Source organism: Sorangium sp. So ce145, assembly GCF_051525985.1.
GTDB classification, from domain to species: Bacteria; Myxococcota_A; Polyangia; order Polyangiales; family Polyangiaceae; genus Sorangium; species Sorangium cellulosum_B.
In genome coordinates, this window is sequence record NZ_CP150315.1 from 11,492,898 (window position 1) to 11,550,568 (window position 57,671).

47 protein-coding genes (2 of these 47 cut by a window edge) are annotated in these 57,671 nt (G+C 72.1%); 21 read left to right on the forward strand and 26 right to left on the reverse strand.

Annotated elements, in window-relative coordinates:
- The 10 genes from WMF34_RS42710 to WMF34_RS42755 all read right to left on the reverse strand — a co-directional run.
- Window positions 1-1,428: the 5' portion of a DUF2169 family type VI secretion system accessory protein gene (locus WMF34_RS42710; protein ID WP_437991404.1), read on the reverse strand. The gene continues 300 nt to the left of window position 1, outside the view; the window shows 1,428 of its 1,728 coding nt (coding positions 1-1,428); its start codon is at window positions 1,426-1,428; its stop codon lies beyond the left edge, outside the window.
- Window positions 1,429-1,458: 30 nt separating this feature from the next.
- Complete coding sequence (locus WMF34_RS42715) at window positions 1,459-2,517, reverse strand: FHA domain-containing protein (RefSeq protein ID WP_012240938.1); 1,059 nt, start codon at window positions 2,515-2,517, stop codon at window positions 1,459-1,461.
- Window positions 2,518-2,747: 230 nt separating this feature from the next.
- The gene (gene lepB, locus WMF34_RS42720) at window positions 2,748-3,386 is read right to left on the reverse strand and encodes a signal peptidase I (RefSeq protein WP_012240939.1); all 639 of its coding nucleotides are present in this window, start codon (window positions 3,384-3,386) and stop codon (window positions 2,748-2,750) included.
- A gap of 72 nt (window positions 3,387-3,458) precedes the next feature.
- The gene (locus tag WMF34_RS42725) at window positions 3,459-4,340 is read right to left on the reverse strand and encodes a trypsin-like serine peptidase (protein ID WP_012240940.1); all 882 of its coding nucleotides are present in this window, start codon (window positions 4,338-4,340) and stop codon (window positions 3,459-3,461) included.
- A gap of 258 nt (window positions 4,341-4,598) precedes the next feature.
- A complete protein-coding gene (locus WMF34_RS42730; protein WP_437991405.1) occupies window positions 4,599-5,135 on the reverse strand; it encodes a hypothetical protein in 537 nt (178 codons plus the stop codon).
- Window positions 5,136-5,362: 227 nt separating this feature from the next.
- Complete coding sequence (gene proB, locus WMF34_RS42735; RefSeq protein WP_437991406.1) at window positions 5,363-6,526, reverse strand: glutamate 5-kinase; 1,164 nt, start codon at window positions 6,524-6,526, stop codon at window positions 5,363-5,365.
- On the reverse strand, window positions 6,519-7,172 hold the full coding sequence (locus WMF34_RS42740; RefSeq protein ID WP_012240943.1) for a hypothetical protein: 654 nt from the start codon (window positions 7,170-7,172) through the stop codon (window positions 6,519-6,521). The genes proB and WMF34_RS42740 overlap by 8 nt, the downstream gene beginning before the upstream one ends.
- 30 nt (window positions 7,173-7,202) lie before the next feature.
- Window positions 7,203-8,225: an ABC transporter ATP-binding protein gene (locus WMF34_RS42745; protein ID WP_437991407.1), complete on the reverse strand. Its 1,023-nt coding sequence runs from the start codon at window positions 8,223-8,225 to the stop codon at window positions 7,203-7,205.
- A 4-nt stretch (window positions 8,226-8,229) separates the two neighbouring features.
- The gene (gene sppA, locus WMF34_RS42750; protein ID WP_437991408.1) at window positions 8,230-10,938 is read right to left on the reverse strand and encodes a signal peptide peptidase SppA; all 2,709 of its coding nucleotides are present in this window, start codon (window positions 10,936-10,938) and stop codon (window positions 8,230-8,232) included.
- Window positions 10,935-11,432, reverse strand: coding sequence for a DUF2505 domain-containing protein (locus WMF34_RS42755; protein WP_012240946.1), 498 nt, complete (start codon window positions 11,430-11,432; stop codon window positions 10,935-10,937). The genes sppA and WMF34_RS42755 overlap by 4 nt, the downstream gene beginning before the upstream one ends.
- A gap of 599 nt (window positions 11,433-12,031) precedes the next feature.
- Between WMF34_RS42755 and WMF34_RS42760 the strand changes: the two genes are divergently transcribed.
- From WMF34_RS42760 to WMF34_RS42770, 3 genes are all read left to right on the forward strand, one after another.
- Window positions 12,032-13,078: a Kelch repeat-containing protein gene (locus WMF34_RS42760; RefSeq protein WP_437991409.1), complete on the forward strand. Its 1,047-nt coding sequence runs from the start codon at window positions 12,032-12,034 to the stop codon at window positions 13,076-13,078.
- A 1,147-nt stretch (window positions 13,079-14,225) separates the two neighbouring features.
- On the forward strand, window positions 14,226-14,444 hold the full coding sequence (locus WMF34_RS42765; RefSeq protein ID WP_437991410.1) for a hypothetical protein: 219 nt from the start codon (window positions 14,226-14,228) through the stop codon (window positions 14,442-14,444).
- 339 nt (window positions 14,445-14,783) lie between these two features.
- Window positions 14,784-15,506 (forward strand): MBL fold metallo-hydrolase, encoded by a 723-nt coding sequence (locus WMF34_RS42770; RefSeq protein ID WP_437991411.1) that lies wholly within the window; start codon window positions 14,784-14,786, stop codon window positions 15,504-15,506.
- Between the two features lie 233 nt (window positions 15,507-15,739).
- Here the strand turns inward: WMF34_RS42770 and WMF34_RS42775 are convergent, their stop codons facing one another.
- Window positions 15,740-16,585, reverse strand: a complete 846-nt coding sequence (locus WMF34_RS42775) for an aldo/keto reductase (RefSeq protein ID WP_231864540.1) — start codon at window positions 16,583-16,585, stop codon at window positions 15,740-15,742.
- A 528-nt stretch (window positions 16,586-17,113) separates the two neighbouring features.
- On the opposite strand from WMF34_RS42775, the gene WMF34_RS42780 reads away from it, so the two are divergent.
- Window positions 17,114-18,160 (forward strand): hypothetical protein, encoded by a 1,047-nt coding sequence (locus WMF34_RS42780; RefSeq protein WP_437991412.1) that lies wholly within the window; start codon window positions 17,114-17,116, stop codon window positions 18,158-18,160.
- 40 nt (window positions 18,161-18,200) lie between these two features.
- Here WMF34_RS42780 and WMF34_RS42785 read toward each other — a convergent pair whose 3' ends face one another.
- From WMF34_RS42785 to WMF34_RS42820, 8 genes are all read right to left on the reverse strand, one after another.
- The gene (locus WMF34_RS42785; protein WP_437769942.1) at window positions 18,201-18,677 is read right to left on the reverse strand and encodes a glutathione peroxidase; all 477 of its coding nucleotides are present in this window, start codon (window positions 18,675-18,677) and stop codon (window positions 18,201-18,203) included.
- Between the two features lie 328 nt (window positions 18,678-19,005).
- Window positions 19,006-19,629, reverse strand: coding sequence for an isochorismate family cysteine hydrolase YcaC (ycaC, locus tag WMF34_RS42790; protein WP_012240955.1), 624 nt, complete (start codon window positions 19,627-19,629; stop codon window positions 19,006-19,008).
- Between the two features lie 67 nt (window positions 19,630-19,696).
- Window positions 19,697-20,623 carry a pirin family protein gene (locus WMF34_RS42795; protein ID WP_437991413.1) on the reverse strand — a complete coding sequence of 309 codons (927 nt, stop codon included), beginning with the start codon at window positions 20,621-20,623 and terminating at the stop codon, window positions 19,697-19,699.
- 98 nt (window positions 20,624-20,721) lie between these two features.
- Complete coding sequence (locus WMF34_RS42800; RefSeq protein ID WP_437991414.1) at window positions 20,722-21,642, reverse strand: LysR family transcriptional regulator; 921 nt, start codon at window positions 21,640-21,642, stop codon at window positions 20,722-20,724.
- 55 nt (window positions 21,643-21,697) lie between these two features.
- The gene (locus WMF34_RS42805) at window positions 21,698-24,097 is read right to left on the reverse strand and encodes a glycosyltransferase (RefSeq protein ID WP_437991415.1); all 2,400 of its coding nucleotides are present in this window, start codon (window positions 24,095-24,097) and stop codon (window positions 21,698-21,700) included.
- Window positions 24,098-24,112: 15 nt separating this feature from the next.
- Entirely contained in the window at window positions 24,113-25,060 is a 948-nt protein-coding gene (locus WMF34_RS42810) for a glycosyltransferase family protein (RefSeq protein WP_437991416.1), read from the reverse strand.
- Window positions 25,061-25,089: 29 nt separating this feature from the next.
- Window positions 25,090-26,073: a hypothetical protein gene (locus tag WMF34_RS42815; protein ID WP_437991417.1), complete on the reverse strand. Its 984-nt coding sequence runs from the start codon at window positions 26,071-26,073 to the stop codon at window positions 25,090-25,092.
- 284 nt (window positions 26,074-26,357) lie between these two features.
- Window positions 26,358-27,830: a hypothetical protein gene (locus WMF34_RS42820; RefSeq protein ID WP_437991418.1), complete on the reverse strand. Its 1,473-nt coding sequence runs from the start codon at window positions 27,828-27,830 to the stop codon at window positions 26,358-26,360.
- Between the two features lie 253 nt (window positions 27,831-28,083).
- Here WMF34_RS42820 and WMF34_RS42825 point away from each other — a divergent pair, with 253 nt between their 5' ends.
- The 12 genes from WMF34_RS42825 (at window position 28,084) to WMF34_RS42880 (ending at window position 42,619) form a co-directional block, all read left to right on the forward strand.
- Entirely contained in the window at window positions 28,084-30,261 is a 2,178-nt protein-coding gene (locus WMF34_RS42825) for a type VI secretion system Vgr family protein (protein WP_437991419.1), read from the forward strand.
- Window positions 30,262-30,304: 43 nt separating this feature from the next.
- Complete coding sequence (locus WMF34_RS42830; protein WP_437991420.1) at window positions 30,305-31,534, forward strand: TIGR02270 family protein; 1,230 nt, start codon at window positions 30,305-30,307, stop codon at window positions 31,532-31,534.
- Window positions 31,531-33,657 (forward strand): DUF2169 domain-containing protein, encoded by a 2,127-nt coding sequence (locus WMF34_RS42835; RefSeq protein ID WP_437991421.1) that lies wholly within the window; start codon window positions 31,531-31,533, stop codon window positions 33,655-33,657. Before WMF34_RS42830 ends, WMF34_RS42835 begins: the two co-directional genes overlap by 4 nt.
- A gap of 2 nt (window positions 33,658-33,659) precedes the next feature.
- Complete coding sequence (locus WMF34_RS42840) at window positions 33,660-34,679, forward strand: DUF2169 family type VI secretion system accessory protein (RefSeq protein WP_437991422.1); 1,020 nt, start codon at window positions 33,660-33,662, stop codon at window positions 34,677-34,679.
- The gene (locus WMF34_RS42845; RefSeq protein ID WP_437991423.1) at window positions 34,676-35,737 is read left to right on the forward strand and encodes a hypothetical protein; all 1,062 of its coding nucleotides are present in this window, start codon (window positions 34,676-34,678) and stop codon (window positions 35,735-35,737) included. The genes WMF34_RS42840 and WMF34_RS42845 overlap by 4 nt, the downstream gene beginning before the upstream one ends.
- 12 nt (window positions 35,738-35,749) lie before the next feature.
- The gene (locus WMF34_RS42850) at window positions 35,750-36,235 is read left to right on the forward strand and encodes a DUF4150 domain-containing protein (RefSeq protein WP_437991424.1); all 486 of its coding nucleotides are present in this window, start codon (window positions 35,750-35,752) and stop codon (window positions 36,233-36,235) included.
- A gap of 96 nt (window positions 36,236-36,331) precedes the next feature.
- Window positions 36,332-37,744, forward strand: a complete 1,413-nt coding sequence (locus WMF34_RS42855; RefSeq protein ID WP_437991425.1) for a hypothetical protein — start codon at window positions 36,332-36,334, stop codon at window positions 37,742-37,744.
- A gap of 75 nt (window positions 37,745-37,819) precedes the next feature.
- Window positions 37,820-38,329: a hypothetical protein gene (locus tag WMF34_RS42860; RefSeq protein ID WP_012240970.1), complete on the forward strand. Its 510-nt coding sequence runs from the start codon at window positions 37,820-37,822 to the stop codon at window positions 38,327-38,329.
- 14 nt (window positions 38,330-38,343) lie between these two features.
- The gene (locus tag WMF34_RS42865) at window positions 38,344-38,760 is read left to right on the forward strand and encodes a hypothetical protein (RefSeq protein ID WP_012240971.1); all 417 of its coding nucleotides are present in this window, start codon (window positions 38,344-38,346) and stop codon (window positions 38,758-38,760) included.
- Window positions 38,757-41,120: a glycosyltransferase gene (locus tag WMF34_RS42870; RefSeq protein ID WP_437991426.1), complete on the forward strand. Its 2,364-nt coding sequence runs from the start codon at window positions 38,757-38,759 to the stop codon at window positions 41,118-41,120. Before WMF34_RS42865 ends, WMF34_RS42870 begins: the two co-directional genes overlap by 4 nt.
- A complete protein-coding gene (locus tag WMF34_RS42875) occupies window positions 41,110-41,604 on the forward strand; it encodes a hypothetical protein (protein ID WP_012240973.1) in 495 nt (164 codons plus the stop codon). Before WMF34_RS42870 ends, WMF34_RS42875 begins: the two co-directional genes overlap by 11 nt.
- 331 nt (window positions 41,605-41,935) lie before the next feature.
- Entirely contained in the window at window positions 41,936-42,619 is a 684-nt protein-coding gene (locus WMF34_RS42880) for a hypothetical protein (RefSeq protein WP_437991427.1), read from the forward strand.
- A gap of 477 nt (window positions 42,620-43,096) precedes the next feature.
- Here the strand turns inward: WMF34_RS42880 and WMF34_RS42885 are convergent, their stop codons facing one another.
- The gene (locus WMF34_RS42885) at window positions 43,097-44,668 is read right to left on the reverse strand and encodes an MYXO-CTERM sorting domain-containing protein (RefSeq protein WP_437991428.1); all 1,572 of its coding nucleotides are present in this window, start codon (window positions 44,666-44,668) and stop codon (window positions 43,097-43,099) included.
- 299 nt (window positions 44,669-44,967) lie between these two features.
- On the opposite strand from WMF34_RS42885, the gene WMF34_RS42890 reads away from it, so the two are divergent.
- Entirely contained in the window at window positions 44,968-45,576 is a 609-nt protein-coding gene (locus WMF34_RS42890; protein ID WP_437991429.1) for a hypothetical protein, read from the forward strand.
- Window positions 45,576-46,136: a hypothetical protein gene (locus WMF34_RS42895; protein WP_437991430.1), complete on the forward strand. Its 561-nt coding sequence runs from the start codon at window positions 45,576-45,578 to the stop codon at window positions 46,134-46,136. The genes WMF34_RS42890 and WMF34_RS42895 overlap by 1 nt, the downstream gene beginning before the upstream one ends.
- A gap of 186 nt (window positions 46,137-46,322) precedes the next feature.
- Here the strand turns inward: WMF34_RS42895 and WMF34_RS42900 are convergent, their stop codons facing one another.
- Entirely contained in the window at window positions 46,323-46,910 is a 588-nt protein-coding gene (locus WMF34_RS42900; protein WP_437991431.1) for a hypothetical protein, read from the reverse strand.
- Between the two features lie 368 nt (window positions 46,911-47,278).
- A complete protein-coding gene (locus tag WMF34_RS42905; protein WP_437991432.1) occupies window positions 47,279-48,433 on the reverse strand; it encodes a hypothetical protein in 1,155 nt (384 codons plus the stop codon).
- Between the two features lie 60 nt (window positions 48,434-48,493).
- Here WMF34_RS42905 and WMF34_RS42910 point away from each other — a divergent pair, with 60 nt between their 5' ends.
- Window positions 48,494-50,116, forward strand: a complete 1,623-nt coding sequence (locus WMF34_RS42910) for a vWA domain-containing protein (RefSeq protein ID WP_437991433.1) — start codon at window positions 48,494-48,496, stop codon at window positions 50,114-50,116.
- Between the two features lie 45 nt (window positions 50,117-50,161).
- On the opposite strand, the gene WMF34_RS42915 is transcribed toward WMF34_RS42910, so the two are convergent.
- Window positions 50,162-50,596 (reverse strand): VOC family protein, encoded by a 435-nt coding sequence (locus WMF34_RS42915; protein WP_437991434.1) that lies wholly within the window; start codon window positions 50,594-50,596, stop codon window positions 50,162-50,164.
- Window positions 50,597-50,875: 279 nt separating this feature from the next.
- Here WMF34_RS42915 and WMF34_RS42920 point away from each other — a divergent pair, with 279 nt between their 5' ends.
- Together WMF34_RS42920 and WMF34_RS42925 are read left to right on the forward strand one after the other, a co-directional pair.
- Window positions 50,876-51,337, forward strand: coding sequence for a transposase (locus WMF34_RS42920; protein ID WP_437991435.1), 462 nt, complete (start codon window positions 50,876-50,878; stop codon window positions 51,335-51,337).
- The gene (locus WMF34_RS42925) at window positions 51,295-54,465 is read left to right on the forward strand and encodes a hypothetical protein (RefSeq protein ID WP_437991436.1); all 3,171 of its coding nucleotides are present in this window, start codon (window positions 51,295-51,297) and stop codon (window positions 54,463-54,465) included. The genes WMF34_RS42920 and WMF34_RS42925 overlap by 43 nt, the downstream gene beginning before the upstream one ends.
- Window positions 54,466-54,654: 189 nt before the next feature.
- Here WMF34_RS42925 and WMF34_RS42930 read toward each other — a convergent pair whose 3' ends face one another.
- The 3 genes from WMF34_RS42930 to WMF34_RS42940 all read right to left on the reverse strand — a co-directional run.
- Complete coding sequence (locus WMF34_RS42930) at window positions 54,655-55,218, reverse strand: deaminase (RefSeq protein ID WP_437991437.1); 564 nt, start codon at window positions 55,216-55,218, stop codon at window positions 54,655-54,657.
- Between the two features lie 140 nt (window positions 55,219-55,358).
- The gene (locus WMF34_RS42935; RefSeq protein WP_437991438.1) at window positions 55,359-57,119 is read right to left on the reverse strand and encodes a CotH kinase family protein; all 1,761 of its coding nucleotides are present in this window, start codon (window positions 57,117-57,119) and stop codon (window positions 55,359-55,361) included.
- Window positions 57,120-57,347: 228 nt separating this feature from the next.
- A protein-coding gene (locus tag WMF34_RS42940) for a hypothetical protein (RefSeq protein WP_437991439.1) crosses the window boundary here: on the reverse strand, window positions 57,348-57,671 show its 3' portion. Its footprint extends 306 nt past the window's final position; only the last 324 of its 630 coding nucleotides appear in the window; the start codon falls outside the window, past its right edge; the stop codon is at window positions 57,348-57,350.

Genomic DNA, 57,671 nt, shown 5'->3' on the forward strand with positions numbered 1-57,671 from the left:
ATCGACCGTCCCTTCCAGCGGCGACGCGATCACCGGGATCGCCGCCGCGCCGCCCGCCGCCCACGGCGCGCTCGGGCGCTCGCCGCCCTCCCGCTCGCCGCGCATCCCCGCGGGCGCGATCGGAAACGGCGCGCTCACCGCGTCGTCCTGGCCCGGGCCTCGGATCCTCACGGGCGGCGGCAGGGGCACGGTGCGCGCCTCGCGCGGCCTCCGCTCGCTCCCCGCCGGGGGCAACGTGTCATCAAGCGGGAAGGTGCCCTCGAGCGGGTGCGCAGCCTCGCGCGCCGGCTCTCGCCCCGTCGCGACGCCCGCGACGCTCACCGGCGCATCCACGACGTCGCCCTCGCCGAGCCGCACCGTGGAGCTCCAGTCCGTCCGCTTCGCGCTCTCCCCCGCGGCCGCGCTCGCCGCGCTCGGCGCGCCCGCAGGCGCCTCGCTGAGGTCCGGCCACGGCACCGGCTCGTCCCCGACCTCCACGCCCACCGCGGCGCGCAGCGCCGAGAGCACCTCCTCCGAGGCCACCTGGAAGCTCCCGCGGAAGACCACCGCGCAGCGCTCGGCGTCGGGCTGCACGATCAGCGTGTCGCCAACGAGCGGCAGCCACCGCGCCGCGCCGTTCGGCAGGAGGATCGTCGCGAGCGCCCGCAGCGCCGGCAGGCGCGTCGCCATCATCGGGTGATGCTGGCTCAGGCCCTCCAGCACGATCTCCTCGCCGCCGAGCACCCGATCGAACCGCTGATCCGCCGGCGCGGACTGGAAGTACGACCAGTCGAAATCGTCCGGGATCGACGCGATCCCCTCCAGCTCGGCGCGCGCGAGCCCGCGGAGCAGCCGCGTCCGGCTCGGCACGATCGGCGGGATCGGCCCGAGGCCGACCGGCGCGCGCCCCCCGCCCGGCGGCAGCAGGTTGGGCAGCGCGCCGCCGCCGCCCTCGCCGGCGCCGACGCCGAGCGGGTTCTCCGGCTCCCCGGGGCCGCCATACGCGCGCTGGTACTCGATCGGCATCTTCACGAACGGCTCGGGCTGCGCGCCCGCCGCCGCGCCGCCCGCCCGATCGCCCAGGACCTCGAGCCTCTTGTCCACGAGCGCCGCCCCCGCGCGCAGGAGCGCGAGCCGCACCGCCATCTGCCGGACCGGCGCCCCGCCTGGCGCCCACGCGTGCCCGGTGAGCACCACCTCGGCGCGCGCTAGCCAGGGCGCGAGCTCGCTCGCCGCGAGCAGCGGTTTCATCGGGTTGCCCCGCGTGTAGACCTCGCTCCGCACCAGCTCCAGCGGCTCGATCCGCCGCGCCTCGCCGCCGGGGACCAGCGCGAAGCTCGCCTTCGCGACGAGCGTCACATGGAGTTGGCCGCGGCTGCGCCACAGCGTCGCGCCCGACGCGACCGGGCCGGCGCGGTGGACGTCGAGGGCAGGACGCGCGGTGGTCATGGGCGAGGGCGCCGCGCCCGCGGGCCAGCGTCAGTTCGTGTTGAGCTCGACGCGCAGGAGCTTGCGGCCGATGAAGAGGTAGTCGCCGTGCGCGAGCTCGCGCTCGCTCTTGATGCGCACGTAGGTGCCGTTGCGGCTGTTGAGATCGGTCAGCGTGAACTTGCCGTTGTGCTCCTCGAGGCGGCAGTGCGAGCCCGACATGTACAGGTCGACGGGGAAGTTCAGGTCGCCGCCCTCGCGCCCGATCTGCAGCGAGGTGCCGCGCGCGCAGACGGTCATGCCGACCGCGCCGCCCTGGAGCACCTGCGTCAGGCGGAACGGGCTCGGGTGCTTCGGCGAGGAGTAGAAGTAGGTCCCGTCCGGATCCTGGCCGTCGGAGGCGCGCGGCGTCGGATCGAGCCGGAAGAGCTGCTCGCCCGCGAGGAACGTGTCGCCCGGCGTGATGTCGATCGTGCCGCGCACGCGGATGTACACGCCGTTCAGCGAGCCCTCGTCGCGCACCACCAGCTTGCCGTCGCGGTAGAAGAAGTTCGCGTGCTTCGGCGAGACGAACGGGTCGTCCGGGAAGACGAGCTGCCCGTTGCGGCCGACGATGTGCTGCTCCGCCTTGAGGTGGAACGAGAGGCCGTCCATGCCCTCGCCGCGGATGAGGATCAGCTTCGCCTTCGCCGGGTTCTGCATGTCCCCGAAGAACAGCGTCTGCGCGTTGAGGATCTCGGGCGGGACCGCCGTTCCGCACCTCCCACAGAACTTGTGGCCCGAGGGGACACCGCTCGAGCAGGAACGGCAGACGTAGTTACGGGCTTGCTCCATCAGCTCCTCCTGGGAGAGTTCGGCGAATTCGCTCTTGGACGAGGTGGTCTTGGGGCCCCGGCCCTGACCGCGCGCGCTCGTCGGGTCGAGCCGGGCGCCCGCGCTGCCGGCCGCGGGCGTCGGGGAGCGCCGGGCCGGCGTGGTCGTCGAGCTCGCCCGGCGCGGCGTGAACAGGGCCAAGTCGTTCGCGCACTCAGGGCAACGCGCGGTGCCCATCGGGCTCCACAGGTCGCACTGGCCACAGACGATGCCAATCTCGTGCTGCTCGGTGTGCAAACGTCTCCTCGGTGCATTGGAGGACCGCGGGTCGCGGTGCTCCGACCCGCGCCAGTGGAAGGCCGCCGTGGCGGACCTCCGACCGATGAAGCGAGCCAGGACGGCGAACCCGGGCCGCTGCTCGCGCGGGGGTCCCCGACCCGGGTGGAGAGAGACACGGTTCTAGACGTCGATGCGCGGAGGGGTCAAGCTCGAGGTGACGCTGGCGGGGGCGACACGGCCGGCCCTGCTCAGCGCACGAAGGTGAAGCGGCGCCGGTCGTCGCTCCAGCCGGCGCCGCCCCAGAGCCGGAAGACGATCCGCTGGTTGCACGCGGAGCGCGGCTGCAGCCCGAAGTCGCGCGAGTCGTCGTGGTAGCTCCGGTTGTCGCTCAGCAGGAAGACCGTGTCGGGCCGCACCTCGACGTGGTGCCGGCGCTCGAGCGGGGGCTTGCGCCCCGTCGCCCGGGCGTGGAGGCCGGGGCCCATCATCACCATGTTGCAGGAGAGCTGCACCGGGTTGCCCGTGGCGGGGTCGGTGATGCTCACCTTGGGCTCGGCGCACGCCGTCTCGGCGTCGTAGCGCTGCCCGTTCACGAGGAGGACGGTGTGGTCGACGTCGACCGTATCGCCCGGCAAGCCCGCGATCCGGCCGACGATGTGGCTGCCGGGCGCCTCGGGATCCGGGCACCGCACCAGCTCGCCGAAGCCGGGCGTGCCCCGCGTCAGCACGACGACCACGTCGCCCGGGGCGAGGCTCGGCGCGAGCGCGGCGCCGAGCATCGGGTCGTTCGGCACCTTCCAGACGTCGAGGACGAGCGCGCGGAGCACCACGCCGAGCAACAGCAGGGTTCCGAGGATCCAGAGCAGCCCGTTGAACAGCTTCCGCATGCGGCAGCGCAGCCTAGCGCAGCTCCGGCCGCGGGCGGCGGGCAAGCGAAGCTCGCTGACGCCGCCGCGCCGTCAACGCAGGCACCCCCGGTACGGCGGCAGCTCGCTCGGGCTCGCGCCCGCCGCGATCTCGCGGGCGGCGGAGAAGAGCTCGGGCCACACGTCGAGGCGGCTGAAATACGAGGTCCCGGTCGTGCGCTCGTCGCCGTCCATCACGCTCGACGAGATGACGCCGACGACGTCGCCCCCCCGATCGCTGCGCGCCGGCCCCCCCGAGTCGCCGGGGCAGATCGAGGCGATTGCGACGAAGTGCCCCGGGCTCACGGCGTCGATCGTGCCGCCCAGCCGCGGCGCGAGGTGGATCGGGTCGCGCGAGAGCGCGCAGCGGCCGAAGCCGTAGGGCGTCACCTGCTCCTTCGAGGCCGGCTCGGCCTCGATCCGCGGCGGGAGGGTCGGGATCCCGACGAGGCGCCGCGACAGCACGAGGATGGCGATGTCGCCCTCGCCCGACGTGTACCCGCAGTCCGGCGACACCACCGCGCGGACCTTCACGTCGCCCCACGGCAGGTGGTCGCCCCCGAGCTCGATCGAGATCGCCTCGGCATCCTGATCGCGGCGCAGCGTCCTGCCGTTGTCGTCCCGCGCCGCGACGCAGTGGTGCGCGGTGAGCACCAGGTCCTCGGTGATGAGCGTCCCCGTGCACGTCACGTCGGTGACGATCCGGACGATCGCGTCCTCGTTCGTCGCCAGCTCGAACGGCGGCCGGAGCTCGAACGGGCGCTGCTCCATGCCCGGCTTCGCCGCGGGGATCGGCAGCCCCGCGTTGGTGATCGGCCGCGCACAGCCCGCGGCGACGGTGAGGGCGAGCGCGGCCGCCACGGCGGCGCCGCGTCGGTACAACCCTGTCCATGCGGTCGCCAGGGCGCCCAGCGTGCGAGCTTGCGGCTGTTCCACCTGAGGGAGACCCTCCCAAGCGCAACCGGTTGTTCTCTCGGACAGCGCCCCCGGTACGAACGCGCCGAGCAAAGCCAAAGACTACGACATAAGGCGGTGACCGTCATTCGACAACGACAGGGTTTCCAAGCTTGGATACGGCCTCGACGATCGCGGCTCGCGTCGCGCGTCTCGTCGTCTCGCCGCCTCGTTTGTAGCTGCTCTGTACATTTACGCCTGCGCTCCGCTCGCGCGTGCGTCGATGTTCCCCGCGCCGCGCTAGCGCACCGCGACGAGGCGCACCTCGCTCGCGCTGCGCGCGTAGGCGTCGAGCGCGGCGCGGGCGGCGGCCGCGTCGACCTGCGGATCCTCGACGCCCGCGGCGACGAGCTGCTCGAGGAAGGCGCGCTGGTGCTCGGACTTCGCCGCGAGCCACGCGGGGCAGGCGCCGGCCGCGCAGGCCGCCGACGCCTGCTCGGACGCGGCGAGGGCGTCCCGGACGCGGCCTCGGCGGAGGAGCGCCCGCGCCGAGAGGAGCGCCGCCTCCGGGAGCGCGCGCACCTCGCCGGGCGCCGCGTCGAGGGCCGAGGAGGCGAGCCCCGGCTGATCGCGCTCCAGGTAGGCCGCGGCGAGCGCGGTGACGCTGGCCGGCGTCCTGCCCTCGGCGTAGCGGGCCTCGAGCGCCGCGAGCTCGTCGGCCCCCGCCGCGGCGCGCGACGGCAGCAGCTGCGACGCCCGGACGCTCGGCCCGAGCCCGATCGTCCAGACGACCCCCGCGAGAACCAAGCCGTTCGCGACGAACAACCCGAAGCGCATCACCCGACCTCCAGGAACCGGCAGGGACCCCCGGCCGTCGGCGGCGGCCGGCGGTGACGGGCAGTCGCGCGCGGTGACATGCGGTAAACCCAAGCGACAGCGGGGCGGCGCGAAGGTTCCCGCGAAGCGCGAGCGGCGCGCAATCAGGGGTTGGCCAGGGGTTGGCCAGGGGTTGGCCGGGTGGCTGGCGCGCCTACGTACCCCCCCACCCGGCCGGGGCCGCGGGGCTACTCGCTCGGGAGCACCACCAGGTCGTCGCGGTGGACGACGACGTCGTCATCGCCTGCCTCCTCGCGCTTCTTCCGCGCGGTGCGCGCGGCGTCGCTCGCGGACATCCGCGCGAGCCCGCGCGCGATCTCGGCGCCGTCCGGGTCGACGACGGCCACGGCGTCGCCGGGGAGGAAGGTGCCGCGCACGCCGAGGACGCCGACGGCGAGGATGCTCCGGTTCTTCGAGCCGATCGCCTCGGCGGCGCCCCGGTCGACGAGGATGGCGCCGCGCGGGCGCAGCGTGTACGCGATCCAGTGCTTGCGCGCGCTGAGCCGCTGCGGGACGGCGGCGAAGAGGGTGCCGACGTCCTCGCCCGAGACGATGCGCGTGATGATGCCCGCCTCGCGGGCGGCGCCGATGACAACGTGCGAGCCCGCGAGCGTCGCGCGCCGGGCGGCCTCCACCTTGCTGGCCATGCCGCCGGTGCCGACGCCGGAGGTCGACGCGCCCGCGAGGTGCCGCGCCTCGCGGGCGACGCTGCGCACGAACGGCACCCGGCGCCCGTCGCCGTCGAGCAGGCCCTCGACGTCCGAGAGCAGGATGAGGAGATCGGCCTCGCAGAGCGGGGTCACCATCGCCGCGAGCTGGTCGTTGTCGCCGAACTTGATCTCCTCGACCGCGACGGCGTCGTTCTCGTTGATGATCGGGATGGCGCCCGCCTCGAGCAGCGCGGCCAGGGCGTTCCTCGCGTTGTTGGTGCGCGTGCGGTCCGCGAGGTCGGCGTGCGTGAGCAGCACCTGCGCGACGAGCAGGCCGACCTTGCCGAAGGCCTCCTCGTAGCGCTGCATCAGCACGCTCTGGCCGGCGGCGGCGGCGGCCTGGAGCCAGGCCATGTCCTTCGGGCGCGACTTCAGCCCGAGCTTCGCCACGCCGAGGGCGATGGCGCCGCTCGACACGATGACGAGGCTCCGGCCGGAGCGGCCGCGGAGCGCGGCCACCTCGGCGGCGAGCCGGTCCCAGGCGTCGCCGGAGAGGCTCTTCGAGCCGATCTTGACGATGATGCGGCGGCAGCGCCGGAGCGCGGCGCGCGCGGCCTGCGGATCGAGCTCCGGCGCGGCGTCGGCCGCGGCGCGGCCCGCGGCGCCGCCCTTCGTGGCGGTGCGGTCCTCGGTGTCAGTCATGGGGGATGCCGGCGGCGGCGATCTCGTCGAACGCCGCGTCGAGGCGGCGCTCGATGTACTCCGGGACCGAGGCGCCAGCGAGCAGGAAGGCGTCGATCCAGCGCGTGAACTCGTCGCGCAGGTCCTCGGTGCCGCTCGGCAGGACGGTGAAGCTCGCCTGGAGGGAGGGGGACAGCGCGCGGCGCACGGCGCGATCGACGGCGTCGCGGACCCAGCGCGCCTCCTCGGCGTGGACGCGCACGGCGGTGCTCCGGCGGAAGCGCGTGATGTAGCGGTCGAGGAGGTGGCCGAGGGCGTAGACCTCCAGGCCGCGCGCGGCCGCCGCGAGGGCCAGGGCCGGGTTGAGCCGCCGGAGGACCTCCTTCGTGACGAGCTGCGCGGCCTTGCGGAGCGGGGTCTGCTCCGACCCGGGCTCGATGAGCAGCGCGCGCGCGTCGGTGGTGAGGCTGAGGCCGTGGCGGGCGACCGTGTCCTGCACGATGGCCCCGCGGATGCGCAGCAGCATCCGCGCGGGGAGCACCGGGACCGGGATCCACGAGGCGCCCACCGCGAAGGCGGTGAGCACGGCGAGTCGACCTCCGGGCGGCGGGCCGCCCTGGGTGACCTGAGCGGCGGTCGGCTTGTTCGCGGCGGGTTCGGATGACATCGCGCGCACGGTACTACGGCGGGCGGCAGGTCAGAAGAGGGGGGTGAGCTCGACGATCGCGGCGCGGCAGCGCGTCGCGGCGAGGACGACGTCGCGGGTGGTCGCGCCCTCGGGCAGCGCGGCGGCGAAGCGCACCGGCCCGCCCCGCAGCGCGATCCCCCGGGCGGCGAGCTCCTCGCGGAGGAGCTCCGCGTTGGCGTGGACGGTGACGGCGTAGAGGCGGCTCCCGGCGGCGATCTCCGCGAACGTGCCCGAGAAGGCGAGCTCGCCGCCCGCGAGCACGAGGACGTCGGTGGCGCCGCGGACCAGGGCGCCGCGCGGGCCCTCGACGTCGAGCCGCGCGGCCGTGAGCAGCGCGCGGCGGCCCTCGGTGGCGCCCGCGAGCGCGGCCAGGACGAAGGCGGCCGCGGCGCCGTCGAGGCCGACGAGCGGATCCTCGGCGATCAGCACGGCGGGCGCGGTCACGATCGCCTGGGCGAGGACGAGCGCGCGGCGCTCGGGCAGCGCGAGCGCGCTCAGCGCGCGCTTCCGCGAGGCCGCGAGGCCGACCCGGGCCAGGGCGGGGGCCACCATCTCGGCCGCCGCGCGCGGCGAGGCGCCCGCGAGGCGCGCGCCCCAGCCGACGTAGGCGTCCGCGGTCCACGCGAGCGGCAGCGGCGGATCGAGCGGCGCCGCCCCGCTCGCCGCGCGGTGCGCGGAGCGCGCCACGTCGCGGCCCGCGACCTCGAGGCGCCCGGCGACGACGCGCGCCTCGCCGGGCGCCGCGTCGCCCGCGTCGTCCGCCGCGCCGGCCTGCGCCGGCCTCCGGAGGGCCGAGAACGGGACGCCCGTGATCGCCGCGAAGAGCGCGCCCGCGTCGCCGGCGCAGAGCACGCGATCGCCGCGCGTCGCCGCGGTGAACGCGTCGATGGCGACAACGTCGTCCACCGCGATGCGCGCCGCGCGGGCGTGGAGCAGCGGCGGCGCGGCGGGCGCGGCCTGCTCCGCGGGCTCGGCGGTCCTGGGCGACGCGGGCTCGGCGGTCCTGGGCGACGCGGGCTCGAGCTGCTCCATGGGCTCAGCGTTCCTTCGACGCAGGCGACGCCGGCGGCGCGGATGCTCCGGGCTCGTCCTCGCGGGCCGTCGTCGGGACGCCGAACGAGATCTCCCCGGCGAACTCGCTGCGCGCGAGCGGCCTGTCCGCGCCGAACACGAAGAACGGCGAGAGGGCGCGCGCGGCGTCGAGCATCACGGGCGGGATGGTCGCCCTCGCCAGCTCGCCCTGGGCCTGCGCCGAGAAGCCGACCAGGCCGAGCGCGTAGCCGAGGAGCGACGTGTCCTCCTCGGGGAGCGACTGGATGGGCGCGTCGTCGGGCAGCTGGCCCAGCCGGCGCGCCTCGGCGATCGCCTGCCGGAGCCCGCCGAGGCGATCGATGAGCCGGCGCTCGAGGGCCTGGGCGCCGGTCCACACCTGCCCGCGCCCGAGCGCGTCGACCTCCTCGGCCTTCATGTGCCGGTTCTCGACGATGCGGGCGACGAACCGATCGTAGAACTGCTTCACCTTGACCCCGAGCTGCTCGCGCTCGTCGTCGGTGTACGGCCTGTAGAGCGACTCGGCGTCGGCGCGGGGCGACGAGCGGAACGTCTCGATGCTGACGCCGAGCTTCTGCAGGAGCCCCGTGACGTCGACCTTCCCGTAGAAGACGCCGATGGAGCCGGTGATCGACGAGCGGCTCGCGAAGATCGGGGCGCCGGCGACGGACGCATAATAGCCGCCGCTCGCGGCCGACGAGCCCATCGAGACGACGAGCGGCTTCACGCGCGCCGTGAGGATCGCCTCGCGCAGGATGACGTCCGCCGCGAGCGTCGAGCCGCCGCCGGTCTCGACCCGGAGCACGACGGCGCGGACGCTCTGGTCCTCGCGCGCGCGGCGCAGCGCGCCCGCGACGGTGTACGAGCCGGCGAGCTTGACGCCGACGAACGGGATCGACCGGCTCTCGCCGTCGATCATGTCGCCGTCGAGGTAGACGAGCGCGACCTTGGGCGAGCGGCCCCAGCGCTCGGGCGCCTCGTCGGGCGGGTCGTCGTCGACGACGCGGGAGGCGCGCCCCATGACCTCGTCGACGACGCGGCCGAGCTCGTCGTCGTAGGCGAGCTGGTCGACGAGGCCGCTCTGCCGCGCCTCCTGGGCGAGGAACGGCCCGCGCGCGATCCGCCGCTCGAGCTCCGGGACGGGGATGCGGCGCCCGGCGCTCACCTCGGCGAGGAAGGCGTCGCTCAGCTGATCGAGCAGCGCCTGGTGGTCGTCCTTGCCGACCCGGGTGCTTGTCTCGCGCGCGAACTGCTCGGCGGCGAGCTTGTGCGCGCCGATGCGGACGATGTCGGCCTGCACGCCGAGCTTGTTCAGGAGGCCGCCGAAGTAGAAGTAGCTCGACGACATGCCGGCGAAGCGCAGCCCGCCCGCGGGGTTCATGGCGATGGCGTCGGCGCTCGAGCACACGTGGAGCGAGCGCCCGCCGGCGTCCTCGAGGTGGCAGAGGACCTTCTTGCCGTGGCTCCTCAGGTTGCGGATCGCGTCGGAGACCTCCTCGGCGTGGGCGAGCGAGCTGGCGGGCTCCGCGCGGAGCACGAGCGCGACGCCGGAGACCTCCGGGTCCTCGGCGAGACGCCAGAGCTGCTGGAGGAGCCGCGTGTGCCTGCGCACGCCCGGGGTCGAGTCGAGGCGCACGCGGACGACGCGGGCGGGCAGCCGGACGCCCGGCTCGGAGAAGCTGCGGAGCGCGACGCCTGTGTAGAAGCCGGTGCCGCTCTTCGTGATGGCGTTGCCGAAGACGCCGCCGGCGGAGACCTGCAGCTCGTCGACGTTGACGTCGAGGCCGGCCATGGCGGCGATCTTCGGGCCGCCGTCGGCCGTGAGGTCGCGCAGCGCCACGTCGCCCCGGAGCGTGCCCACGTAGGGCACGCGCAGGCCGAGGGTCGCCCGGGGCGTCCAGGTGCCGCTCCCGTCGGGGTCGCTGTTCTCGACGTAGGAGGTCTCGAGCCCGATCTCGAGCGCGCGCCTGCCGCCCGCGGGCCGCACGGCGACGCCGAAGTCGTAGCTGCGCTCGATGGCCTCGCGGAGGCGGTTCTCGGGGCGGTTCCAGTCGCGCGCGACGGCCGAGAGCGAGAGCCAGGTGAAGGGCCGGAGCGTCACGCCGCTCGTCAGCGAGAAGTACCCGTCGAGCGCCGGCGCGTCGGAGCTGCCCCAGCCGAGCGTCGTGCCGAAGGCGAAGGTGGGGCCGGTGTCGAGGGCGAGCCCCCAGCGGATCCAGCGCGACGGGCTGTCGAACGGCGCCGGCGCGGCGTCGGGCGGGTCGAGGAAGTCGAACCGCAGGCCGGTCGACACGTACCAGAGCGGCACGCCGAGCGCGATCGAGTGGCCGCGGGCGGGCAGCGGCGAGGCGGAGCCCGTGTGGACCCAGGTCCACCGGAGCTCGGTGCCCGGGAGGAAGGAGAGGTTCGCGGGGTTCACCGCGATGGCCGAGGTGTCGTCGCTGCTGGCGACGGGCTTGCCAGGATCGGGGAGCGGCTGCGAGGGGCCGTCGGCCGGCGCGGCGCGCGCGGCGGTCGGGCCGGCGAGCGCGCAGAGGCCCGCGCACAGGCCGAGCAGCGCGGCGGCGACGCTGGCGGGGCGAGCAGCGCTGGCCGGGCGAGCGGCGCTGGCGGGGTGCGTGATGCTGGCGAGCCGCCCCAGCCGGGCGGGGCGCGGGGAGCGGGCGGGGCTTTGGGGGCGGGGTAGGTGGTTCATGCGCGGATGAGCTCCCTGAGCGTATCTGCTTCCGCGTCGTACGTCCGCTGGACCTCGGCGAGGGCGAGGCGCTCGACGAGCGGGCCGAGCAGGTGCAGCCGGATCTGGATATCGCCGTCGACGCGGCGGCGGGTGCGGCCCTGCGGCAGGCGCTCGAGCCGGTACGTCCCCGCCGAGCGGAAGTAGCTGCGCCATTGCTCCTTCGGGCTGACCTGCCACGTGGAGGCGTGGTCCGAGAGCCGGTACGTCGAGCGCTCCTCCCAGGACATGGCGTCCTTCGCCACGGGGTAGCTCCGGAAGATCGGCAGCGGCGCGCTCGCCTGAAAGCGCAGGACGCGGAGCAGCTCGCCGTCGCGCAGCGCGTGCTCGACGGTCACGACGCTCTCGAGCGAGGCGACCCGCGTGGCGAGCCGAGGCCCGAGGTCCGGCGAGAGCACGGCGAGCTCCACGGCGTCGAGGGGCGCATCGAGCTCGTGGGAGATGGTGAAGTGCACGTGGCCCTTCTATCACGCGGCGAAGGCCGGTCGCGGGCAGGTCGGAACGGCGCGGATAAGGGCACAACGGTGTGGGGCGCCCGGCGCGATGGCGGCTGCGAGCCGCCTGGCGAGAGGATCGGGCGCGGGAGCGATCGGGACGGGCGCGGGAGCGATCGGGACGGGCGCGGGGGCGATCGGGACGGGCGCGGGAGCGATCGGGACGGGCGCGGGGGCGATCGGGACGGGCGCGGGAGCGATCGGGACGGGCGCGGGGGCGATCGGGACGGGGCGCGGGAGCGATCGGGGATGGGTGCGGAGGCGCCTCAGATCGGCGCTGTTTGCTCCGGGGCGGTTTCCACCTTCCGGCAATAGGTGGCCGTGAATTCCACATACCTTGCGTCGGCAACCAGGCGCACCTTGGCGCCAGGACTCGACCTCAGCGCCATCGTGACCGACACCGACCTGCGGGCCGGCCTCACGCACTGCATGCAGCGGCCGAGCGCGCGTGGGGCCGCGCCGCGATCGAGCGCGTGACCGGCGCGCGCGTGGAGCGTGCCGTGACGTCGAGCCCGTGCCCGGCGTAAATGCCGGCCGAGCGGGCGCATCGAAGCGGCCGTATGCGTCGCTTCGATGACCTCACGCCCGCCGTGCGACCGTCTCCTTCTCCCACCGGCGGCCCGTCACCTGGCGGTGCGCGGCGCCCGCCCCGCTCCCGCGAGCCCGAGGCGCGCGCGCTGCGGCGGCCCTGCGCCGCGCCGGCTCGCCGCCGCGGCGCGGGGCCCTCGACCGCGCTCCGGCTCTGCCTCATGGCGTTCACCGCCGTGTTTTCCGCCGGTTGCGCGAGCGGCATGCAGGACGACCTCGACCCCGCCGCCGAGGCCGAGCTGCGCGCCCTCTTCCCGGAGCAGGCCGGGCCGGTGCTCGCCGCCGAGGCCGTGCTCGTGGACCCGCTGTGGGTGGCGACCGGGAGGATGACCACGCCGCGCGCCGAGCACACCGCGACCTTGCTGGACGACGGCAGGGTCCTCATCGCGGGGGGGTTCCTGGGCTTGGACGAGGGGATGATTTGCGATCCGAAGTACTCGACGATGCCGCTCGGCAGCGCGGAGATCTACGATCCCGCGACGGGCGCGTTCCTGGCGGCCGCGCCGATGGCTGCTGTGCGCGGCGCTCACACCGCGACACGCCTCGCGGACGGGAGGGTGCTTGTCATCGGCGGAGAGGCCGGGGGCCCGGGCGTCGAGATCTACGCTCCCGCGCTCGATGCATGGCTTCCGGCCTCGTCGCCGTCGATGTCGAGGGCGAGCCACACGGCCACGCTGCTCGACGACGGGCGGGTCCTCCTCGCCGGCGGAAGGGCCGGGTCCGCGGCGACGGAGAGCACCGAGATCTACGACCCGGCGACCGACACGTGGGCCCCAGGACCTCCCATGCTGGGTGTCCGCGCCGGTCACCAGGCCACCCGGCTGCTCGATGGACGCGTGCTCGTCACGGGCGGCACGTTCGGGCCGGCCGCGGGCGCCGTCGAGATCTTCGACCCGGTGACGGCGACCTGGTCGGCTGCGGCGCCGCTCGACGGCATTCGCTGGCTGACGGCGACGCTGCTCCTCGGCGCGCGCCGCAGGCGGGCCCGCCGCGCGCCGCCCCCTTGCGACGCCGCATAGGAGCTCTCCACAGGGGCTTGCTCCCCTCCTCCTGGGCTCAACGCTCGGGCCTTTGCCGGCGCCACAACGGTCCTGCGAGCCCAGGAACGCCGCTACAACCGCTGCGAACGATGCTCTTCCACGCCCCCGACCTCCGCGCATGGACGAGCGTGACGGTCCCGTCACGACAACCCTGGTGGCTCTCGAGGGACCCTTGCCAGAGCTTCTCCAGGCTCGACATCAGCTCGTCGACCTCTTCTTTCGGCAGAACACGTCGCGCTTTGCCCATGCTCCGAACGGAGACGATTCCCTCGCGCACCTCGACGACGGCCTCTCGGGGGATGCCCATCCTCCACCCATACTCGATGATCCGATAGCGATCCGTGCTATCGCCTGGATCCACACACCACCGCGGCCATCGCCCATCGGTGCAGCTCGCCGCCGTCGCCGGCGGAAGGGGCAACACCACCTCGGCGGTCTCCATCCGGGGAGCGTCGGGGCATTGCTGCATGATCGGCATTGCAAGGCGCGTCCCCGGGGCGATCTCCCGCATGCTCCGACAGGAATCGTCCGCGCAGGGCCACTCGCGGATCTCCGGCTCGATCCCCCGCAGGGTCATCGGCGCGCGCGGCTCGGCGAGCGAAAACGCCATCGCTCCACGATACAGAAACGCGCCGGTATCACGCCGCTCCAAGATCACGCGCACGATCGACTCTCCCCCGGAGCATTCCGAGACGTCGAGCGGGATGCGCGTCCCGTCCGGTTCGATCAGGACGGCGCGACGAAGCTGGTCACAAACGGCGGCCTCGTGCTCCTGAGCCGTGCAGTACGGATAGCCCGGTGGCTCCGGCTCTGGTGGCGACGCGGCGGCGCACGCTGTCAGAATCGAGGACGCGACGACAGATAGAGCGGCGCGCGTGAAGAATGCGAACGTCATCATCGGCTTCGACCCACGGCAGCGCGCCGGATGGGTCCCCGGGGTCGAGGCCATCCACGATCCGCCCGCCGGCTCCCTCCAAATCTGCCTGGACTCCCTCCCTCGCCCGCTCGCGGAGCGGCCCGATGAGCAGCGATCCGCCGCGGAGCGGGGGGGGCATCCCTCGCAGCAACGCATGATACGCTCCACACCGAGCTTCACGCCATCTCATACGATCCGAGCACAGGGCTCTTGCACCTCGGCGGGAGGACGCGGGGAACGGACGGAGGAACGGCGCGGACCTGGCTGCTCTCCGTCGACACCGAGGGAGAGCTGCGCTGGGAGTTCGAAGGTGATGTCGGCACGCCGGGCCGGTTCAATGCGGTCATGTCGCTCCCCGGCGGTGGGTTCATGGCGGCCGGATTCCACGATTTCGTCTATGCGGTGGTCCGCCCGAAGGCGTGTCCATGAGCGGCGGCCGGGTCGACACGCCGACAAACTGTTGAGAGAGCGCATCACATGCGGAGCGTCCAACGTCCATTGGACGCACGGCGATCTCACCCACCTTCGATGCCTGATCGAGGCTGGAGAGCTCGCCGCGGTGATCCGCGGAAGTGGATCTATCGAGCCCCCTTCCGGGCCCCGGGCCGGTGCAAGATTTCCTTCGGGCGGTGTGTGCAGCCAGCCGGTCGAATCTTCCGTGACTCTCGCTGTACTGCGTCTGGTTGCCTGTGCTTGCAGCCGGCTCGCAACGGCGCGATCGGTGGCAGGTGCGGAACGGCGCCTAGCGCGGCGTGAGAGGAGGAGCAGATGGCGGATTCGTCGACGGAGGCTCGGGTCACCGAGGTAGCTGATGGCATTTACCAGCTCCACACCCCGGTGGGAACTGGCAAGGCTGGGTTCTCGTTCAACCAGTACCTCCTGGTCGACGACGCGCCACTGCTCTTCCACACCGGCTCGCGCCGCCTCTTCCCGTCGGTGCGCGCGGCGATAGCGCGGGTGATGCCGGTCGAGCGGCTGCGCTACGTGGCGTTCTCCCACTGCGAGTCCGACGAGTGCGGCGCCATGAACGAGCTGCTCGATGCCGCCCCCCAGGCGGTGCCGGTGTGCGGGCGGATCGCCGCGATGGTCGACGCGGACATGTTCGACCGCGCGCCACGGGCGCTCGAGGAGGGCGAGGTCCTCGAGCTGGGCGAGCGCCGGGTGCGCTGGCTCGACGCGCCCCACCTGCCGCACGGCTGGGAGTGCGGCTACCTGTTCGAAGAGTCCACCGCCACGCTGCTCTGCGGCGATCTCTTCACGCAGCCCGGCGCCGACCACCCCGCGCTCACGCGCGACGACATCCTCGCGCCGAGCGAGGCCATGCGCCGGTCGATGGATTACTATGCGCACGGCCGCGATGCACCCCAGCTCCTCGAGAAGCTCGCGGCCGCGTCCCCTCGCATGGTCGCCTGCATGCATGGCCGGGCGTACGAGGGGGACGGGGCCGCGCTGCTGCGCGAGCTCGCGCGCGCGCTCGCTCGCACGGCGTGAGCGGCGTTCGCGGGCGCGCGCCGATGCTCGCTGCGCCCTCGGCAGATCGTCCGGCCAGGTGCCGGGCCGCAAGCCGCGAGGCGCGCCGTCCGGGTGAATCTGCAGAGCGCGGCCGCGATGGTCGCCGAGTTGCCTGACGGCGTCGGCGTCGCGATCTCTGCCATCGGCACCACGCTGAAGAACGCCGGCTCCCATGCGGCCTTCCGCTGAGTTCCTTTCGCTGACCGTGTGGATCAGGGGACGTCCGTCGGGTCCCAGCTCACGCGGAAGCCGGCATCGAGCCCGTCGAGCGTGCGCATCGTGTCGGCGTCGAGCGCGAAGTCGAAGATCGCGCCGTTCTCGGCGATACGCGCGGGCGTGACCGACTTCGGCAGGACGATCAAGCCGTGCTGCACGGCCCAGCGCAGCATCACTTGCGCTGGTGTGCGCCCGGCCTTTGCCGCCGCGGAGACGATGACTTTGTGCCGGAGCTTCACGCCCTGCGTGAGCGGGCTGTACGCCTGCACGAGGATCCGGTGCTTTGCGCAGAACGCGCGCAGCTCGGCCTGCCCGAGGAACGGGCTGAGCTCGACCTGGTTGATCGCCGGCACCACCGCGCTCTCGTCGAGGAGCTCCTCGAGGTGCCGCACGGTGTAGTTGCTGACGCCGATCGATTTCGCGAGGCCTTGCTTCTGCGCGTCGACGAGCGCGCGCCAGGTGTCGCTGCGCTTGCCGGTGACGGGAAAGTGGATCAACACGAGATCGTAAGCGTCGAACGCGGCTTCCTTCAGCGAGCGCTCGAGCGAGCGCAGCGTCGTGTCGCGCCCCTGGTTGAAATTCGCGATCTTCGTCGTGACGAACACCGCGTCGCGACCGAGGCCGCTCTTGCGCAGGGCGCTGCCGACGTCCGCCTCGTTGCCATAGAACTGAGCGGTGTCGACGTGGCGATAGCCGAGGCGCAACGCTTCGAGGACGGCGCCCTCGGTCTCCGCGCCGGGCGCCGATTGATACACCCCGAGCCCGAGCTGCGGAATGTAGTGACCGTCGATCATCTGCAGGCGTGGTGATTCGATCATGCGCGGGCCCCCGGTGTCGTTCATCGCTCGGCTCGGCCGAGCGCAAAGCGTGTGCTGACGAAGTCGACAAGCTAGTCAGGGTGAAGGTCGACGGCAAGAGCAAGAAAACTCCGCGGCGACTGTGCAGAGCGCGCGCCAGCTAGCCGATATCGCTGAAGAGAGCGAGCGCTTCGTGCAGAACAGGCAAATTCCCGTGCGCGTCCGCGGGGGGGAGCAGACGGTGACGGGCGAATGATGCGAGTGCAGCGAGACCTTATAAAATAAACCCCGGCAGATCGATTGAGCGATCCGATGCCGGCGGCGCAGGGCGCAGGCTGCATGGCAGAGAACGTGGGTTGATCCCCTCCACGTGACGACGCGACGAGGATGACGAGCGAAGGTCCAATTCGTGGGTATCCAGGGACTCACGCGGCGCCTGGCTGCAAATCCCGGTCTCCTCGTCTCGACAGCCCAACGTGGCAGTGCTACTCATCCCACGTGTCCGGCGCTGAGGGGGAGGACATGTCATTACATCATGGCCTGTCGCCGATGCACGCAGGAAAGGATCGCCTTATGCGCACCAATCGAATCCGAGGTCTGCGGGCAGCTCAGCTTGCGTTCGCGTCCGCGTCTGCGGGAGCAGCGTTCTGCTTCGCGGCGTGCTCGGCCGACACGGGCCCCACGGCCGAAGACATGGGCGAGCAGGACCAGAATCTTGCAGCCTGTTCGTATGCGGTCACGACGAACGCGTACGAAGGAGCCCCGGAGTACTGGGGGACGATCAAGATCAAGAACACGGGCGCGAGCGCGCTGAAGAAGCCGACTGTCGCCTTCGACGTGCCGGGCGGTGTCACGTGCGATCATCACGAGCCGGGCTGGACCCACACACAAGCCGGCTCCCGATGCACCTATTCGAGGACATCAAACGTGTCCATCGCCCGCAATGCATCATTCACACTCAACTTTTCCACCGACTCGGTGTCCTCGTTCACTCCGTCCCGCATCGAGCTCCGCGACACCAGCTGCTCCAGCGGCGGCAGCACGACGGGCGGCGCCAGCACCACGGGCACGGGCGGCGGCAGCACGACGGGCGGCGCCAGCACGACAGGCACGGGCGGCGCCAGCACGACGGGCGGTGGCAGCACCACGGGCACGGGCGGCGGCAGCACCACGGGCACGGGCGGCGGCAGCACGACGGGCGGCGGCGGTAGTGGCGGCGGCTCGGGCGTGGTGTGGCAGACGGCCAGCCTGACGGAGTTCGAGTCTTACCCCGACCCCGGCAGCGAGGAGTGCATCGAGTACAACGGGTGCACGTGGGCCGGTCAGTTCGCGGCCCTCGACGGAAAGCAGCCGGAGAGCTGGGTCAGAGAGAACAACATCGCCGCGGTGCACTCGAAGGATTTCGAGAGGTACAAGCTCAAGACCCTGCGCCTTCGAAAGAATGGCAAGGAGATCGACGTCAAGGTGTACGACATGTGCTCCGACGCCGATTGCAGCGGGTGCTGCACGCGGAACGCGCAGCCGTCGGGGTACCTGATCGATATCGAGAAGTACACCGCTCAGCGGTTCGGGGTCTCGGCGTCTGGGCAGGTCGAGTGGAGGTGCCTCGACTGCAATTGATGGCCGTCTTGCCTGGTCGGCGGCTCGGGCGCCGCCTTGCTCACCCGCCGAGCGCCCTGTCGATCGCCTGCGTGAGCTTCGGGTCGTCCGGCGCCACGGACGACTCGAACCGCGCGATCACCGACCCGTCCTTGCCGATCAGGAACTTGGTGAAGTTCCACTTCACCTCACCGGCAGGCGCGGCTTGCGTGAGGAACGCGTAGAGGGGGTGCTTGCCGCCCCCCTTGACCGGGATCTTCGAGAACATGGGAAAGCTGACGCCGAACTTCGTGGAGCAGAAGGCGGCGATCTCGGCATCGGTCCCCGGCTCCTGCGCGCCGAAATCGTTCGACGGGAAGCCGAGGACGGCGAAGCCGCGATCCTTCAGCCGATCATGGAGCTCCTCGAGACCCGCGTACTGCGGCGTATACCCGCATTCCGATGCGGTGTTCACCACGAGCAGCACCTTGCCTCGGTAATCACCGAGGGAGCGGTCCTGTCCGTCGATGGTCTTCATGGTGAAGTCGTAGAGCGACATGGCCTTTCCTTCCTGAGCAGCGCCGGGCGTGGGCTCCGGCGCGGTGCGCTCGACATCCCTCCCACAACCCGACACACAGGCGAGGGCGAGCGAGCTGATCAGGGCGAGTCCACACCGGAGCACGCGCGGCGAGCGTTTCATGGCGCATGGATAGACGCGCGTCCGACCCGCGTCGAGCAGGAACGCGCTCCGCGTCGAGGCGACGCCGCAGAATGCTGCTGGAGAACGTCGGCTTGGGCGCGGCACGCGGCGGTCGGGCTCGGTGACCTGGCTTGCTGGAAGGAGGCCATCGCGACGGCAGCAGGGTGGACGGGCAGGGCGCTCGCCGTCACTTCTTCGTCAGCGCGTTGTAGCTGGTGATGAGGTTGCGGTAGTCGGGGATGTGGTTCGAGAACAGCGTCGCCAGTCCCTCGATGTCGTTGCGCCAGTCGCGGTGCAGCTCGCAGGCGACGCCGAACCACGTCATGAGCTGCGCACCGGCTTGCGACATGCGATCCCAGGCGGAGTGCCGGGTGATCTCGTTGAAGGTCCCGGACGCGTCCGTGACGACGAAGACCTGAAAACCCTCCTCGATCGCCGACAGCGCGGGGAAGGCCACGCAGACTTCGGTCACGACGCCCGCGATGAGGAGCTGCTGCTTGCCCGTGGCCTTGACGGCGTTGACGAAGTCCTCGTTGTCCCACGCGTTGATGTTGCCGGGGCGCGCGATGTACGGCGCGTCCGGGAACTGCTCCTTCAGCTCCGGCATGAGCGGGCCGTTGGGGCCGGACTCGAAGCTGGTCGTGAGGATCGTCGGCAGCTTGAAGTACTTCGCGAGATCGGAGAGCGCGAGCACGTTGTTCTTGAACGTGTCCGGCTGGATGTCGCGCACGAGCGACAAAAGTCCCGCCTGATGATCGACCAGCAACACGGCGGCGTTGTTCTTGTCGAGTCGAACGTACGGCTTGGTCATGGGCTGTCTCCTCTTCTGTCGTCGTGGGTGATGCGTCTGTATGGCGGCGCCCGAGCGTGGAGGTCGCTCAATCGTCCAGGTGGCCGAACTTGCCGCTCGCGAAGTCGGCGAACGCCTGCTGGATCTCCTGCGCGCTGTTCATGACGAACGGGCCGTACTGGACGATGGGTTCGTCGATCGGCTCGCCGCTCAGGACGAGCAGGTGGGCCTCCGATCCGGCCTCGATGAGCGAGCGCTCGCCGGCGTTCTCGAACACCGCGAGGTCGTGCGCCGCAGCGTGCGTTCCGTTGATCGCAATGTCGCCTTTCATGACGAGCAGACCCAGGTTATGGCGCGCCGGGAAGGTGAAATCGACCTTGCCTCGCGCGTTCAGGCGGACGTCGAAGACATCGATCTTCGTGAAGGTCTGCGCGGGTCCCTTCACGCCCTGGTATTCGCCTGCGACGACCCGGACGGAGCCAGAATTCTCGGGGAGCGTCACGATGCCCATCCGATCGCTCGTGATGCTTTGATACCGAGGCGGCGACATCTTGTGCGCCTTCGGCAGATTCACCCAGAGCTGCGCCATCTGGAACGGGCCGCCGCGGCGCGCATAGCTCTCCTCGTGAACCTCCTTGTGAAGGATCCCGGACGCCGCCGTCATCCATTGGACGTCGCCCGGACCGATCACGCCGCCTCCGCCCGCGCTGTCGTGGTGCGCGACGCTCCCTTGCCAGGCGAGCGTGACCGTCTCGAAGCCTCGGTGGGGATGCACGCCGACGCCCCGCGGCCTCGCCGTCGGCGAGTACTCGTACGTGGGGTGATAATCCAGCAGCAGGAACGGGTTCAGCTTTCGCGCTGCCTCCGGAATGGCCGAAAAGAACCCCGCGACCCGGAAGCCGTCGCCCACCCAGTGGAGGCCAGGGGCCCGGTAGATCCCCTCGATCTTTCGGAGCTCGGACTGTGCTGCTCGGGTGGCGCCCGTTCGCGTCTGCATCGTGGTCGTGGTGGTCATGGCTGCGTTCTCCTGACACGAGGAGGAATAGGCATGCCGAGCCCCTAGAACAATGCGCAATAGATGGAAGAACTGTTCCGAATTATGGAACAATCTTGTCACATGCTGGCGACCACGCTCGGCGTCGTGGACAACACGAGGCGCTGGCGGAGCAGGTCGAGCAACGCTACCACCTTCGGCGAGAGGTGCCGTGTGCTCGGATAAAGCGCGAACACGGGCACCTCGGGCGCCGACCAGGACGCGAGCACCGGCATGAGCCGTCCCGCGGCGAGGTCTTCCGCGCACAGGTACTCCGGCAAGAGGGCGACGCCGAAACCCGCGCGAGCGACCGAGCGGAGCATCTCGTAGTCGTTGACGACGAGCCGCGGGTGAACCGTGATCTCGGCGATCTTGGGCCCCGACCTGAGCTCCCAGGAGCTTCCCTCCGGCGCGAACACGATGCACGGGTGGTCCGCGAGCTCGGCAATGTCGTTCGGCTCGCCGAGCGCCCTCTTGACCTCGGGCGCAGCGACCAGACGGCGCCGCACGGCCCCGAGACGCCGGGCGACGAGGCTCGTGTCCGGCGTGGCGCCGGCCCGGAGCGCGAGGTCGAAGCGCTCCTCGACGACGTCGACCCTGCGATCGGTGCAGACCAGGTCGACCTGGACATCGGGGAAAAGACGCAGGTATTCGGCGACGATCGGTCCGAGAACGGAGAAGGCGAGCGGGGCCGTCACCCGCAAGAGCCCCCGGGGCGTCGACTGGAGCTGCGAGACCGCGAGCTCTGCCTCCTCGAGCGCGGCGACGATGCGGACGCAGTGCTCGTAGTAGACGCGACCGACGTCCGTGAGGCTCAAGGTCCGCGTGGTCCGCTGGAGCAGCCGCGCGCCGACGCGCGACTCGAGATCGGAGATCTTCCGGCTCACGGTCGACTTCGGCATCCCGACGGCGGTCGCCGCCGCCGTGAAGCTGCCTCCCTGAACGACCCTCGTGAAGAGGACGATCTCGTCGAGAGCGACGTTGGGCAGGCGAGGGTCCATGGATGGGACAATTAACGCAAATCGCGCGAATTGTGCCAAGACAGGGCCAGGAGGCTCACACGCCGACGCGCTCGAGGTGCACGCGCACCTCGGCGGCCGCAAGCGCCGCATCGCCGCCCGCCGTCCCTGCGCCGCGCTCCACCGAGCCGCCCACGATCTCCGCGATGAGGAGCGGCCCCGTCGCCTTCACGATGCGGCGGGCCTGGTCCAGCACGCGCGCCCTCTCTTCCTCCGTCGCGCCGGCGAGGACGCCGCTGAGGAGGACCCCGCAGGCGCGGTTCGCCGGCAGCGCGGCGAGCCCGGCGACGGTCGTCGCGCGGGCCGCGAGGCCGCACACCTGCGCCACGTCGCGCGCGAGCAGCTCGGCCGCCTCGCCGACCACGACGACGCCGCCGTACAGGCCGCGCAAGGCGGGGGCGGCGACCGCCCTCACGCCGCGCACGAGCCGCGCGCGCGCCTCGATGGCGTCGGGCGAGCAGTCCGGCAGGCGCTCCGCCGCCGGCGCGTCCGGGGCAGCCGCCATGACGGCCGGCGGCAGCGCCGCCCGGATCGCGGCGAGCCGCGCCCGCCACCACCGCGCGCCATGCCCGATCTCCCGGGCGCGGCGCTCGCGCTCTTCCCGCCCTCGATGGACGTGGACCTGAAACGCCTCCGTGGCGGCCTTCTGCGGCTGGCGCAGGGCGCGAACGCTCGTGAGCAGGCGCATCTCGATGAGGTCCGCGCGCCGCACGCCCTCCAGCAGATCGACGAAGGCTCCCTTCTCGGCGCCACCGCCGATGAACCACTCGTCGAAGCCGCCGAGCGCATCGACGAGGCCTCGCCAGACGATCGGCAGCCCGTCGCGCACGTCGGAGAGCGGCTCGGAGACGGGGGCGCCGGGGCGGAGCCGATCGCCGTGGGCGCCGGGCACACCGCCGTCGAGCGGCGCGGCCGAGAGGAGCGGGGCGAGCCCCTCGACGGCGCCCGAGGCCGCCCACGCGGCCGAGCGCTCGATCCACGCGGCCGGCGGCAAGGCGACGCGGGCGAGCGCCGGCGTGAGCACGGCCGGCACGCCGCGCGCGAGCGCCGCGTCGTGCTCCGAGAGCGCGTGCTCGACCGCCTCGGGCGGGAGCAGGACATCGGCGTCCAGGAACCAGATCAACGGCGCCCGGGCGGCGCGGAAGCCCGCGTTCCTGGCAAAGCTGCAGTGCGGGAACTGCCCGCGCGGGCGCGGGCTGTCGACGATCTCGATCCGGAAGGGGTGAGCGCCCGGCTCCGCCGCGGCGCGGATCGCGCCGCCCGGATCGCCGCCGTCGCACACGACCACGACCTCGAAGGACGACGGGGCGGCGGTCTGCGCGCGCAGCGCGAGCACGGCGCGCCGCAGGAGGGGCGCGGTCGAGGGGTGGCACGGGATCACGAGGGAGATGCGCGGCGGAGCGGCGCCCGTCGCGCGAGCCTCCGCAGCCGAGCCGGGCGCGCCGGCCGCGTCGCGCCCGGCGCCGCCTCCGGCGGTCGCATCACCCGCGGACGCGCCGCTGCCGCCCGCGCCCGCCGCGGAGCCGCCCCGCAGCGCCGGCCGCTCGCCGAGCACCTCCCACAAGCTGGCGAGGCACCGCTCGCGCTCGGTCAGGTACGCGTCCCGCGCCGCCTCCTGGATGCGCCGGAGATCCGCCTCCGTGAACGCCATGCAGCGCTCGACCGCGTCGCGCACGTCCTCGGGAGCCACGGCGTGCGTGCGCACAAGGCCCTGCGCGCCGTGCGGCGCGGCCGGCATGCGCAGCGCGCAGCCGTCGATCTCGCTCATCGCCTCGGTGTCGGGCACGAGGACCGCGGCGCCGACCGACAGGCCCTCATGGAGCGCGTGGCCCCAGCCCTCGTAACGAGACGGACAGAGGTGGAACCGAGACGCGTTCTGATAAAAGCGAAGCCGCCGCTCGTCGACGCGCCCCGCGAACTCGACGTTCCGCGGCCTGAGCGGCCAGCCGAGCGAGGACACGACCGTCAGGGGATACGGGATTCGGTGGCGCTCCCAGGCCAGAAGCACGGAGTCCGTGCCCTTCGCGTCGGAGCCGCCAGGGACGTGCAGGAAGCGCCGCGCCCGGGGCACGGCCGGGTCCCAGCGGTCCTCCGAGAAGAAGCCGAGGTGGCGGGCCCGCGGCGTGAGCGGGGCGAAGTGCGACAGCGCGTCCCGGGTCTTGCACAGGACGAGCTCGAAATCGTCGAGCGCGGGCCGGGCCTCCGGCCGCCACCACTCGGCGTTCGGGATCAGCCAGCGGCGCGGCGCGCCCTCGGCGAGGCGCGGCTCGTAGACCTCGAGGAAGATGACGAGATCGGCGCCCCCAACGCGTTCGGAACGCTGGAAGTGAACGCCCGTGACCCGGTGCCCCCAGCTCTCCAGGAGGCTGCCGAGGAGGCGGTAGTCGCGCTCGAGCCCTTTGCCGTTGTCGATGTTGGTGACGATGTGGATCTGCATCGGAGGCATCCGGGGTCACACCCAGCCCCTCAGCCCCGCGTGGTGCTCGCCGAGGATGCCGAGCATCTGGCGCATGCGGTGCACATACGTGAAGCTCGCCTTGACGCGCGCGTGCCCGGCCCGCCGGATCGCCTCGCGCTCGTCGTCGTGCTTCACATAATAATCGATGAGGCGCCGCAAGGCCGCGAAGTCGCCGAACGGATAGAAGACCACGTGCTCGCGATCGCGGAACTCCTCCTCCAGGCCGAAGATGTAAGGGTGGATCATGAAGCCCCCCCGGCCGAGCGTCTCGTAGATGCGATCGGACCAGTAATGCGGGTGATCGAAGCCGACACACAGGCTGTCGCCCACGACGATCTTCGAGGAGGCGTACAGGCGGTTGAGGGCGTCGCCGCGCACGCAGCTCTCCGGTGAGCCGTGCTTCACGAAGCGGCGGCCGTACGTCTGCGACAGGAAATCCACGAGGCGCCTCCGGTAAGGCCACTCCGGATGATAATCGTACGAGCCCACGAAGCAGACGTCGGCCGCGACGCCGGGGTCGACCTCCGCGAGATAACACTCGGCGCCGTACACGCCGGGCTTGAGGTAATGGTGGCGCACGCCCTGCGCCCGGAAGAACGCCTCGCTCCCGCCGTCGGGCGTGAACACGTGCTGCGTGCGCCAGAACGGGTCGAGCCGGAGATCGCGGCCGCGCGACAGGCCGGCGTACAGGTCGAGGTGGTACGAGGCCGTCGGGATGGGCAGCTGCGTGATCCAGCGCAGCGCGTCGCCGCGCAGGCCCCAGGTGCGGGTGTAGAGCAGCAGATCGACGTCGCGCGCCATGCCGTCGAGCTCGCCCAGGGTGAACGCGTTCTCCTGGGCCTGGACGACCTCGACGCCGAGCGCTCGCAGGCTCTCGCCGACGTGGTTCTCGGTCGAGAACGACGGGCCGAAATTGCCGATGTACAGGACGCGACGGCGCATGGGGGAGGGGGCCACGACGGCGGCGCCCGTCAGGGACGCGGGTCCAGCGGCCACGTGGCCACGAGCGCGCGCGCGTCGGGCGTGCGCGCCTTCGAGAGCACCGCGAGCGTCACGGTGCGATCCGTGACCAGCACGCACGGCGCCGAGAACGTCGCTGGATCGGCGCCGCCAGCGTCCACGGGGAGCACGCGGAACGCGGCGCCCGGGGCCGGCCGGTGCGCGACGAGCAGGTGGGCGGCGGAGGTCGCGACGATCACGAGCCCGCCGCCCGCGCGGTCGGCGTCGAGCTCGAAGACGCGGCGGTCGCCGAACGGCGCGTCCTCGGCGCCGGCAGGGCCGTACGCCGCATCGCGGGCCGAGACGCGCACGGTGCCGGGCAGCGCGCCGCCGCGCGAGGCGCCGGGGGCGACGCGCTTGCACACCGCGGTGGGGCCCGGCGACCCGGCGAGGACCACGACATCGATGCACTCGCCGATCGGGTGGTCCACCGGGGCGCCGCCGGCCGCCGCGGCCTCCAGCACGACCGCCGTCGCGTTGTCGACGACGGCGGACACGGCGCCCGGCGCGCCGGGGGAGGGCGCGGGGAGCGAGCCGGCGCCCGCGCCGCGCACGAACCGAGGCCCGCTGAAGCTCGCGAACGGCCGGTGCGCCGTGAGCGAGGTGCGGACACCGGAGGCGCCGTCGAGCCGGACCAGCGCGTTCACCGCGCCGCCCGCGACCTCCACCACGAACGACAGCGCGCCGCCGTCCGCCGCGCCGTCCGCCGCCGAAGCGTCCCAGCGGGGCAGCGCGGGCAAGAGCTGCGGGATCGTGGCGACGGCGCCCGACGGACCGCGGCCCGCGAGCGGCAAGGCCCAGACGTCGGTGCGGTGCGGCGGGGCCGCGCTGTGCGTCGACGACGCGAGCAGCACGGGCGCCCCGTCGAGCGCGACGAGGCGCAGGGTGTCCGCGAGCGGGGCGTCGGGCAGCGCGGCGGGAGAGAGCGCGAGAGGCGGAGGGGGCGTTTCGTTCATGGGCGCAGATCCGGGGGCGGGACGGCACGCGGCGGCGGCGAGACAGGCGAGGAGCGCAGGCGCGGGAGGCCCGCGCCGCGGCCTCCTGGGGATGCTGGTCGAGCGGGGCGAGGGCATGCCGGTCGACCTCCGCGCTGCGCTAGCGCGACGAACGGGTTGAAATGGCATGCAAACAGCAAGAAATTGAACCGCCAAGGCGCCAAGGACGCCAAGATTTTATTGTCTTCTTGGCGTCCTTGGCGCATTGGCGGTTCATTCCCCTGGTTTCCAAGCTGGTCGGTGCTCTAGATGCGGGCGTTCGTGCGCATGTTCCATAGCTGCACGAGGGCCTGCGGGTTCGACGATTTCGGATAGCCGGCGAGCGCGGCAGCGAACAGCCCGTCGATCGCGCCGGTCTCCCATGTGGCCGCGTCGGCGAACGGCCCGCCGCCATAGGAAGGGTCGTAGAGCTGCCCGCCGTGCACGACGATGAAATGGTTGAAGAACGCGGGTGGGGGCTCGGGGTTCCGCTGGCCGGGGATCCCGGGCAGGTTGACCACGTCGGTCCACATGCGGTGGGTCCACGGGGCGGGCTGCGTGGCCGCGTTCCACTGCCAGTTCTTCACGAGGAACCCCTGGGATCCCGAGGTCCACGCCGCCACCGTGACGACGACCACCACCTTGTCGGCGGTGGTGATGCCGTGGACCTTGAGCATGTCGATGAAGAACTCGGCCCACGAGCCGCACTGCCCGCTGCCGTCGGCGCTCGCGAGGAGCAGGCGCGTGTTCGTGCACGTGGTCGTGTTCGGGTTCCAGTACGTGAGGCCCACGCCGTCGCGCTTGCGCGTGAGCGCCCGCGTCGCGAAGGGCGCGAAGCTCTGGGACACGACGCGCCCCTCGGTCGTCTCGCCCTGCGCCGCGCGGCACGAGATGTCCACGAGCGTCCAGTGGACCGTGCCGGCCGGCGCGCCGAGCACCGCGTAGACGAGGTGCGCCGTCGTGCCCGCGCCGACCCAGCCGGTGCCGGCGGCGTTCGCCTCCCACGCGATCGTCAGCGGATCGTAGCAGGCGACGACGTTCGGCAGCGGCGCGCTGCTCGTCATCGAGGGCGTGGAGACGTCGACCGACCCGGGCGACACGCTGACCGTGCACGTCCATTCGAGCGTCACACCGCCGGCCACGGCGCGGCCGCGCAGCTGCACGGACTCGGTCCCGCTGGGCGGCCGGAGCACGCGCAGCACCACGGCCAGCGGGACGCGCGCGCCGCGGACGTAGCAGACCGGCGATTGATCCGCCGCCTGACGGGTGCTCAGCCACTCGGGGGAGGCGAAGTTCCCGAGAGAGTCCCGCTCGACCGCGTGGTTCGCCGCGAAATCGACCTGGATCACGCCGACAAGCGCGTGGACGATGGGAGGCGCCTTCGGCGACGGCTGCACCGGCGGCGGCACCTCGAGCGGCCTGCGCGCCTCGGGGGCGCGCGGCGGCGGGCCGCGGAAGGCGAGGATGCACCCCGTCCGGAGCAGCTCGGCGACGCGCTCGCGGAGCAGGTCGAGCTCGCGCGCCGCGTCGAGCGACACGATGCCGGCGCCCGCGGCGCACAGCTCGCTCAGGAGATCGACGCGCTCGCGGTCCGGCTCCTCCGAAGGGAACCACGCGGGCACCTCGAGGGCGGCCAGGTGCGGCTCGATCGGCTCCGCGCCCTCGGGCAGGACCGCGCCGGCTGCGCGGACGAAGCCGACGTCTCCGTACGCATCGACGACCTGCCAGACGTTGCCCATGAATCCGCGCGATCCGCTGTCCGCTGTTCCCCCGGCGCCCGATCTGACTAGGCCCGCCCTCGCCGTGCGTCAACCGTTCGTCCACCGTGCGTCAAGCAGTGCCGGCATGTCGACGGCATGTAAGCCGGCATGTGCGCCGGCATGTGCGCCGGCATGTCGACGACGTCGGCGCGCGTGAATGTGCCCACCCGGCCGGCGAGCGATGGTAGGCTCGACGGCTCGGGCTCCGGGACGTGCGAGGGCGAGGCGACCGATGGCGGACGGTGCGATCGAGTTTGATTTCGCTGTGGAAGGCGCGACCGATCCGTGGCGCGTCGCGCGGATCGAGGGCCATGAGGGCATATCGCGGCTGTTCCACTTCCGCGTGACCCTCGCGTCGACGGACGCCGCGCTGGCGTTCGACGGGCTGGTCGGGCAAACGTGCCTGCTCACGATCCGGACCGACGCGTCGACTCGGTACATCCACGGCATCGTCGCGCGCTTCGAGCAGCACGAGGAGGGGCGCGCGGTCACCACGTACCTGGCGACGGTCGTCCCGCGGGCGTGGCGCCTGCAGCACCGGCACGACTACCGCATCTTCCAGGAGGCGACGGCGCCGGAGATCATCGACAAGGTGCTCCGCGCGGCGGGCCTTTCCTCGGACGATTTCCGCATCTCGACGGCGATGACCCACGATCGGCGGGAGTACAGCGTGCAGTACGCCGAGACCGACTGGGCGTTCATCAGCCGCCTGATGGAAGAGACAGGCATGTTCTGCTTCTTCGAGCACAAGGCCGACAACCACGTGCTCGTCTTCGGCGACGCGCCGTTCGTCCACGAGCCCATCGACGGGCCGAGCGTCGTGCCGTACCGGGCCGCCGGCGGGGCCCTCGCCGCGCGCGAGGCCGTCTCCCGCTTCTCGATGGCCGAGGAGGTCCGGCCCGGCAAGGTCACCGTCCGCGACTACAACTTCCAGAAGCCCAGCCTGAGCCTCGAGGGGGAGGCGGAGGCCGACCGCGACACCGATCTCGAGGTGTACGTGTATGCCACCGAGCACGATCTGCCCGAGGAGGGCACCCAGCTCGCGAAGCTCCGGCTCGAGCAGCTCCAGCTCGTGCGCCGCACCGCGGAGGGGCAGGGGAGCGTGCTCCGGTTCGTGCCCGGGGCCACCTTCACGCTCGAGGACCACGGCCGCGAGAGCTTCAACCGCGGATACCTGATCACGCGCGTCGACCATTTCGGCTCGCGGGCCGTCGGGGGAGAATCGCAGGAGACCGTCGTCGGGTACTCCAATCGATTCCAGTGCATCCCGGACGACGTGCCCTACCGCACGCCCGTGCAGACGCCCAAGCCGACGCCCCGCGGCATCCAGACGGCGATCGTGGTGGGCCCGGCGGGCGAGGAGATCCACACGGACATCTATGGCCGGGTGAAGGTGCAGTTCCACTGGGACCGGAAGGGGCGCCGCAACGAGCAGAGCTCGTGCTGGATGCGGGTGAGCCAGATCTGGGCGGGCGCGGCGTGGGGCTCGATGTACATCCCGCGCATCGGCCACGAGGTCGTCATCGACTTCCTCGAGGGCGACCCGGATCGCCCGCTGATCGTCGGGCGCGTCTACCACGGCGCGAACGTGCCGCCCTACGCGCTGCCGGCCGAGAAGACGAAGAGCACCATCAAGTCGGACACCTCGCCGGGCGGCGGCGGCTCGAACGAGCTCAGGTTCGAGGACAGGAGAGGCGCGGAGGAGATCTACCTGCACGCGCAGAAGGACTGGAACATCGAGGTCGAGAACGACAAGACCCAGTCCGTCGGCCACGACGAGCGCCTGACCGTCGGCCACGACCGGAAGAAGCGCATCGACAACAGCCAGTGGGAGTCGATCGGCGCCTTCAAGACCACCGAGGTCGGCGAGGATCACAACGAGAAGATCGGCGCGAACCGCACGCTCGGCGTCGTGAAGAGCGAGAGCGTGGATATCGGCGAGGACGCGAGCCTGAAGATCGGGCAGAGCCGGAAGACCGACGTCGGGAAGGACGACATCGAGTCGGTGGGCGGCAAGCGCGAGCTCACGGTGGGCGGCGAGGAGACCGTCAAGGTGGGTGATCGCGCGACGCTGGAGGTCGGCTCGAAGCGCAACACGACCGTCGGCAGCGACGACTCGCTGTCGGTCGGCGGCACCGAGACCCGGAACATCGACGTGGACGCGACAGAGTCCGTCGGCGCGAAGAAGACCGTCAAGGTCGGCGAGAAGTTCACGCTGGAGTGCGGGAGCGGCAAGATCATCGTCGACAGCTCCGGCAAGATCACGGTCGAGGGGTCGGACATCACCGTGAAGGGCTCGGGCACCGTCAAGGTCGAGGGCGCCAAGGTCGAGGTGAAGAGCGACGGCGACGTGAGCGTCAAGGCGGGCTCGAACGTCAAGATCTCGGGGAGCGGGGTCGACATCAACTGAGCGGCGTCGCGCAGGATCGGAGCCGAGGCGGATGGTTCACGAGGTGGTGGCTGATCACGCGGAGATGGCGTCGTTCCTCTGGGAGCTCCGCGAGATGGCCGTGAGGTCGCACCACTACACGCTGGCCGATCTCGCGGAGCTCGAGGAGCGCGTCGAGGCCCACCTCGATGGGCTCCGGATCGCGGGGGAGCCCGGCTGGGAGCTCACGCTGGCCGCCCTCTCCACGAAGGATCCGGGCGCGTTCTTCGCGGCGGCCATCGCCGCGGTCGAGGCGCGCGACTTCCCGGGCTTCGCGGCCGTGCTCGACGCGACGGAGGAGGCGGACGAGCCCGCCGCCGGCGTCGCGGGCGCCCTTGCGTGGGCGTCGCCGGCCGACGCGTTCGCGATCGTGGCGCCGATGCTGTCGGGGGCGCAGCCGCCGGCGCTGCGCCGCCTGGCGCTGGCCGCGTGCGTCGCGCACCGCCGCGATCCCGGGCAATTCCTTGGCTACGCGATCTGCGACGGCGACGCGGCGGTCCGCGCGCTGGCCTTCCGCGCGGCCGGCGCGCTGGGCCGCGCCGATCTGGCGGGCGAGCTCCGCGGCGCGTGGGGCTCGGACGACGAGGCCGAGCGCTTCTGGTCGGCGTGGGCCGGCGCGCTGCTCGGGGCGCGCGGCGCGGACGAGGCGCTGTGGAGCGTCGCCGGGCGGAGCGGCGCGTTCGCCGAGGAGGCGGCCGACTGCGCCGCCCGCGTGAGCCCGCCGGGCGAGGCCCGCCGCCGGATCGAGGCGCTGATGCGATCGCCCGGGCTCGGGCGGGTCTGCCTTGTCGCGGCGGGGGCGCTGGGTGATCCGGCGCTGCTGCCGTGGGTGCTCGACCGGCTGGACGTCGCGCCGCTCGCGCGGCTCGCCGGCGAGGCGCTCTCGCGCGTCACCGGCGCGCCGATCGAGGGGGCGCTGCGCGGGGCGCCGGCGCCCGGCTTCGACGCCGGGCCGAGCGACGATCCGCGCGACACGAGCGTGAAGATGGATCCGGACACGCAGCTGCCGTGGCCGCACGGGGCGAACGCGCGGGCGCTCTGGGCGGCGCACCGCGGGCGCTTCGCGTCGGGGGTGCGCCACGTGGACGGCCGCCCGCTGGACGAGGGCGCGCTCGATCGCGTGCTCCGGCTCGGCGGCCAGCGGCGGCGCGCGGGCGCCGCGTTCGAGCGGGCGGCGCGCGCGCCCGGCCGCCCGCTGTTCGACGTGGCCGCGCGGGTCGAGCGGCAGAGGGCCGCGCTCGGGGCCTCGCCGTGAGGGCGCCGCCCGCGCCGCGCGCCCTCGGGCACGCCGCGGCCGCGGTGCGCCCCTTCCGCTCCCGGGGGCGGGTGATGCTCGCGGTGGTCGTCAAGGCGACCTTCCGGCTCGAGCACAAGCGCGCCATGTCGCCGCTCCCGCCCGCGCCGATCGTCGCGGCGGACGTGCGCGCGGCGCGCGCCGCGGCCGACCCGCGCGCCGCCGTCTCGGCGGCCGCGGAGATGGCCCCGTTCCTCCCGCGCGCGGACATCCTCCTCGGCGGCCACGCCTGGGCCCGCGGGCGGAGCCCGGCGCCGCTCGTCCCCGTCCGCCTGCGCGTCGGCCTCGACGCGGCCGTCCTCCTCGACAAGTCCCTGCACGTCTACGGCGACCGCGGCGGCAACGGCCGCGGCGCCCCGCAGCCGTTCCTCGCCATGCCCCTCGGCTACGAGCGCGCCCTCGGCGGGGCGGCCGACCCCGACAACCCGGCCGGCGTCGATCCGCGCGCCGGCCGCGCGCCCAACATCATCGATCCCCGGCAGCCGACGCGCGCCGCCGGCCTCGGGCCGATCGCGGCGCACTGGCCCGCGCGGCAGCGCCGGCTGGGAAACGCCGATCCGCGCGGCGTGCAGGCCCCGTGGCCCGTGGTCCCGGACGGCTTCGACTGGGCGTATTTCCAGGCGGCGCCGGCCGATCAGCAGACGCCGTACCTCCGGGGGAACGAATGGATCCTGATCGAGGGGATGCACCCGGATCTCGACCGCATCGAGGCGTGGTTGCCGGGCCCCGTCGCCGAGGCGCGGGTCGCTTTCGAGGGCGCGGCGCAGCCGCAGGTGTTGCCGCTGGTCGCCGACATGCTCGTGATCGACGCCGATCGCTGGCTTTGCTCGCTCGTGTGGCGCGCCAGCGCGCTCCTGCCGGGCGAGGAGGCCCTCGCCAGCGTCCGGGTCACGGCCAGGGTCGCGCTCCCGGGCGAGGCGGTGCCGTGGGACGTCGCGGCAGCGCCGCCGGTCCGCGCGGAGCGGGCGCAGGCGGCGCCGCAGCGGGCGCAAGCGGCGCAGGCGCCGGCGGCGGCGAGCCCGCAGCGGGCGGGGCGCGGGGCGGAGCATCCGCTGGCGGGGACGGTGGCGCTCGATCCGGAGGAGGCGCCGGCGGCGGCGAGCCCGCAGCGGGCGGGGCGCGGGGCGGAGCATCCGCTGGCGGGGACGGTGGCGCTCGATCCGGAGGAGGCGCCGGCGGCGGTGAGCCCGCAGCGGGCGGGGCGCGGGGCGGCGGACCATCCGCTGTCCGGGACGGTGGCGGTCGATCCGGACGAAGGGCCGCCGAACCCCGCCTTGCCGTTCCGGTCGCCCGCGGCCTCCGCGGAAGCTCCGCGCCTGGCGAGGTCTGGCACGGCGGAGCTGCCCGCCGCAGCGGGGACACCGCCCGCGGAGCCGCGGCGCGGCGGCCTGCCCTTCGTGGCGCCGGCGGCGGCGGGCGCAGCTTCCAGGGCGCTGCCGTTCGCGCCCGCCGCCCCGTCTTCTCCGGGCGCCCGCGATGGCGCGGCGGCGTGGGCGCTGCCGTTCGCCGCCCCCGCCGCGGCGTCGCCTGCGGCGCCGGTCCGAGCGCCGGCGGCGTCCGGCGTGCTGCCGTTCGTCTCGCCGGCGGCGGCATCCGGCGCGCTGCCGTTCGCGCCAGCGCCGTCCGCGCCCGTCCCCGCTGCTCCCCAGGCGCCGTCCGCGCACCCTCCCGCGCCGTCCGCGCCGGAGCGCTCCTCGCCGTGGGTGTCGGGCGCGGCGCCCCACGCCGCCTCGGAGCCGCGCTCGCCGTGGGTGTCCGGCGCGGCCGCGGCCCCGGCGCCCGTCGCCTCGCCGCCGCCCGTCGCGCCGTCGTACGCCCTCGCCCAGCCGCGCATCGCGCCGTCGTACGCCCTGGGATCATCGCCCGCCGCCGCACCGTGGCCCGCCACGGCGGCCGCGGCCGCGGCCGCCGCCCCTGCCCGGCGCCCCGCGCGCCCGCGCCGTCCGCGCCTCGCTCCGGACGCGCGCCCCTCGTCGGAGCCGCTCATCCCCCCGCGCAAGCGCCGCCCCGCGAAGGTCGCGGCCGACGGCCTCGGCGCCTCGTTCCTCCGCTCGGTGCCCGACGCCGCGCCCTCGCCCACCTGAACATGGACCTCCGCAACCGAACCCCCTTCGTCGCCGAGCGCATCGTCCACGTCGACGCCGCCGGCGCCGAGGTGCTCGTCGTCCTCGTCAAGGCGACGCTCGCCATCCACGCCGGCGGCCGCCTCGCGCCGGCGGCCGAGCAGGTGCCGCTCCAGCACGCCGACGCCTTCCACGGCGAGCCGGGCCTCTCGAGCGTGCGCTACGAGAGCGACCTCGCGCCGCACAAGCCTGGCACGGACGTCGTGGTCCTCGGCCACGCGTACCCTCCCGGCCGCCGCGACGCCGAGGTCCAGGTCTCCGTGCGCGTCGGTCCGATCCGCACGACCCTCGCCGTCTTCGGCGACCGCACCTGGGCGCGCCCCGCGTCCCCCGCGCCCTTCGAGCGGATGCCGCTCGTGTACGAGCGCGCGTTCGGCGGGCGGGACGAGTCCGCGGAGTCCGCCGCCGACCATGAGGTCGAGCCGCGCAACCCCGTCGGGCGCGGGTTCCGGGCCCGCCGCTCGCTCGTCGACCTCGCGCAGCTCGCCATGCCGAACCTCGAAGATCCCAGGAAGCCGCTCCGCTCGCCGGACGATCGCCCCGAGCCCGTCGGCCTCGGCTTCATCGGGCGCAGCTGGCAGCCGCGCCTGCGCTACGCCGCCACGGCGCCCGATCCCGCGTCGCCGCCCCCCGCCGGGTCGCCGCCTCCCGCCCCGTCGCCGTTCCTGCCTGCCGCCTTCGACCCGCGCTACCACCAGGGCGCGCACCCGCGCCTCGTGGCCACGCCGCACCTGCGCGGCGGCGAGCCGGTCGAGCTCGTGCACCTGAGCCCCCTCGGCCCGCAGCGCTTCTCGCTGCCCCCCGCGGCGCCTCGCGCCGTGGTCCTGATCGACTCCGAGCGCCGCCCGCTCCCGCTGGTCCTCGACACCGTGGTCCTCGAGCCCGACGACCTCCGCGCCGTGCTCGTGTACCGGGGCGCCATGCCCGTCGGTCGCGATCTCTTCCGCGTGCGCCGCATCGAGGTGGAGCCCGCGCCCGCATGAGCACCGGAGCCGTCATCACCGCCGCCGGCATGGTCACCGCCCTCGGCGACACCGCCGCGTCGACCACCGCCGCGGTCCGCGCCCGCCTCACGCGCTTCCGCGAGTGGCCGAGCTACCCCTGCCTCCCCGCCGACCCGCCCCGCCCGGAGGAGCCCTTCTCCGTGGTCGCGGCGTACACCGATCTCCCCCGCGCGCTCGACCTCCCGGTCCGCTTGCTCGCGCTGGCGCTCCAGGACCTCGCCACCTCCGGCGACCTCGCGCGCGCCGACCTGGAGGACGCCTCGTTCTTCCTCGCGCGCCCCTCGCCCGGCCCCGCCGCGCACCACCACGAGCTGCGCGACGCCTTCCGGGAGCGGCTCGCCGACGCCGCCGGGGTCGACGCCGTGACGCGCGGCCTCCTCGCCCCCGACGGGCACGCCGCCATGCTCCTCGGCCTGGCCCACGCGGCGCGCGCCGTCGAGGCCGACCCCGGCACGCCCTGGATCGTGGCCGGCGCCGACTCCCAGGTCGACGTGGGGCTGCTCGAGGCGCTCGACCACGCGCGCCGGCTCAAGAGCCGCCGCAACCTCGACGGGTTCATCCCGGGCGAGGCCGCGGCCGCGCTGCTCGTCGAGCACCGCCGCCGCGCCGAGGCCCGCGGCGCCCCCATCCTGGCCGAGATCGAGGGCTCGGGCGCCGGGCAGGAGCCCCACGCCATCGAGAGCGGCGATCCCCCCTCGGGCGAGGCCCTCGCCGCGGCGCTCGCCGCCGCGTGCGCCGCGGGCGGCCCGCCCGCGTGGGTCCTCTGCGATCTCAACGGCGAGAGCTACCGGGCCAAGGAGTGGGGGCTCGCGCGCGTCCGCGCGCCCGCGCTCCTCGGGGGCGTCCGGGCGCTGTGGCACCCCGCCGACGGCTACGGCGACGTCGGCGCCGCGACCGGCGGGTGCCTCGCGGCCGCGTGCGTGCGATCGTTCGAGCGCGGCGCGTCCCCCGAGGCGCGCGCCGCGCTCTTCGCGGGCTCCGGCGACGGGACGCGCGCCGCCGTGTGCCTCGTCTCGGCTGCAGCGAAGAGGGCGTGAAGGAGGAGCGATATGCCTGTCACCGTAGGAGTCAACTCACGCACGGTCGTCCACGCCGCGAGCAACGGAATGACCATCGCTTTCCCGGACGTGTGCCTCACCCCCGCGCCGCCCGCCCCGCCGGTCCCCATCCCCTATCCCAACATCGCCATGTCGTCCGACGCCGCGAGCACCGCGAAGAACGTCAAGGCCGACGGCAACCCCATCTGCCATCAGGACAGCAACTTCTCGCGCAGCAGCGGCGACGAGGCGGGCACGAACGGGGGCGTCGCCTCCGGCGTCAACATGAACAAGGCCGAGTTCATCAGCTACTCGTTCGACGTCAAGGTCGAGGGGAAGGGCTGCGCCCGCGCGCTCGATCTCATGCTCCACAACAGCAAGAACACCCCGCCCACGCCGCTCGTCCAGCCGCCGCTCATCGTCATCGTCATGGAGGAGCCCCCGCCCGCGCCCGACAACCCCAAGGACTGGGGCGTCGACAAGATCGAGGTGTTCTGAGGGGGCGGCCGCGGCGCGAGCCTCGACCCGCGCCGCGCTGATGGACTGATGGACTGATGCACCGGACTCCCCGCTGATTCGTCCTGGAGCTCTCGCATGCCGACGATCAAGCAGTACGTGAACCTCCCTGCCGCCGCGACCGGCGTGAACGGCCCCGTGCGGCAGCTGCGCGTCACGCCCAACCAGGTGCCCAACGTCGCGCCCGGCGACCGCGTGGACTGGTGGATCGAGCCCGACCCGGGCAACGAGAGCCTCGCATTCCAGTCGCTCACCGAGCGCACGCGGCTCGCGCACGGCGCGGCCCCCGGGGTGACGGTCGGGCTTGGGCACCACTTCGACAACACGCTCACGTTCACGCACATCGGCGGCGACAAGTACACGATCAAGGCGTCGCGCGACGGGCAGCGGGCCCAGTTCCTCGCCACCGACGAGTTCCAGACGTGGCGAAAGCTCTATTATACGGTCTGGTACTCCGGCGCGCAGACGCTCTCGACGTACAACAACATCGATCCGCGGTTCGTGGGCGAGTTCGCGCGGCACTTCATCGAGCTGGAGCGCAGGGCGGTCCTCCCGGCGCTCGCGACCGTGGACTCGGCTCGCGTCGACTTCCAGAGCCTGTCGCAGCAGGCGGCCAGCTCGCCGACCTTCGACTGGCCGTTCATGAACGGCGGCCCGAACGCGCTGCTCAACCTGCGCGTCGGCGGCGCGCCCCCCGGGGGAGGCACGCTGACCGACAAGCCGCTTCACATGGCCTTCCTGCTGGTGCCGAACTGCTATTACACGCAGCTCCAGCGGCACGCGTTCCCCACGGCGAACAACGCGGTCGGGAGCGTGACGACGTTCCGCACCGTGTGGCGCGACCCCATGAACGGCAACAACTTCATGTGGACGGCGCAGGCGTCGTGGCCGGCGGCCGGCGCCACCGACGTGCGGGCGTACTTCACCTTCACGCCCGGGTCGCCGAACCGCGTGAACTGGAACCTCACCACGCTGCCGGGCCTCACGGCGCACCTCGCCACGCCGGGCAACACGTACAACCTCACGTTCTCGTTCATCTGGAAGAGCTCGATCAACGGCTACAGCTGGGGCAATTTCTGCGTCGTCGGGTGCACGGGCCCCGGCCGGAGCGAGACGGCGGTCCTCGGCACCTTCGTCCACGAGATGGGGCACGGCATCGGGCAGACCGTCCGGCAGGAGCCGCAGTACAGCGCGGCCGGCGTGGCGCTCGCCACGCAGCTCGCCAACCCCCGCTGGTACACCGACCAGTTCGGCGGGCAGGGCCCGCATTGCAACACGAACGCGGGCCTCACGCCGGACCCGTCCACCACGTCGGGCCAGCGGTACGACTGGTGGCCCGCGCTCGGCGCGGGGCGGCTCTGCACCATCTACCACGCCGGCCATAGCAACCGCGACGACGGCGTCTTCTGCCCCGTGTGCGCCCCGCGCATCCGCCGCGTGCGCCTCGATGCGCCGGCGCAGACCTCCCGCAGCTGGAACCACTTTGGCTGAACCGCGCGGGCGGGGCGGGGGCGCGCTGCTCCCTCGGCCCCGCGCCCCGCGTCGCACCCACGTCGAGAGGACCCCATGGAGATCGAACCCCGGACACCCTTTGGCTTCGCCCCGCACGGGGGCTCGCCCGAGATCGCGGCCGGCAAGGAGGCCATCCGACTCGCGATCTCGCGGGTGTCCTTCGCGGCGGGCACGGTGGAGCTCGACGTCTCGGCCTCGTTCCTGTTCCCGGACGCCGTCGCGAGCCGCTACCGCGACGTCGAGGAGTCGATGGTCCTCGTCGTCCACGACATCGAGCAGGCGGACGGCGGCGCCTTGCTCGCGCGCAACACGTTCATCGAGTTCCCGGCGGGCGAGCGCGACGGCCCGAACCAGCTCGCCGAGCCCGCGCTGCCGATGCCGGGCCGCGGCAGCCTCGCGTCCGAGGGGTACCAGGGCGCCTGGCTCAACGTCACCGTCGCGTTCCCCTGCGCCGTGGCGGTGCCCCGTTACCGGCCGAGCGTCTATGTGTACCTCGTCCTCGAGAACTACGTGTCGAACGTGATAGGCATCGATCTCGTCGACAAGAAGGCCATCGAATTCTGACCGGCGGTGAACCCATGCTCGTCCGATCCGTCTCTTTCGGCCTGACCGCGGAGACGCCCGCGACCTCCGGCGCGGGCGTCGTCCTCGCCCAGCCTGGCCCGCCCACCGTCGAGGGCGGCGCCCTCGTCCACGTCGTCCACGGCAGCTCGCGTGTGCCCGCCGTCGATATCGAGGTCGAGCGCGCCGAGGTGCTCCGCGGCGTCTTTCTCACGCTGATCTATGCCCCCGCGCAGGGCGGCGTCACCGTGCCTCTGCTCGGGCCGAGGCTTGTCTTCCCCGACGACATCGACGACGTGGGCGCGGACCTCGTGGGCAGCTTCCGGTGCGAGATCGTCCTGGCACCCCGGGTCGGGGCGTTCTATCTGCACGCGGCGTATCGCCAGTACGTCTCCAACGTGGTTCGCCTCATGGCCCCGCCCGGTGCCCGATGACGCCTGTTTATTCCGTTATCGTCGTCACGTGGAACAACCTCCAGTACACGGCGCGATGTGTGGACGCCCTCCTCCGCACGCTCCCCTCGGACGCGGAGGTGATCTTCGTCGACAACGGCTCGGAGGACGGCACCCCCGCTTACCTGACCGACGTCGCGCGCCGGCTCGGGGACGCCGCCAAGACGGTCTTCCTGGACGAGAACCTCGGCCTGGCCGGCGGCGCGAACCGGGGACTCGAGGTCGCGGCCGGGGAGTACCTGGTGCTGCTCGACAACGATGTCGTGGTGACCCCGAGGTGGCTGGAGGGGCTGCGGGAGTGCATGGAGGAGGCGCCGCGGATGGTGCCCGGCGCGCGGCGCGTCGGGCTCGTCGGGCCCGTGACGAACAGCGCGCGCGGCCCGCAGAAGGTGCAGAACCCGCCGCCGTTCCAGCCGGAGGCGCTGAACGAGCTCGCGGCCGAGCACCGCGAGGCGTTCCGCCGGCGGTGGGCGCCGTCGTTCGCCCTCTCGACCTTCTGCCTGATGATGCGCCGCGAGGTGTACAGTGAGATCGGCGGGCTCGACGAGCGCTTCTTCCCGGTGGGCCACGAGGGCGCCGACCTCGCCTTGCGGGCGCAGGAGCGCGGCTTCGAGTGCATGATCGCGAGCGACGTGTACGTGCACCACGAGGGGAGCGCCACGCTGAGCAAGGCGTTCCCCGGCGCGCAGGGCGGCCTCGGGGGCGCGGAGCTCTTCTTCGAGAAGTGGCGCGCCCGCCGCGCCGGGAAGACGCGGCTCGTGGCCGCGTACCGCGTCCGGGACGCGGAGGCGACGCTGCGCGAGAGCCTCGACGCGACGGCGCGGTTCGCCGACGCGATCGTCGTGCTCGACGACGGCTCGACGGACGGGACGGGGGCGATCGCGCGGTCGCACCCCGCCGTGGCCCGGTACGAGCGGACGGAGCTGCCGCCGGGCGTCGACGATCGGCGCGATCGCGACCGCGCCTTGCAGCTGGCGGCGGAGCTCTCCCCGGACTGGATCCTCGCGGTCGACGCCGACGAGGTGTTCGAGATGGACCGCGCGCGCGCCGAGCGGCTCATGCAGCTCGCCGATCCGCACATCAAGGCGCTCGGCTTCCACTGGTACACGTTCTGGGAGCCGACGCGCACGTACTTCCGGGCGGACGGCGCGCTCGGGGCCATGTCGGGGTACCGCATGTACCGGAACGAGCCGGGCCTGCGCGTCGCCCGGGGGGCCGAGGGGGGCCTGCCCGGCGGCGGCATCCCCGAGATGCCGGACGGGTGCGGGCGCTTCACCGACGTCCGCGTGCGGCGGCTCGGCTACGACACCGAGGCGTCGCGGCAGGCGCGGCTCGCGCTCCACGCGCGGCCGGACCCGTACGCGCCGCCGCGCGCGGGCGCGCCCCCCGAGCTGGCCGATCTCGCGAGCAACACGGTGACGCTGCGCAGGTATGCGCCCGCGTCCGGCGTATCGCTCTGCATCATCGCGAGGAACGAGGCGGAGCGGCTGGAGCGGTTCCTCGCGTTCCTGGAGCCGTTCGTCGACGAGATCTGCGTCGTCGACAACGGCAGCGACGACGCGACGGTCGAGATCGCGCGGAGGTTCACCGACCGCGTGCGCGTCCACAGGACGGACCGGCTGGACCTGGCCGAGGTGCGCAACGTGGGCCTGGAGATGGCCACGCGGCCCTGGATCCTGAGCCTGGATCCGGACGAGGAGCTCGCGCACTGGGATCTGCCGCGCGTCGTGCGGCTCATGGACGACCTCGACGTCCACGCCTATTCCTTCGAGATCGCCAATCATCAGAAGGACGGCCCGCCCGTCATGACGATCGCCGTGCGGCTGTTCCGCAACGACGCGCGGATCCGGTACGGGCGCGCCGTGCACGAGACGGTGCAGCCGAGCCTCGACCGGCACCCGGAGCTCGTCGTCCGCGCGGCCGGCGTGGAGATCCAGCACTACGGCTTCCTGAAGGACGACGGCGTCATGGAAGAGAAGCTGTCGCGCTACCTCGAGGCGAACCAGCGCATGCGCGAGGAGGATCCGGCGGATCCGATGCCCTGGTACAACGAGGGGCTCCACCTCCTGAACGACGGCCGCGACGACGAGGCGATCGCGTTCCTCGAGAGGGCGATGGTGCTCGGCCAGCGCTTCCTCTCGCCGCGATCGAGCCTGGCGCAGATCTACCAGCACCGGGCGCTCGCGCTGTGGCAGAGCATGGTCGCCGAGCTCCCGCCGGGTCACCCCGTGCGGCCGACGGCGGAGGAGAGCGCCGCGGCGCTGGGCCGCATCACGCCGGCGCGGATGCTGGTGGGGCAGGCGCGCCGGCGCAGGCTCCAGGGGCCGTCGCATGGCGAGTGAGGGGCGGCGCGCGTTCATCGCGCAGGTCACCGCGGGGGCCGGCCTCGTGGCGCTAGGCGGGTGCGGCGGCGCGCGCGGGGCGGGGAGCGCGATCGACGGGGCGAGGGGCGCGGCTGCGGCGGGGAAGGTCGCCCCTCCGGCACCGGCCGTGGCGGGCGCGGCGGCAGTCATCGAGGCCACGCTGCGGGGCGGCGTGCTCGCGCTCGGCTATCGGTACCCGAGGGCCCTCGGCGAGCGGATCGCCGCGCCATGGGCCGCCACGCTCGTGGTCGCCATCCACCCCGCGTCGGCGTCCCCCGCCTGCCGGAGCCTCGCGAGCGGCGCGCTCCGCACCGAGGCTCCCGTGCTGGATCAGGGGATGTTCCGCGCGGCGGCCGAGGTCGATCTGGCGGCCTTCTTCGGCCTGAAGGCGCCGTTCGTCCGCTACGTGCACGCGTCGTTTCTCCACCTCCGGTCCGGCGTGCTACGCGTCGCGGCCGGGTGAGCTGAGCGCGAGCACGTCTGTCGTGACCGAGCGCGTGGCGCGTGCAGCTCGAGGCTGCGCGGGCTGCTGACCTGGGCATTCTCGTTCATTCGTGGGAGAGCAATGGTGTCCTCCGTCCGGAGAGGCTTCGCCCGACGACGGGGACACAGGGGAGACATCGGGGTTCCTTCTGTCTCTCTGTCTCCGTGTTCGGGTGACAGGCGTGCCCGATTGCACATGGCTACGCTGTGGGTATCGTTGCCGCCGGGAGACATTCCTTGATTTGATATTTCAATCGTGCCCACGTCGAGGACGGAGCATGGCTCCGTCCCTCGTTGAGAAGGAGAGCGCCATGAAGAACAGCGCGAGGAACCTCGTGGCGATGATCGTGCTCGGCCTCGGGGTCATGGCTCCGACCCGAACGGGGCCCGCCGGCCCCAGGCCCTACCGCGACCTGAGCGCCCAGTGGTGGCAATGGGCAACGTCGATACCGACCCCCGACAACCCGCTGACCGATACGACCGGGGAAAATTGCATGGTCGGGCAGCGGGGCGATGTCTGGTTCCTGGCCGGCGCGGCCTTCGGAGGAGAGGTGACCCGAAGCTGCACCGTGCCCGAGAACAAGAAGATATTCTTTCCGATCGTGAATATCCTGGCGTGGAATAGCCCGAACGTGTGCGGGCAGGACTCGGAAAACCTGAGCGTCGACGAGCTGTTCGAGGGGATACACCCGTTCATCGAAGGCATAACCGACGCGTACGCCACGGTCGACGGCCGCCTGGTCAGGCATGTGCGCCGCGTCCGGTCCGACGCCTTCGAGATCACGGTGCCCGAAGAGAACCTGTTCGACGCATTCTGCCCGGAAAACGTGCCCGCCGGGATATATTCGCCCAGCGTCGACGAGGGGATCTACGTGCTGCTCCCGCGCCTTTCGCCAGGCGAGCACACGATCGTTATCAACGCCGAGAATTCGGACGCGGGGTTCGATCTCCATATCACGTACAAACTCAACGTCGAACCGGTGTTGCTGGAATAGAGCACCTCGGTTTCGGGCGCGCAGGGCCGGCCGGTGTTCCTCGGCCCTTCACGCGGAGAGCAGCGTGGCCGCGGGCGCCTGCGTCGCCTGCGCCTGGCCCTGCGTCGTCGTGCGCTTCGCCTGCGCCGCGCGCCCTCAGCGAAGTCGATCGCGCAGGCCGAGCCTACGGTGCGAGTTGAGCCGACCCTGATCTCGGTCTTGCGCCGGGGGCGGCTGTTCGACGGGGAGTTGTTTGCAACGTCACGCTACGTCGAGTGGGCCGTGCTCATGAAACGCACCTTCGTGTTCGATGCGTTGCGCGTGGGCGCGCAAGTAGTGTGGACAGGCAGGCTCTAGAGCGACAAACGGGTTGAAACCTCAGAAAAGAATAGGAATTTGAACCGCCAAGCGCGCCAAGGACGCCATGATTGTGTTTCGTTCTTGGCGTCCTTGGCGCCTTGGCGGCTCATTTCTCGCTCGATCAACGTGATCGGTGTCCTATCGGGCGCCGCTCGGCGGTGAGGAGGCCTGTCGTCGCCGGAGGGCGAACGCGGCGAGGACCGCCGTGAGGAGGCCAAGGGTGTGATTCCCGCCGGCGCCCGCGACGCGGCAGCCGCAGCCCTCTGCGTCACTGGAGGCGTCGCCGCCCCCGCCGGCCGCGCCGGTGCCGCTGCCTGCGCCTGCGCCCGTGCCGCCTGCGCCGCCCGCCTCACCCCCGCCCGAGCCGGTGGTGCCGCCGCCCATCCCGCTCGATCCGGCGGCGCCGCCGCCCATCCCGCCCGATCCGGCGGCGCCGCCGCCCGCGCCCCCGTCGCCGGAGGGCCCCGGCGGCGGCACCGTCGCGCAGTCGCCGAGCGAATGCTCGAGCGCGCCGAGCGTGAAGCTCCCGCTGCCCGGCCGCCCGCGCGCGCAGTAGTCGTCGGTCACCGTGGCCTCGGCGGGCGCTTCGCCGACGAGCGACGCCACATCCCCTTTGAGGTGCAGGTCGCCGAGACTCGGATCCTCGTACCACGTTTGGAACGTCGCGAGTCCCACCTCGGCCAGGTTGTCACTCTCCTCGTGCGTGGCCCCGTCGCGGTCGCGGATCTTGCCCGTGAGCACGTTGCCGCGCGCGACGCCGCTGGTCGTCGCGAAGCGGAAGTCGATCCCGCTCGTCGCGATCAGCGTATTGAAATGAAGCCGCGTGTCCGCCGCGCGGTTCAGATAGATCCCGACGTCCGAGCAGCTCGCGATGATGTTGTTCCGCATCGTCCCGCCGGTGTGCTCGACCTCGCAGGGCACGTCGGGGTCGTAGGCCGGGGCGCAGTACTCCGCCCCCGTGCCGCCGCCGCCGAACGACAGCCCGATGCGCGCCCCGTCCGGCGAGCCGGCGGTGGTGCAGACGACGAGGTTGCGCTCGAAGAGCCCGTCCGAGCCGCCGCTCTTCATGAACGCGGCGTAGCTGACGGTGTCGCCGCCGTCTTTCTGGAAGTCGTGCAGGTAGCTGTCGCGCACGGTCCAGCGCTTGCCGCCGTCGATGTTGATCTTGGTGACGGGCCTGCTGGTCCTGCGCGGGTGGGTGTCGAACAGCTCCGAGCGCTCGATCAGCCCGTCGTCGGGGGCCGTCCAGACGCCGTCCACCTGCGCGGCGTTGATCTTGATCTGGGCGTTGAAGTCCCGCACCCTCGAGCGGCGGAGGGTGAAGCGGCTCGCAGCGCCGAACACGTGGAAGGCATGCTCGCAGTCCGAGTCGTCGGCGCAGACGCCGCGGATGTCGAGGTCTTCAAAGTGCCAGTTCGGGCCGCTGACCTTGAAGCCCTCGAGGCCCGACAGCTCGACGATCGCGCCGAGCGGCTCGGCGGCGCGCACGACGATCGGCGCGGCCTCGGTGCCTGCGGCCGCGCAAGAGACGCCGTCGAAGGCGTAGGTGCCCGAGGCGAGGACGATCTCGTCGCCGGCCTTGGCCGTGCCGATCGCGGCGACGAGCTCGTCGGTGGTGCCGACCGGCACGACGGCCGCCGCGGCGGGGGCGGCGACGAGGAGAGAGGTGAGCAGGGCGAGCGGGGCGACGGGCGCGCGGCGTGGCGACATGGCTGCCAGGATGCGCGGGTGCGCTCGTCCGTCAAGACGGCGCGTGCAACGTGTGACATGCGCCCCGAGCACGCCGCCCCAGCCCTGCGACGGGGCAAGCGGGTGTCTGATGGGCCAGAACAAAGATAGCTCGCCAGGCGCCGGCCCCGCGGGGCTTGACACGGGCGAAAGTCCTAGGGTTTCCTGTCCGCTGGATCCGGGTGAGTGTCCTCCCCGCAGGGAATTTCGCGGTGCGAGAGCGGCCCGTTGTCGCGCCTCTCCAAAGGCGAGTAATCTCTTTCTGAGATAGCAAACACGACATGAGCACGTACGAACTTCTACAATGGTTGGGGCTCGGGGCGGGCGCCCTCGTTCTGGTCGCGATCGTGGCGGGCGCGATCAAGCTCTCGCGCGCGACGGACGCGATCTGGCCGAACTGTGCGACGAGGTACGGGCTGACCTTCGATCAGCAGAACGAGGGCAACGCGCTCACGTCACAACGTAGCGTCAAGTCGCTCACCGGCGCCGTGCAGAACGTGCCGCTCCGCGTCATCTCCACCTGGAGCATGGTGGGCAACACCAGAACCACCTCCACGGCCTTCTATGCGCGCTCGTTGTATCCGGCGCCGCATCGCTTCTCGCTCCAGATCACGCGCGGCGCGGGTGGCCCGCAGTATCACCTGGTGCCGACGGGCGACCCGAACTTCGATCGCATGATTTCGCTCAGGAGCGACTCGCCCGCCCTCACTCGTGCGCTCATGAACTCGGCGGTGCAGGCAGCGCTGCTCAAGCTGCCCATGAATCAGGTCGGGCTCTCTTACGACAACGGCGAGCTCTGTCTCTCCTACGGCGGTCAGCCGCTGAAGCCCGCCGAGCTCGAAGCCCCCATCGACGCCCTGGTCGCCCTGGGTCACTCGAGGCTCGCATGATGGCCTCACCCGCAGACCCGCGGCAGGCGTACCTCCGAGACCTCGGAGCGGCCCACGGCTTCACGCTCGAAGAGCTCGAGATGAACCGGCAAGGGCGCCTTCATCCGGCGCAGGCCAAGCGCGGCAAGAGCTCCGGCATCGGCTCCGGGGTGTTCTTGCTCCTGCTCGGGTTGCTCGTCGCCGCCGGGGGGGTCGGAGGTGCGCTCTACCTCCACGACGATTACTCGAAGCCGATCTCCGACACCGACATGAACGGGCTCTACGCGCTCGGCGGGGGCGGCGTCGTGCTGGGCGGGTTGCTCGGTATCGGCGCGCTGTTGACGTTCTTGAAGGTCAGCGCGAGGCGCAAGGCGTACGCCCAGAGCCCCGCGCTGGTCGCGCAGGGTCCGCTCCAGAAGGTGCACATCGACGGCCGCGGCGGCATGCCGAGCCAATGGCGCTACGCGATCGGCGGAGTCGCCTTCGTCGTCCCGCAGAAAGCGTGGGAGCTCACGACGCACGGCGCCCACTACCGCGTGTATCACCTGGCGGGCGATCTTCTGAGCATCGAGCCGCTGTGAGAGCTCGGGGCGGCCTCACGTGATCGCCTCGATGGCCGCGCCATTGACGTCGCTCCCGACCTGAGCTTCGACGCCGCGTAGCTGAGCACACGACGCCCGCCGTCATGGCGAGCGAGCGCCGCCGTCGTCGAGGCGCACGGCTGAGCCCGGGGCACGCCGCCCCAGCCCTGCGACGGCGTCCCGCGCTCACGCGCGCGGGGCGAGCACCTGAAAGCGCCGCCCGCTGGACAACACGTACGGGTCCTCGCCGGTTGCGAGCACGTCGTGCCGCTGGCTCAGCTGATGACCTGGCTGGCAGCAGGCGAGCGTGTACGCGACGTTCCAGCGCAGCCGGGCGAGGACATCGTCGATGGGGACGTGGGCGTGCACGAACGTGACGAGCACGCGCATGTCGGGCAAAGCGTTGAGCCGTTCGATGGCCGCGAAGACGTCGGCGCGTTGCCAGGCGAAGCGGCGGATGCCGAATCGAATGCGCCAGGCCTCGACCAGCGGCTCGTTGAGCACCGGATCGACGCTGACGTTCTCAGCCTCCGTCTTCAGCGCGAACAACGCCCCGGTGCGGGCGTGGGCGCCGTCGCCGACGTGGATGACCCGGCACGGCGCGCCGGACATGAAGGGCCGCAGGTGCTCGAGCGCCGAATAGCTCTCGGTCATTTCCTTGGCGGGGCGCGTGGCTTTGGCGAAGAGCGGCCACAGGGCTTCGAAAGACCCTCGGCGCATCAGGCGATCCAGGTAGTCGCTGCTCGCCGGGCCAGCGTCCGTATGCGGATTCACGGCGGTCGTTCTATCACCGGGCGCCGGCGCGCGCGGCTCAAAGCGCCAGCTCGACCGTTCGCCGCCAGCTCCGCGCCGCGAGCTACGCCGAAGCGAGCGCGTTGATGTCGGCGACCTCGAGCACCTGCCTCGGCGCCCCGCTCGTCACGGAACGCACCATCGCGCGCAACGCCAGCGACCAGAACACCCCGACGAGCGCCGCCGAAGTCGCTCTGGAGCGGCCAGCTTGGTCAACCGAAACCGCCGGACCAGGTCCGTCTAGCTCGTGCGGCGCTCTGGGCAGACCCAGGAACGGGGTCGGGTTGACGCCCAGCGGTGACTGAAGACTGAAGGCTGGACAGCATGGGTCGCAGGCGCCATTCGACGCGCTAGCGCGTCCCACGCGCGGCACCCACGCGCGCAATCGTGCCCATCCACCCGATCACCGAGAGCGCCGCGAGCTTCTGAAGCGCTGGCAAAAGGACGTGGCAGCCCGGCACCGCGATCGCAACTGCGTAGTATGCGGCGTCCGCGCTGCCGAGCGCGAGCGAAAGCGCGCCGAGCCACGCCGAGAAGCGCAACGGTGACGAGCGGCTCTCGCCCGCATTGCCCTGTGCAAACGCGCCGGTCACGCCCAGGAGCGTCGCCAGCAGCCCGGGGATCGTCGCGACGAACACCGACGCTGCGTGGAGCAGCGGCGAGACCACGGACGGCAGCCACGCGATCAGGTTCGTGCCGGCGGCGGAGAGCAGTCCGAGCAGGCGAACCGCGCCGCCGAGCCGGCCGCCGAGCAGGGCGCCGTGAACCCACCAGAACGGGACGAGCGCGAGGGAAAAGCAGACGAACGAGGCCTGCGCGAGCGAGCGTGCGCGCGTGTTGTCCACCCCGCGCTGGGTCACGGGCTGCGTGAGATCGCAGAAGAAGTTGCCCCAGAAATCGTAGCCGGGCGCGTTCGCGTCGCAGAAGGTGCCGCCCGGATACGCGGCCGCGGCGAGCGCTGTGAGGACGAGAAACGCGGAGACCCCGACCAGGATCAGCGCGGGTGCGACGCGGGTAGACTGCCCCACGCGCTCGAGAATACCACGAGGGTCGAGGCGTTCCGGGTCATGCTCGAAGCTCGGGCGCGCCCGGGCCGCTCCACCATGGTGGTTCGCGTCCCGCGCGTCACGAAGCACGAGTGCGCGGAGCCTGGTCGCGCGCGATCGCATTCGGGACGAGCGCTCGCACGGAGCGCTCGTGGCGCGCGCGTTCAGCTTCGAATAAAGAGTCTGCACGAAGTGACCCATCTGTCCAGATTGCACAAGGTCATCTCTTCTGCTGGGCGGCCGTGCGGCCTCCGGGCGGCGCATGTGTCGCGTCCGTGTGGGTCGAGCAATGCCAGCGTGCGCCATACTGAGACGCGAACCTGACAACGCTGTCATGGTATTTGCCGCCGGAGCGCGGATGGTCGCGGTTTGAGCCGTGTGGCCCGCGCGATCCGGCGCGATCGGACCGGCGGCGCTCGGGTGCGGCGCGGCGTCCGGATGGCATTGCGCGCGCGGCATCCATGTTGCTGGGCGGGCCGTCCCGAGCGCGGTGCGATCGCATCGCGGAGGAGGGTGCCAGTGCGAACCGTTCCCGCGTCCCTATCTCTCTGTCTTTATGCTGTATCGGCGGTCCTCCTTGGCGGCGCCGGGCTCGCCGCCTGCGGCCAGGGTTCCTCCCCGGAGCCGCCCTTCGCGCCCTTCGACAACGGCGCCGGTAGCAGCACCGGCAGCAGCGGCAGCAGCGGCAGCAGCGGCAGCAGCGGCACCGGCAGCTTCGGCGCCGGCACCGGCGCCGGCAGCACCGGCGCCAGCAGCGGCTCCGGCGGCGGTGCGGGTGCCGTCGATGGAGCCCAGGCCGAGCCGCCCCCGGCGCCGTCGGACGAGGACGCCGGCGCGCCCCCGGCGTTCACCTGCGAGGGGCTCGACTCGAGTCAGCCCGTGGTCCTGTACCTGTCGGCCGACGACTCCAATTCGATGAGCTCGCCGGTGCACGTGCGCGAGCTGCTCCGCTCGGGCCGCGCGCCGGAGCCGTGGCAGGTGCGCACGTACGAGTTCCTCAATTACTACCGCATCGACTACGCGCCGCCGGACGAGGGCGAGCTCCGCGTCGAGTCCCAGATCGAGCCCGGTGAGGAGGCGGGGAGCTACGCCCTTCAGATCGGCGTTCGCTCCTACGATCCGCCGAGCCCGCGCCGCCCCATCGCGGTCACGTTCGTCCTCGACACCTCCGGATCGATGGATGGTGAGCCGATGGCGCGCGAGAAGGCCACGGTGCGCGCCGTCGCCGCGAGCCTATCCGAGGGCGACGTCGTCAACATGGTCACCTGGAACACCCAGAATTCGGTGATCTTGAGCGGCCACGTGGTGGACGGTCCGGACGACCCGGCGCTGCTCGCGGCGGCCGACGCGCTCTCCGCCAGCGGTGGCACCGATCTCGAGAGCGGCCTCCGGGTCGGGTATCAGCTCGCCCAGGAGCACTTCGAGGAAGGCCGGATCAACCGGGTGATCCTCGTCAGCGACGGCGGCGCCAACGTGGGAGTCACCTCCGAGGAGCTCATCGCGCTGCACGCCGAGGACGCCGACCAGGAGGCGATCTACCTCGTGGGCGTCGGGACGGGTCCGGCGCTCGGCTACAACGATGTGCTCATGGACGCCGTGACCGACAAGGGGCGCGGCGCCTATGTCTATCTCGATGACGAGGACGAGGCGTTCCACATGTTCCGGGATCGCTTCGCGGAGGTGATGGAGGTGGCCGCCCGCGGCGTCCAGGTGGAGCTCACCATGCCGTGGTACTTCAAGATGGAGAAGTTCTACGGCGAGGAGTACTCGACGAACCCCGAGGAGGTCGAGCCGCAGCACCTCGCGCCGGGCGACGCGATGATCTTCAGCCAGCTCGTGCGGGGGTGCGATCCGGGCGTGATCAACGACGAGGATACCCTCACCGTGCGCGCGCGCTGGCAGACGCCGCTCACCCATGAGGCGAAAGAGGTGAGCCGCGAGGCGACCCTCGCGGAGCTCGCCGCCGGGAGCAAGGAGCAGCTCGTCAAGGGCAAGGCCATCGTGGCCTACGCCGAGGCGCTCAAGGCGGGCACGAGCGAGGCGCTGCACGCTGCGCGCGAGCAGGTGATCGCGGCGAACGCGGGCGGCGATCCGGAGCTCGACGAGATCGCGGAGCTGATCCCGCTCCACCCGCTCTACTGAGAGATCGGCCCCGGAGGGGTCGACGTGGGGTCGACCCTGGTTGGTTCAGCCCGAAGCCTCCAGCAACGCCGCGTCGTGCGCCTCGGCGCCGGGCCCGAGCGGCTGGCCGTAGGAGAACTCGATGTAGTTGCCGTCCGGGTCCTTGAGCGCGCAGAAATAAGCCACCGGATAGGGCAGATCCTTGGGCGGCCAGACGAGGTGCGCTCCGCCGCGGCGCGCGATCTCGTCGACCGCGGCGCGGCTCTCGAGCGCAAACCCGAAGTGACTCATGTCCTCCGGCGCCTGCGGCGCGCGCTGGCCGCCCTCGATCATCACCAGGACGAACGTCCGCTCCTTCCCCTCCTCGGCGAGCCAGGCGACCCGCGTGCCGGCGTCGCTGCGCTCGTGAACCACCTTGAGCCCGCAGAACTCGCGATAAAAGGCGATCGTCGCGTCGAGGTTGCCTACGTGGAGCGCGACGTGGGTCATCATCGGTTTCATCGTAAACTCCCCTTCTTTCTCCCCGGCAGCGTAGCAGAAGAACAGGCGCGGGAGCAGCGGGGCCCGAGCCCGAGCGCGCTCGCACGGCAAATCGCCACAATCCCACCCTGCCAACGTCGCACCCGCGCCGCCATCGCCGCTCCTCATGATCTGCAGCGCCGGTGACGGCGCGCCGCCGCAAGTGCGGCCACGTTACCGGGGGACCCCAGGGCGCCGCCAGACAACCCCGGGGGCAGACTACCCCCGTTCGATCGCATTACGAAGAGCGCATCGCAGCGGATGACGATCAGGGGTTGCGAGAGGCTCGTGCGGTGCTGCACCCGCCCGGCCTTCGCACTCGATCGAATCGAGCTCCTGCCCGATGGGCGCATAGCGTACCTGCTGAAGACACCTCGGCGGGGACGCACTCACCGCGTGATGAGTCCAATGGAGTGCATGGCCCGGCTCGCGGCTTGGATTCCTACGCCGGGGATCCCGCTTGTGAGGTATCATGGCGTGTTTGCGCCTCGCTCGTCGTGGCGCTCTCTCGTGACGCCCAAACCGCTGGCCCGCGCCGCGGAGCCTGAACCGTGCCCGGGCCAGCCTCGGCCCGCTGCACCCGCGTCGCCCGCGCCTGCGTCGCCTGCACCGGCATCAACGGGAGCCGCGACGCCCCACACGTGGTCGTCGTCGGCGTCGCCTTCGTCTAGACTCGGCGCATGGTGGAACCGCTCTCGGAGGTCCGTCGGCTCGGAAGCCTGAGCTTCGCGAAGCGGGGGCGGGCGCTTGCCCTGCTCGCCCGCGGCTGGGATCAGGCCACGGCCGATTCGGTCATGGCTGCGCTGGATGGCGGCGACGGCGACGAGCGGCGGCTGGCGCTGGACCTGGCGACCTATCGCCGGGACGTGGCGCGCATCGAGGAGGCGCTGCGCGACCCCATGATGCGCCGGGCGGCGCTTTCCTCGGCGCGCCGGGTGCCGGTGTCGGACGAAGCGTTGCTCCAGGTGCTGCGCGAGGGGAATCGCCGCGAGGCTCGCGGGGTGGTCCTGATCATGCAAAGACACCGTCTCGTCGCCCAGGCGACGGCGGTCATTCCCCTGGTCATCGCCAGGCACGGTGTGGGGCTCGCGACACGCCTCTTCGCGACATGCGATCTCGACACGCTGGAACGTCACGCGGCCGAGCACGAGGCCGCGTGGCGCGAGCTGGTGACGCGCGCGCCGGAGCGCGGCCTTCGGGTGGCGCTGGCGACGAGGCGCAAGATCACGGCGGACGAGGCCACGCTGTTCTGCACCCGATATCCGAGGGAGGCCCTCGCGCTGCTCGTGCGGCGGGATGCCTTGCATGCGGGGGCGATCCACGCCCTGGTGATGGCTTGTCCGGCCGAGCTGCTCGAGGTCCTGCGCCGGAACGACTGGACTGTCTCTCTCGCGAGCGGTCCGCTTCCATCCGGATCGCCGCCGATCTCGACGCTGCCGGCCGAGGATGTGCTGGAGCTCCGGAGCCGGTGCAAGCCCCTCGACGCCTCCGCCGATCCGCTCTTCCGCTTCCTGCCCCTGACCGAGCGCGAACGTCTCCTTGGCGCCGAGCTGGAGCAGGCCGCGACGGCGGCATGGTCGCCCCGTCCTGGCATGGACGCGCGGCTGGCCACGATGCCACCGGCGAGCGTTACGCGGCTCACGGCGGCGGCCCTGACTCCTCCCGTCGATCCGGACACCCGGCGCAAGCGGCTTAAGGCCCTCGAGAAGCACCTCGACCTTGCCCAGCTGCGATCCGAGCACGAGGCGCTGGGCGCGGCCAGGGACCGGGGCGAGCGCGCGGCGCGGATGGTCGCGCTGGTGCGTTCGCTCCGCCGCGGCGCCGACCCGGCGACCTGCGCGTCCGTCCTCGCCGAGGTGGAGCCGGCATGGCACGGCTCCAGCCGTCATCTGGTCATGGCCGAGCTGGCCCAGCTGTCCGAGCATCAGGTCTCGGAGATCCCCGTCCAGACCTACAGGGATGCCCTGCTCACCACCGTGCAGTCGCGCGATTCGAACGCATCCACCCTGGCCCAGGCCGAGCGGGCCGTGCACAAGGCCATCGGCGAAGCGATCCTCCGGGACAGCATCACGCGCGCGGCGCAGCTGCTCGGGCTCCTTGTTCAAATTCGCCTGGATCCCCGGGTGCGCTGGCGCGCCGACAAGGCGCCGGCGCCTGGTCACAAGCCGCCGTCCATGGAGTACCTGCCCAGTCCGCTGCGCATCGCCGAAGGTCTCGCCGCCCAGCTCCATGCGGCCTACGAGGGCGTGCGCCTCGACGGCACCACACCCATGCTGGGACCCGTGGCGGTCGGTCGCTACGAGCCCGAGGCGGAGCGGCTCATCCTGGACCTGCTCCTCGGAAGAGCACCGAAGACGCCGCGGCCTCCGCGCAAGCCCGTCACATGCAACGGGCCGCTGGACGAGGTGATGGGGTATGTCCCGGAGATCAGCTTGAAGGAGACTGCCCTGGTCGACGCGCTGCTCGATCGGGACGACACCACCGATCCCCACAAGACCGATCTGGTGGCGGCGATCTCACGATCGGCCCCCGGGCGGTGGACGCCCTCCCAGCGCAGGCGCTTCACGCAGCATCTCCTGCGGGTGGCGCGGGACGCCAGCCTGGATCTCTCGAGGCGCGTCAAGGCCATCGGCCGCGTCGAGGACGCGCCGCTGCTGCTCGAGCTGCTGCCGGGCGCGGCCGGGCCGGTCGCCGCCGCGATCCTTTCGCGGTGCGCCCGGATCGCTCCGCCGACCACCGAGCTCCGGCGGCTGTTTCTGGAGCGCGCGCGAAGATCCGGCGTGGTGGGTCGCGCGGCGATGAGCGCCCTCAACGTGCTGTCCGAGCGCATGCCCGGTCCGTTCGATCTGGCGCCCTACCGTGAGCTGCTGCTGTCGAAGGACTGCGCGGTGGTCAACCGCAAGAACGCCGCCGGCAGGGTATCAGCCGCTGCGACCGTGGAGGCGCGCGACCTCCTGATGGAGGCGTGGCGGTCCGAGGACCTGCACCCCAGCATCCGGCCGGACATCCTGGCGGGGTTGCTGCGCTTCGTCGACCAGGCCGACGTCCGACAGGTGCTCATCGACGGCATCACGACGGTGCCAGATACGTGGTCGCTGCTCAACCCCGGGTCGAGGCTCCTGTTCCCGAACGAGTCGCAGGCGCGACCCGCGGTGGCTCGCGGCTTCGTGGCCCTGGCCGAGGCGCTGGTCGAACGCGGCGACGAGCGCATCGCTTCCACGGCAGCGGGCGTCTGCATTGCCCAGCATGACCTGTGCTCCGAGGGGCTTGGTCTGGCGACCAGGCTCCTCGCCGAGGCGCGCACCTCCGGCCGCGTCCTGGTCCAGACTGTCGAGTCCTTGAGCCGCCTTCCTGACGACGCCGGATTACCACCCTGGCAGGCGGCGCTGGCCCGGCTCGTCGCAGCAGCGAGCGGCGTCCGGACCTGGGCCGCGGCCCGGCTTGCGCGGCTCGCGCCCAGGCCACGGGCGTTCCGGATCGCGCTCGGCCTGGCTCAGAAGGATGCAGGCCTGCGCCTCATCGCCGCCGCCTCGCTGAAGGAGATCCTCGACGTCGATCTCGTCGAGGTCAGGTTCGACAAGGAGCTCTGGTCGGAGTACCTGGCCCTGGTAGACGAACAGCCCGCGCGTCGGAGCCCCTCCACCGGCAAGCTGAAGGACTCCGGGCTCGCCGCCTCCCTGATCGACTGGCTCATCCAGCATGGCGGGTTGGCGGCCGCGCTGTCGGCCGCCGAGCTGTCGCTGCAGGTCGACAAGCAACTCCGAGACAGCCCCGCATGGCGCGCTCGGCTCGACGCCATCCGCGCGATGCACGCTGACGCCGCCGAGCGCTTGCTGCTGGCGGATACCTAGAGCGACAACCGGGTTGAAACCCCGAGGAAAAGCAGGAATTTCACAGGAAGTCGGGGAGGCGGGGAGCGAGCGACGGCAAGAGGGAGAGATTCATTTCTTTTTTTTTCTTCCTCCCCGCCTCCTCGCCTCCCTGTGAAAATTCTCAGTGACGGACGTAACCCCGGTTGCCAATTGACGTCTGGGCGATCTCTACCGCTTCGCGAGCAGCGCCTCGATTCGGGACGGATCGACGCCGTAGATCTCCGCGAGCCGCGGGACGCGGTCCGATGCCGGAAACGTCAGCGCGCGCCGCAGCGGCTCGTGAGGATGGTGATCGAGCACCCAACTCCCGAGCTGACGGCGGATCTCCGCTTCGCATACGCCCTCCACGACCTCGACGCCCCCTTCGCGCAGGATGCGAACGCCTTCGCCGTCGACGCGCGGGTTCGGGTCGTTCATCCCGATCACGACGCGGGCCACGCCGCGCTCGACGATCGATCGCGAGCACGCCGGCGTGCGGCCGTGGAACGAGCAGGGCTCGAGGGTCGAGTAGAGCGTCGCTCCGACCACGCTGAGTCCGCGCGCGTGCGCGGCGCGTGCCGCGGCGATCTCCGCGTGATCTTCACCCGGCCCCAGCGTATGCCCGCTGCCGAGGAGCTCCCCGGCGGCGCTCACGATCGCGCAGCCGACCCAAGGGTTGTCGCCCGTCCCTCCGCGCGCCCGTTCGGCCTCCTCGATCGCCAGGCGCATCCATTTCTCGGGGTCGTTGCTCATCGAACGGAAGCATGACCTTACCTCATGCCGGCCGTGTACGCGATGAAACCTCGCCGAACCCTGGAGAAACGCCCGAGAGCACAGGCGCCCACGCGGCTCGCGGCGCTACGTCGCGTGGGCCGTGCTCGTGAAACGCACGTTCACCACGTCATGAGCTCGTCGCGAATCCAGCTGGCCCGCCTGCGGAGAAAGTCCTTGAGCAGGCTGACCTCGGCGTCGTGGGACCCATCGAGAGGCGGGGAATCCGGCCAGCGCGCGAAATTTCTCTCCACGGCCGGAGCTCCCGCCTTGCGCACCAGGCCGTCCACCATGGCGTCGAGCTTGTCGGGCGCGAGCTCGCCCTGGAGCAGCGCCAGAAATCGTTCCTTGTACCGCGCCTTGAACGCCGGATCGCGGAACAGCGACCCCCACCAGCCCTCCGTGAAGTAGTCGGTCCCGTCGGAGCCCTCGAGCTTCCACTCCTCCGGCTCGAACGCGCGTTCATCATAGGGCGTTCCGAGGCTCCGGTCGAAGTCCCACACGGGGCCGGCCGAGAGGAGGCCCTGTCGATCTTTGAAGAAGTACGTGCTGATCCGCAGGCCATCGACGTTCTTCGTCAGGGCGTTGATGATGTTGTGGTCGATGAAGGCGTCCTGATCGATGAAGCTCGAATAGTGTTTGCCGCTGCTGGGCTGCTTGAAGTCATCCGCGTCGACGGCCTGACCGAAGTCGTCGATGTAACCGCGAATGTAGTCGAGCTGCGGTCTTCGCGCGGGGGCCAGCATGTCCTCGGGATCGGGGTACACGAACTGGAGGTCCTGGCCGGCGGCCTTGAATTGATCTTCGCCCTTGTCGATGCGCAAGAGGAAGCCGCCGGTCACGTCCGGCTCCGTGAGATCGTCGGCCGAGAGCTTGGCCACCGGGACACGCGCCTGACCGCGCTTGATCTTCTCGATCGCCGTGTAGAACCCGAGGAAGCTCTTCTTCGCCACGTCGGCCCCCGAGTCGACGAGGAACACCTCGACGAAGCTCGTGCGCGGCGCGTACCGGCCGATGCGGTTGCTCATCTCGAAGGCGAGCGCGTTGCGGATCAGCGAGCGGTCGAAGCTCACCGGATCGCTGAGCACCCAGTCGGAGTCCGCCGGCATCCCCAGGAACTCCCGGTCGAGATCCGTGTCCAGAGCGTCGTCACGAAATTCGACGGCGTATTGCTTCTTCGGAAACTCGCGAGACGTCGCGCCGCGGACGTGGATGCCGATGCGGCCATCGAAGCTCGCGCGGCCCAGCAGCTTGGTTTGCCCATCCTGGGGCTCGAGCAGCATGAACGTGGCCGGGACGAACTCGGTTTCGAGCGGGTCGAGCTCCTTCGACTCGAAGGTGTGGATCACGACGATCGGCAGCTCCGAGCTGAACTCCGCGCTGTCGGCGGCGACCTTGAAATACGCCTCGCTCGCGATCGGCCCGAGGAGGTCGGCCCCGTCGCTATCCGCTCCCCCGTTGCCCCCCGCTCCCCCGTTGCCCCCCGCCCCCCCGTTGCCTCCCTCTCCCCTGTTGCCCCCCTCTCCGGAAGGCGCGGCGTGAGGGACGACGGCGAGGGCGCGCACCCGCGTGGACGCGGTGAGCACGAGCGGCTCGACGTAGACCGGCGAGCTCGCGGTGGGCAGCGAGCCGTCGGTCGTGAAGTGCACAACGGCGCGCTCGTCCTCGACCGTGAGCTCCACGGGCTCGGACGCCTGGAAGGTGCCTCCCTTCGGCGTGAACACGACGGCCAGCGACTTCGGGGCAGGCTCAGGCTCAGGCTCAGGCTCAGGCGCAGGCTCAGGCGCAGGCGCTTTCGCGTCATCGCGCGCCTCGCTGGAGCAGCCCCCGAGCGAGGCCAGCACGAACACCCCCGCGATCCGCAGCGCCGCAAGCTTCGACACGTAGAACATTCGCGCACAGTTTACTCGGGTCGCTCGTGAATTCGAACGAGCGCTTGATGGGTCTCGCGTCCTCTTCGAATCGGGCCGAAATCCAGGCAGTCTTGTGTGTGTCGGATGGTTCGCGATGAGTAGGTAGGATGCCGCGCGGGGCGGGGGCCGAGCGGCGGGGGCGAACGAGCGCGGCAGCAGCGGGGCCGCGCCCCGGCGCGCTCGAGCGGAGGTCGCGTTTCAGGCGGGCTCGAACGCCTTGCTCGACGCGTACCCGCGGGCGGCGGACCGGATCTTCGCGATCTGCGCCGCGTCGAAGGAGACGGGCGCTCCGGTGCGCGCGTAGCTCATCACGTTGTCGTCGACGCCGCTGTGCCCGAGGCCGAAGAAGTGCCCGAGCTCGTGCGCGAGCACGGTGGGCCGCGCGTTCGCCGCGAGGATGACGAAGCGCCGCTCCGGCGTCGCCCGGCGCCGCCAGTGCACGCCCATCCGGAAGCGCCGCGGATCGTCGACGTCCCGCAGCGACGCGACCACCATCACGTTGATCCGGCGCGCCTCGATCGC

Coding starts and splice junctions, on each gene's coding strand:
- WMF34_RS42870 (WP_437991426.1), top strand. CDS start 38,757: ATGACGCCTGTTTATTCCGTTATCGTCGTCACGTGGAACAACCTCCAG.
- WMF34_RS42800 (WP_437991414.1), bottom strand. CDS start 21,642: ATGGACCCTCGCCTGCCCAACGTCGCTCTCGACGAGATCGTCCTCTTC.
- WMF34_RS42740 (WP_012240943.1), bottom strand. CDS start 7,172: ATGTCATCCGAACCCGCCGCGAACAAGCCGACCGCCGCTCAGGTCACC.
- WMF34_RS42895 (WP_437991430.1), top strand. CDS start 45,576: ATGGCCTCACCCGCAGACCCGCGGCAGGCGTACCTCCGAGACCTCGGA.
- WMF34_RS42770 (WP_437991411.1), top strand. CDS start 14,784: ATGGCGGATTCGTCGACGGAGGCTCGGGTCACCGAGGTAGCTGATGGC.
- WMF34_RS42890 (WP_437991429.1), top strand. CDS start 44,968: ATGAGCACGTACGAACTTCTACAATGGTTGGGGCTCGGGGCGGGCGCC.
- WMF34_RS42930 (WP_437991437.1), bottom strand. CDS start 55,218: ATGAGCAACGACCCCGAGAAATGGATGCGCCTGGCGATCGAGGAGGCC.
- WMF34_RS42845 (WP_437991423.1), top strand. CDS start 34,676: ATGAGCACCGGAGCCGTCATCACCGCCGCCGGCATGGTCACCGCCCTC.
- WMF34_RS42815 (WP_437991417.1), bottom strand. CDS start 26,073: ATGAACGAAACGCCCCCTCCGCCTCTCGCGCTCTCTCCCGCCGCGCTG.
- WMF34_RS42810 (WP_437991416.1), bottom strand. CDS start 25,060: ATGCGCCGTCGCGTCCTGTACATCGGCAATTTCGGCCCGTCGTTCTCG.
- WMF34_RS42730 (WP_437991405.1), bottom strand. CDS start 5,135: ATGCGCTTCGGGTTGTTCGTCGCGAACGGCTTGGTTCTCGCGGGGGTC.
- WMF34_RS42920 (WP_437991435.1), top strand. CDS start 50,876: ATGACGATCAGGGGTTGCGAGAGGCTCGTGCGGTGCTGCACCCGCCCG.
- WMF34_RS42865 (WP_012240971.1), top strand. CDS start 38,344: ATGCTCGTCCGATCCGTCTCTTTCGGCCTGACCGCGGAGACGCCCGCG.
- WMF34_RS42925 (WP_437991436.1), top strand. CDS start 51,295: ATGGTGGAACCGCTCTCGGAGGTCCGTCGGCTCGGAAGCCTGAGCTTC.
- WMF34_RS42880 (WP_437991427.1), top strand. CDS start 41,936: ATGAAGAACAGCGCGAGGAACCTCGTGGCGATGATCGTGCTCGGCCTC.
- lepB (WP_012240939.1), bottom strand. CDS start 3,386: ATGCGGAAGCTGTTCAACGGGCTGCTCTGGATCCTCGGAACCCTGCTG.
- WMF34_RS42885 (WP_437991428.1), bottom strand. CDS start 44,668: ATGTCGCCACGCCGCGCGCCCGTCGCCCCGCTCGCCCTGCTCACCTCT.
- WMF34_RS42905 (WP_437991432.1), bottom strand. CDS start 48,433: ATGCCGCGCGCGCAATGCCATCCGGACGCCGCGCCGCACCCGAGCGCC.
- WMF34_RS42825 (WP_437991419.1), top strand. CDS start 28,084: ATGGCGGACGGTGCGATCGAGTTTGATTTCGCTGTGGAAGGCGCGACC.
- sppA (WP_437991408.1), bottom strand. CDS start 10,938: ATGAACCACCTACCCCGCCCCCAAAGCCCCGCCCGCTCCCCGCGCCCC.
- WMF34_RS42795 (WP_437991413.1), bottom strand. CDS start 20,623: ATGACCACCACGACCACGATGCAGACGCGAACGGGCGCCACCCGAGCA.
- ycaC (WP_012240955.1), bottom strand. CDS start 19,629: ATGACCAAGCCGTACGTTCGACTCGACAAGAACAACGCCGCCGTGTTG.
- WMF34_RS42745 (WP_437991407.1), bottom strand. CDS start 8,225: ATGGAGCAGCTCGAGCCCGCGTCGCCCAGGACCGCCGAGCCCGCGTCG.
- proB (WP_437991406.1), bottom strand. CDS start 6,526: ATGACTGACACCGAGGACCGCACCGCCACGAAGGGCGGCGCCGCGGGC.
- WMF34_RS42775 (WP_231864540.1), bottom strand. CDS start 16,585: ATGAACGACACCGGGGGCCCGCGCATGATCGAATCACCACGCCTGCAG.
- WMF34_RS42780 (WP_437991412.1), top strand. CDS start 17,114: ATGCGCACCAATCGAATCCGAGGTCTGCGGGCAGCTCAGCTTGCGTTC.
- WMF34_RS42760 (WP_437991409.1), top strand. CDS start 12,032: ATGCGTCGCTTCGATGACCTCACGCCCGCCGTGCGACCGTCTCCTTCT.
- WMF34_RS42850 (WP_437991424.1), top strand. CDS start 35,750: ATGCCTGTCACCGTAGGAGTCAACTCACGCACGGTCGTCCACGCCGCG.
- WMF34_RS42875 (WP_012240973.1), top strand. CDS start 41,110: ATGGCGAGTGAGGGGCGGCGCGCGTTCATCGCGCAGGTCACCGCGGGG.
- WMF34_RS42820 (WP_437991418.1), bottom strand. CDS start 27,830: ATGGGCAACGTCTGGCAGGTCGTCGATGCGTACGGAGACGTCGGCTTC.
- WMF34_RS42915 (WP_437991434.1), bottom strand. CDS start 50,596: ATGAAACCGATGATGACCCACGTCGCGCTCCACGTAGGCAACCTCGAC.
- WMF34_RS42855 (WP_437991425.1), top strand. CDS start 36,332: ATGCCGACGATCAAGCAGTACGTGAACCTCCCTGCCGCCGCGACCGGC.
- WMF34_RS42860 (WP_012240970.1), top strand. CDS start 37,820: ATGGAGATCGAACCCCGGACACCCTTTGGCTTCGCCCCGCACGGGGGC.
- WMF34_RS42840 (WP_437991422.1), top strand. CDS start 33,660: ATGGACCTCCGCAACCGAACCCCCTTCGTCGCCGAGCGCATCGTCCAC.
- WMF34_RS42805 (WP_437991415.1), bottom strand. CDS start 24,097: ATGCAGATCCACATCGTCACCAACATCGACAACGGCAAAGGGCTCGAG.
- WMF34_RS42785 (WP_437769942.1), bottom strand. CDS start 18,677: ATGTCGCTCTACGACTTCACCATGAAGACCATCGACGGACAGGACCGC.